Source organism: Virgibacillus ainsalahensis, assembly GCF_055380755.1.
On sequence record NZ_AP043943.1, the window covers coordinates 1,038,084 to 1,095,754 of the forward strand.

Genomic DNA, 57,671 nt, shown 5'->3' on the forward strand with positions numbered 1-57,671 from the left:
AGGTATAAAAAAACGCTTGGAAAACCAAACCAAGCGTTTTTGTTCGTTAAATCAATCGTTAAAATTGGTGTTAAACTTCATGCTATTTATTATGTTATTTAATATTCACAATAAGTGAACCACTTACCTTTAGGAAAAGCTCCTTTTTCATTTCAATTATTTTAATTCATTCAATAGATCAGTTGCAGTTTGGACGAGATATCCACTTTCTTTATCCTGAGTTTGTTCCATCATCATGGAAAGCATCATATCCTGATCTTCTGTCGGATAAGCGACAAACCAGCTGTTAATCCCACTGTCTTCATCGTCGGCAGAAAGTTTCAACTCTGCGGTACCGGTTTTCCCGGAAATAGGGAAGTCAGCTTCCTGTGCTTGTGTTGCTGTTCCATCCGTTACAACTGTTCGCAAAGCATCCTGTATCAAATTAGCCTGATCTGCGGTAATTAAGTCTTCCTGCCAAATCTGTCCTGTTTCTTCAGAAGTCAGTAAGGTCGGTTTGATCATATTTCCTTCATTCAGCAAAGGTGTATAGGTCGCTGCTAAATGAAGGGCACTCATCTCAATCTGCCCCTGACCGTAGCTCGTATTGGCGAGCATGACATCATCTTCTATTGTTCCATCCGCTGAGATAGTTGATTTTTGGATTGGGTATTCATATGGCAGTTCTTCGGAAAAACCAAAATCCTCCAGTCCTGAAATAAATGCCTCACTTCCAATTTCCAGTGCCTGCATGGCAAAATAAATGTTATCGGAACGTACCAATGCATCCTTCAGATCGACAGGACCGTCTGATTCAGAAACCCGTCTCACTTCATAATCTCCCCAGCCTTCTCCATTACTCCATGTCAGCCCATTGATTTCAATCCCTTCATTTGGATCAATGGTGCCATCTTGCAACCCGATGGCTGAAGTTACCGGTTTTATCACGGACCCGGGCGCATAGGTTGCTGCAAAACGGTTAAGTGTCGGCTGTTGTTCATCATCCTGAAGATCACCCCAAAAATTTGCGGTCGTTCCATACATTGCTTCATTTGGATCAAATGACGGGCTGCTGACAAGTGCCAGTGTTTCACCAGATTTCGGATCCATGATCGTTGCCGTACCTGCATCACCATCATAAGCTTCATATACTTTTTCCTGTACATTAATATCAATTGTAAGTGTAATTGTTTCGCCATTTTCCACAGGCTGTTCGGCTAATACAACTTCTTCCTCTTGATTTGTGACGACAATTTTGATTCCTTCCTGGCCCTTTAATTCCTCTTCATAAAGTTGTTCCAATCCTCGTGCTCCGATAAGGTCATTCGCATCATATTGACTGGAATCCAAATTTTCCAGGTCTTCTTCGGTAACCTGTTTTAAATAACCAACCAGATGCATCGCTGCTTCACCAGAAGGGTAGATTCGGCCAGTTACCTCACGTTCTGTAACACCAGGAATGTCCCACAGGCCGCTTAACTCATTTCTTTTTTCTTCCGTGATTTTTTTAATTGGTACAAAATGTTCTGGTTGGACCCAACTGGCATTTATAGCCGAGTCAACCGCATCAGAAGACATATTGAGTATATCAGCCAGTTCATCTGTTGTCTGGTCGGGGCTGTCTCCCATCTGTTCCGGAATGATACCAATTTCATAAACATTTCCGTTAAGTGCTAAAGGCATCTGGTTGCGGTCATAAATTTCCCCACGGGTAGGCGCTTCCGTTTGAAAACTTATTTCTCCACCATCCCTTAACTCCGGAAAAATGAATCCGGGATCCCACTGAACATACCAATTTATCCCTTCCTCATCGTCTTCTTCGCCTTCCTGGATGAGTGTTGCGTCATAATCGAACGTAATCGGGCCGGCGATGGTTTCCATTTCGACATGGAGTGGGAAGGTGGCAGTACCTTCATCCATCGCGGATTCCAATTCTTCCTCTGTTAATTCCTCATACGTTATATTTAAGTCGGAAACATCCAGGTCTTCATAAATTTTAGTATAACGATCAACCATTTCTTCTGTCGGATAGGTCTCTTTTGCTTCTGTTGAAAGCATGTCATACATGTTTGCAAATTCTTCATTCTTCCACTGTTCGATAAAGGTATCAAACCGTTCATCCGGTTCAATCTGCTCTTCGGAACATGCCGCGAGAAAAATGAATAGAATGATTGATAAAGATAGTGCAATTTTTTTCATAACTAACCCCCACATTCATATAGCTTTATATATAGTATATCACGATGGCCGCCTGAAAATAGAATGTAAAGAAAAAGTCACGCTGATAATTTTCAGGTGACTTTTTCTATTATCGTGCTTCCATATGACTGTTTATTTCTGTGGAAATGCGATTGAACTCAGAATCAGGTGCCACTAAATACCATACACCATTAATCATTTGTCCGCTTCCACTAAATTCTAATGTTTTATTATTTCCTAACACACCACGGTAATCAAGGAACAATGTCTGCATCTTATCCATATCCAGATCTGTTGTTACATTATCACCTAGAATACCAAGAATTTCACCGACTTTCGTTACACTTGAGAAGCTTGCTGCTTTATCCATTGCAGCTGAAACCACATCACGCTGACGCTCATTACGGCCCAAATCACCACGCGGATCATTTTTACGCATTCGAATGTAATCCAATGCCTCGCTTCCGCTTAATTGTATTTGTCCTTCAGGGAATGTGTTCCCACCTTGTGAAAAGGCCATATCATTTGTGACCGTAACACCGCCAATTGCATCAATACCCTGCTCGAAGCCTTCCATATTAACTCTGGCATAGAAATGTACCGGAATATCGAAAGCCTCTTCCACGGTTTGGACAGATAATTCAACGCCGCCAAACGCATACGCATGATTAATCTTGTCCATGCCACGTCCAGGTATATTAACGTAAGTATCCCTTGGAATGCTTAACATCTGCATCGAATTTGTATTTGGATTTGCCGACATCAGAATCATTGTATCCGACCGACCGCTATCACCACTTCGCTGGTCGACGCCAAGTAATAGAATATTAATGGAATCCTTGTCGCTGAAAAGTTTTTTTATTTCTTCCTGCCGTTCCGGATTGTTGTCTCTTTCTAATGGATCGTGCATGGTCGCAACCGTATTCCCAAGCTGATTATAGAGATAGAAGGCATAGCCTCCTACCAGTAAAATCAAAGCAAGAATAATACCTCCGACCCAATATGGCCATTTACGTCTTTTCTTATTATATCTTTTATCTGATCTTGAACTCACTCGTATTCTCCTCTGTTACATACCCGTTGCCTTTAAGAAACAACAAAGTTTGCAAAATATTATCAAATCATGTCTAAATTATAGCGGATTACCGTTTTTTCGTCTATGAAATTATCAATTATTTTCACTTACCGGAAGTGCTGTAATTATATAACGGTCAGGTGCGCTGCCAACATACGAAAAAGGATAACAGGTTGTAAGTGTCAAAACTTCTTCATCTGTTGGAACAATAACAGACCGATCCTCCGCGTCCACTATTTTCGTATCAATAATCTCATAGGAAAATTCTCCATATGGGAGTTTAATTGTTAATATATCTCCATGTTCGAGCTCACCCATTCTGCGAAAGACAGTATCACGATGCCCAGATAAAACAATATGTTCGTCCTGCTGTGGATAGGCCGTTCCTTTATAATGGCCAACGCCTTTTGCCAGTTCATCCTCATGTGTGCCTTCTACAATAGGTAAATCAGATTCCAATTTAGGAATATGCAAAATGCCCGCTGTCTCTCCTGTAGCGGGGGAAAAGTCTTCCGGAATGTTATGTTCATCTGGAATCGTAGTTTTCGCAGAAGTACCGCTTTCAGGAATATCTTTATCGTTAATCAGCGCTTTTGCCTCTGCAAGACTTTCATTTTGTGCGTTTTGTGTTTGAAGAAGCTGGTAACCGCCAAATCCCAAAAATACGAATCCGGCAACAATAAGCAGAAAAGCGAATTTTTTCATGGGTCAAACTCCTCATATTTAAACTATATATAGTATATTAAAGTTTATAATAATTTGAAAGGTTTATTACGATATTCCTTAAAAATAGTGGAACCATTGATTTGACTCGGTTTGATTGTTCTTAATAAAATACAAAAAATAAAAAATTAAGTAATAACGAGATATAATAAGATAAATTTAGATATTCGTTCTTAATATAGAAATAATGCTGTTTTTTGAAGGTTTTCAATATGTGAGAAATGTCCTATACTGCAATCAATCGTTCTTTATAAGGAACAAAAAACAAATCGATAAAGAACGTTCTGGTGTAAAGGAATACCTTACATAAGAAGAAGGGAGGACGGGATATTCGCTGTATCCGGGTTCAAAAGGCAGTAATGAATGCAGCGTACCTGCAAGGGAGTTACCGGTAAAAGAAACATTCGGACTTATCAATATTAATAACAGCGAGAATTTTATATCCAACACGATGTGTATCCAAAAAAACAAAAAATACGAGGAGGAAACAAACATGGGTATTAAGAAAAAATTAGGAATGGGTGTAGCAACAGCAGCATTGGGGATGTCTTTAGTAGCTGGGGGAACATTTGCGTATTTTAGTGATGCGGAGACAACTAACAATTCATTTGCAGCAGGTACTTTGGACCTGTCGGTTGACCCAACAGAAATTATTAATGTAGATAATATCAAGCCAGGAGACACGATGACTCGTCATTTTGAATTAAACAATGGTGGTTCCCTTGATATTTCAAAAGTGAATATCAGTACAGATTACTCTGTAGACGATGTTAAAACTGACAACAATCAGGACTTTGGTGAACATATTCAAGTAAACTTCTTAAAAAATGATGATAAAAATGGTGTACTTCAACCTGAAGAAAATGTAATTACCTCAGCAACTTTAGCAGAATTACAAGGTGAGATGCCTGATGCAGTAGAAAATAAAATTTGGGCATTTTTAGGTTGGGGAGATGAAGCAAGTGGTTTAGAATCAGGGGATTCTGATGATTTGTATGTACAATTTGAATTTGTAGATAATGACGAAGATCAAAACGAATTCCAAGGAGATTCACTGGAACTGGAATGGACTTTCGAAGCACATCAAACAGAAGGCGAACGTAAATAAGCATCAAGGGAGGGGACTATTTCTCCTCCTCATACATAATTTTCAACCAAAAATACTTAAAATCTCTTCATGTCAGCTAGAGCAAAAAATAGATATCACAGGAGGGAAATTCAATGGGTATCAAAAACAGGGTGATGTTAAGTGTTGCAACAGCAGTATTGGGGTTGAGTCTGATAGGTGGGGGAACGTATGCCTATTTTAATGACACTGAACCCACACGAAACACATTTGCCAATGGGGTGCTTGATTTAGGAATTAACAAGGAAACAATCTTTACAATTGAAGACTTTATTCCGGGTGATACGGTAAATGGAAATATTGAACTTACAAATGATGGTTCGGTCGATATGGGTGAAGTTACGCTTAACTCTTCGTATGAAGTTGTTGATAACAACGATCCAAATAATGGGGACGATCTGGGAGAACACATTCGTGTGGAATATTTAAGCCGTACCAATGGAAAAGAAGTGGTGATTTCTGAAAAAACGCTTGCTGAGTTAACAGAGAACCCTGTAGCGGTACTGGATGAATTCCCGGCCGACAGTAAACCTGAAAAATTCACCATGCGATTCTCTTTTGTAGATAGTGAAGAAAACCAAAACCACTTTCAAGGTGATGAATTGAAATTGATTTGGGAATTTGTAGGGAAACAAAGAGATGGGAAACCTAATTTTGATAGTGGTCTGAAATAGGAAGGGGAGCTGTTCTCCTTCCGAACTTCTTTTATATGTATTCCTAACTACATTTTAATGTGTGGTTAGGAATACATATAAAGCATCATTGATACAGGAAAATAACTTTTAACAAGGTGGGGATTGATGTGAGAAAAAGTCGTTCTAAAAAATATAAATCGCGGTTTCACCTCTTTATGCTTGTAGGTAAAGTTGTCATGGCCTGGTATTTGATCCTGTTTTCCACCACCTATTTAACTGCTGATACGGCAGCCTACTTTACAACTTCGAATCAGTCAAATGGAGTGATTTACACAGGGGAATGGGAAGAACCGGATAATAGTACATTGGCATTTATAGAGAAAGGCAATAAAAATTTGAAGGCGTGTGAACCAGTAACCTTGAAAATGAAGATAAAAAATACAGGTGATGGCGATATGTTAAGTGAAAGCAGCTATGATGTTTACTATATTGAAAATGGAAATCCCCAAAAACATGGTGAAAAAGTTGAACTAGGAGCAGACGAAGGAATTATTAAAGCACTGAAAATGGGAGAAACAGCTGAACTCACCTATAAAGCAAGTCTTCCTGGCCGGTATGTTTTTGTAGCCTATCAACATAGTGATCATCCGGATGAGGAAACGTGGAGTAAAGAAATTAAGGTTGACTGTAAATCAGATAAACAGCCTGATAACAAAGAAAAGTCTGTAGAGGAAGCCGAAGAAGAAAAGAATGTGAAGGAAAGTGAACAGAAAGAGGAAACTGTAGAAAATTCAAAAGATGATCAGAAGGAAAATGAAAAAGTAGAAGAGAAAAAAGCAGAAGATACAAAAGAAGAGCAGCAACAGGAAGAAAATAATGATGTTCCAGAAGAAGAGACTGACCAAAGCCAGAATAAAGAAGCTGAACAGAAAGAAGAAACAGTAACAGAAGAGAAAATGGAGAAGCAGACAAACGATGAGGAAACTTCTGAAAAAGGAAAAGAAAGTGAAGAAGGTACAGGCGATAACGATAATTCAAACCAAGAAGGGGAAGGTGACGGGAATTGAAAAAGCGGAAGGCATTAAAATGGATGAATCGAATTGTATCCAGTGTATTACTTGTATTATTGGTAAGTGTTGCTGCTTTGGTAGTTTCCACTAAAATCTCAGGTGGTGAACCGGAACTATTTGGCTATCAGTTAAAGACTGTATTATCAGGATCCATGGAGCCTGGAATACAAACAGGTTCGATTATAGCAGTCCAGTCTGTTGATGGTGACGAACGTGCAGGTTTCCAAGCTGGGGATGTCATCACGTTTATGGAAGAGGAAGATAAGTTAGTTACCCACCGGATTACGGAAGTAAATACAACCGAGAGCGGCGTGCTGTATACAACAAAAGGTGATAATAATAATGCAGTGGATTCAAATCCTGTTTTAGCCGAAAATGTTGTTGCTGTCTATAGCGATTTCACCGTACCGTATGCAGGTTATATAGTTGATTTCGCACAGTCACCGGAAGGAAGCGCGTTACTGCTAATTTTGCCGGGGATATTGATGTTTGGCTATTCTGTCATTACGATTTGGAAAACGCTAAGTGAACTGGAGAAAAAGGATACCAAAAAAGAAACGGCCGAAGCAAAATAAATACGAAATGATAAGTCGTACATGAGGAAGATGCTTATGAATGGGAATAAAATGGTCGCTGCCGTCACAATTTTGATAACCGGTATATTACTTTCTTTCACACTAGCCGGTAACATCGTTCATGCAGAAGAAGAAGAGAAAGAAGAAATAAAGATTAATATTCTGCCTGAAAATGTATTATTCGATGTAAGCAATATGAAGCCGGGAGACTGGGCACCAAGGACTGTGGTAATCCAGAATGATGGCATGAAAGAATTTGAATATGTGACGTCATTGAGAAATGATAGTAACTCAAATAAACTTTTTAATGAATTATTATTGGAAGTCAGGGATGAGCAGGGTGAATTGTATGATGGGAAGCTTGCAGATTTCGATGAGCTCCCTCCAAGAATCTTAGATAATGGTACGGAAGAAGAATTGGAATTCACTGTAAGATTTCCGGAGCATTTGGGAAATGACTTCCAGGGGCTTGATGCCCAGTTTGCTCTTCTATTCTCCGCACGAGGGGAGATGGAAGAGGAAGAAGTTGACCTGGCCGGGGTAGTCGGAAGTGCTGGTCCTGCCAGTGGTAATCCTACAGGAGAAGGGTCAAGATTACCGGATACAGCCTCCAATCTGTTTAACTTTCTGTTGATAGGTGCATTACTTCTGGCGATCGGCGCAGCACTGGTTTTCTATAATAGGAAAAGGATGAAAAATGCAGACAAGCCTAATCCGTGAAAAATACAAGTACCGGCATGAATTAAGCAAAACTAGTTTCCATCCGACAAAACAAGACACCCTATAAAGGGCATTCATGTAGTATAATAGTCTTGTGAATAAAGGTCGTTCAGCAAAAGACAACTAGATTGAAAACAAGGTACCAAGTCACAGTTCTAACGCATTGAAACCAGGAAGTCCGGATTCTCTGGGCAGTTTAGGAAGTGTAATCCCCCTGCTGCATACATAAATGAAGCAAAGGTGGACGGTCAGGCTTGACGATAAGCCAAGTTTTTCTAAAAATGGAGGACTGGAAAATGGAGAATACAATCGGGAAGACTGCAATTGATCATGAATGGTTTGAATTGATTAAAGAAGCAAAAATCACAGGGCTGACCATCGAAGAAATACGTCTCTTCTTAAATAATGGGTTAAACACCGCAGGGGATGTGCAGAATGAATAAAAAAAATTGTGCTTTAAATAGAACCTCTCCTATACTTTATGGTATAATTTCCGTTGAAAGTAGGTGAGAGGACTTGGTCGGTGAAAAAATAAAAGAATTACGCCAAGAAAAGAAGATGTCCCTTTCTGAATTAGCGGAAAAAGCAAATGTGGCAAAGTCATATTTAAGTTCCATTGAACGGAATCTGCAAACAAATCCATCGATCCAGTTTATCGAGAAGATTAGTAAGGTATTGGGTGTTTCTGTAAACGATTTGATCCAGGAAAATCATGCGGAGGATATCGACAGTCTTGATGGCGAATGGCTATCAATTGTTAGAGAAGCGATGGATTCCGGTGTATCAAAAGACCAATTTAAGGAATACCTTGAATTTAATAAATGGCGAAATAAACAGTAACCGTAATGCGATGTGCATGCGGTTTTTGTGATGTGACTTTATTATGAGAGACTATCTAAACGACACGAAGGGAAGAAATGGTGATTAGGATGCGAAATTATTTATACTGGCTTCTACCTCTAATCTGGATGGGGGTTATTTTTTATTCCTCTGCTACACCTTATGAAAACCAGGATATCAAACCACTATTAAATGACTTTCCCATGGATTTATCATTTTTGGAGCCAGTGTTAGGTTGGATATCTTTTACATATCATCAATCGGTTGTAAGTGTGGACGCACTTGGTGTTACAGGATTTATTGAATTTTTTATCCGAAAAGGAGCCCATGTCGGCGTATTCTTGCTGTTAATGTGCCTCTTTTATTTGGCTTTTCACAAATCAACCGGTCTCCGCTTCAAGACAACCCTCCTATTTTCCTTTTTACTGACAGTTGCATATGCTGTTATAGATGAATTCCACCAAGGATTCACACCAAACCGTACACCATATATTGGTGATGTGTTTCTGGACAGTTTCGGGGCGTTGCTTGCCTCGGGGATTCTAATACTGATTCATTGGTTAAAAAGTAAAAAATAATTTCATTTGCGACAAAATAACACATGGAATTGACGAATAATGTTAAACTACGTTATAAATAATAAAAAGAATGATGGAAATGACAAATTTCGATTCTACTTTCATAATATATGTGGTATAGTTCTAATTATCTATTAAGCAAATAAGAAAGTAGAAAGCTTTCTTATCTCATGAATTCAGACTAAGGAATTATCGGCATAATATAATGGACTGAAGAAAAGCCAAGTTTTCTAAAGGTGGGGAAATAATGAACGAGCAGGAGAGATATAAAAATCTACTGAAGAAAATGATTGACGAAACAGAGAATTATAATATTAAGTCATCTCAGGAATTGATTCAGACCTTAATTAAGGAATTGACAAATAGACGTGGTGATGACGGGATCCAACCACAGAACATAGCTAAATAAGGATGATGAAAACTACATTCCGGCAAGAATGTAGTTTTTACATGGTCAGGAAATCTGGCACAAACTAACAGATAAGCCAATTATTCCTCTACAGTTGATTCCACATCAATTTCTATATACGAACGTTTTGTTTCTGTAATTTGTGCCTGGCCGCTTGTCAGGTCAATCATCCATTCCTTGAAACCCTCTTCTTCTCCACTTTTCACAAACACAATGATTTCAACTTTATCCAGGTAATTTATATTGTCCAATATATGATGGGAATTGCGTATTTCATTTTCAAGCTTTCCGAGCAGGGTATAATCTATGGTTACAGAAAACCCTTGCATCAGTTGCCGTTTTACGATGCCGGTAGTTTGAATGGCTTGGGAGGTTGTGCTTCCGTATGCGCGAATCAATCCCCCTGCACCGAGCTTGATTCCTCCAAAATATCTAGTGACTACAACAGCAGTGTCTTTTAACCCCTGTTTTTTTAACACCTCAAGCATGGGGACACCGGCAGTGCCGCTTGGTTCTCCATCATCATTCGCTTTTTGGACCTGATCATGCTCTCCAATCATATAGGCGGAACAGTTATGTGTGGCATCATGATGTTTTTTCTTGATTTCCTGAATGAAAGCTTGTGCCTCCTCTTCTGTTTCGACACGCCTGATATAACCGATGAAACGGGACTTTTGTATCGTTTTTTCATCTTCCCCTTCTTTTTTTACAGTAAAATACTTTGTCAACATTTCCATTTCACTCTCCTTAAATCATATTATAGTATATAATTAATATAAGATTTATCAGAACCATGCTAAAAGACCCTATAAAAATAGCGGACAATTACGTATAATTATATCATAGGTTGGTGGAAGACTATGGCACAGAAATTAAGCGAAAATGTTCTGGACCACGTCGTTGAAGAAATGATTGAGGTAGTGGAGAACAGCAAAGATGAGATATTCAATATCAGTGAAGAGGCTCGGAGTGAGCATGAACAACTTGTGGTGGAATTAAAAGAGATAAAAAAGAAAGTAATACAACATATTGATAATGGGGACCAGATGAGTCAAAAAGTCAGGTATTCCAGACAACGACTTGCAGAGGTAAGTAAATATTTTGATCGGTACACAGAAGATGAAATTCGTGAAGTTTATGAAAACACCCATTTTATGCAAACAGAGTTAGCCATGCTTCGACAGGAAGAGAAAGCGCTTCGTGAAAAGCGTGACTATCTGGAACGAAGGCTAATCACACTAAGCCAGACAATTGAGCGTGCCGAAGGACTTGCAGGTAAAATATCTGTCATTCTTACATATTTGCATGATGATTTCAAACAGGTCAATGAAATGATCGAGGATGCAAAGGAGAAGCAGGAATTCGGCTTAAAAATCATCGAGGCACAGGAGGAGGAACGCAGAAAAATATCACGCGAGATTCATGATGGACCTGCACAAATGCTCGCAAATATTTTACTTCGATCCGAGCTTGTCGATAAGACTTTCCGTGGGGGAGATATGGAACAGGCTATGGCTGAAATTAAAAATGTACGGAGTATGGTTCGGACCTCATTATATGAAGTCCGGCGGATCATTTACGACCTGAGGCCAATGGCACTTGATGACCTGGGCCTGATTCCGACAATAAAGAAATATGTTTCGACGATTTCCGATTATAATGGAACAGCCATCGAATTTAACTCCATTGGTGAAGATAAGCGAGTGAATCAAAAATACGAAATTGCCTTATTCCGTCTCGTTCAGGAATCTATCCAGAATGCATTAAAACATTCAGAAGCATCATTGATTCAGGTTAAATTGGAAATTCGCGATGATTATCTGGCAATGGTAGTGAAGGATAACGGGAAGGGCTTTGACCCCTCAATGAAAAGAGATAAGTCATTTGGATTGATTGGTATGCGTGAACGTGTAGAAATGCTGGAGGGCGAATTAAATATTGATTCTAAAATTGGGAAAGGGACACTAATTTTTATTAAAGTTCCGATCTCCTAATGAATTGACTTAGGTGTCTATGTTATATCTAAATAAAAAAAGAGAAAATAAACTGTCATCCATCATACTAGATCTAATAGAAACAAAGTAACGTATATCTAGGAGGAACAAAAAATATGAATACGGAAAAGCTTACTGAAATTGTTTTAATTGATGACCATAAATTGTTTCGCGAAGGCGTAAAACGCATATTGGAATTTGAACCCACTTTTGATATTGTGGCAGAAGGGGAAGATGGGGCAGAGGCCTCAAAACTTGTGAAAGAACATAAACCAGATGTAGTTTTAATGGATATAAATATGCCAAATGTGAACGGCGTGCAGGCGACTGCTGACCTTGTCCGTTTTTTTCCTGATACAAATGTTATCATTCTCTCCATTCATGATGATGAAAGCTATGTAACGCATGCACTGAAAACAGGGGCACAGGGGTATTTATTAAAAGAAATGGATTCTGATGCATTAATCGAGGCAATCAAAGTGGTTAGTGATGGGGGTTCTTATCTGCATCCTAAAGTAACCCATAATCTGGTTCAGGAATACCGCCGTTTAGCGCGAGAGAATACATCAAATTTCTCGGATGGGAGTATTGAATACCGCAAACCTCTTCATTTGCTGACAAAACGGGAATGTCAGGTACTGCAGCTTTTGGCTGACGGCAAGAGCAACCGTGCAGTCGCAGATTCCCTCTATATCAGTGAAAAGACAGTGAAAAACCATGTGAGTAATATTTTGCAAAAAATGAACTGTAATGATCGTACACAGGCAGTTGTTTCAGCAATCAAAAAAGGCTGGGTGGAAGTTTTATAGGTTTTTGTTCCTGGTTTAAAATGATGCACGTAAATTATACTCTGATCCTATTGGCATCAGGGTATTTTTTTGTCCAAAGAATTATGTAATGCATTTTCCGGTCTGTTCATGTAGAATAAAAATGAATGTAATCCGATAAAAACATTTAATTTTGAGAATACATTGATTTTGGGAATGGAGGAGAAAGATAGATATGAAAGTTGCTGTAATGACAGACAGCACGGCGTATATTCCTGCTGAAATAAGGAACGAACACAATATTCATATGCTCCCGTTAAGTGTCGTGTTTGGAGATGCTTCTTATGAAGAAGAAATCGATATTACAACGGCAGCCTTTTATGAAAAAGTAAAACAGGCTAAAAATCTGCCAAAAACTTCCCAGCCTTCCATCGGCCATATAACCAATAAACTGCAGGAACTTGCTAAGTCATACGATGCTGTTATATCTGTGCACCTTTCAAGTGGGATAAGCGGTACATATCAAACGGTCGTAAGTGCTGGAGAAATGGTTGAAGATATTGATGTCTATACATATGATTCCGAGCTGAGTGCCATGGGGCTTGGGTTTTATGTATTGGAAGCAGTCGACATGTTAAAAGCAAACAAAACACCTGAGGAAATTATTCAGCGTTTTGACAAAATAAAACAAAGTATACGCGCTTATTTTATGGTGGATGATCTTAGTAATCTGCAGCGAGGGGGGCGTCTGAATGGTGCACAAGCCCTAGTCGGCAGTCTCTTGCAGGTGAAACCGGTACTGCATTTTGTAGATAAAATAATTGTTCCATTTGAAAAAATCCGTACCCGCAAAAAGGCGCTCAATCGTATTATTGGGATGCTTGAAGAAGATGCGGCAAAAGGCGAAGACCTCAAAGTATCCTTTATTCATGCAAATAATGAACAGGGAGCCATCGAGTTACGAGATGAATTTTTAAATAAATATCCAACTGCTGACGTATCGATCAGCTATTTTGGCCCGGTAATCGGTACACATCTTGGAGAAGGATCTCTCGGCGTTTGCTGGTATAGAAAGTAAATAGCTATCAGTATTAAAAACTTGGCTTTTCGCTGCTATGCTGGTTTCTTATCTGCTGGAAAAGCTGCCAGAAGTGTTTGACTGGCAGCTGCTATTACATCATATGGAAAGTGAGTGAAGATATGTTGGATACCTTTCAATCATCTCCAGATCTACTGCGAGATGAACAATCTCTTCTTCTATCAGGAAAGCTCCTACTGCGAAATGAACTCCCTATCGAAGAAACAACCTTTCAACAACTTCTTTCTCAGAACGTATTGACTCCAACCACATCCATTACAAGAAAAAATTTCACTTATCAATGCCAGCGATGTGGTAACCGACAGCGCTCCCTATTTGCTCAAATACCTTGTCAGTCCTGTAGAAAAACCCATATGTACTGCCGTAACTGCATCGAAATGGGACGGGTGATGGAATGTGAACCGCTTTATTATTGGACAGGTGTGCCTCCCAAATGGCCACAGTATGATGATCCATGTACGTGGACAGGAAACCTTACCTATGTACAGCAGAAGGCAGCTGATCGAATTGTCACAGCAGTACAAAATCAGGAGGAATTACTTGTATGGGCAGTCTGTGGGGCAGGAAAAACTGAAATGCTGTTTCCAGGAATAACAGAAGCACTACGTCATGGCAAGCGTGTCTGTATTGCAACACCAAGGGCAGATGTTGTACGGGAGCTTTTGCCGCGAATTCAGACAGCCTTTAAGGAGGTGCGTGTTCAGGGATTATATGGAGGCAGCGGAGATAAGACGGGAACAGCTCAACTGATTATTGCCACTACACATCAATTACTGCGCTACAAGTCAGCATTCGATGTATTAATTATTGATGAAATTGATGCATTTCCATTTCACGCCGACCCTTCACTACCATTTGCCGCAAATCGCGCAAAGGCAAACGTAAGCACAACTATCTACTTAACAGCAACACCACGGAAAAATCACCACAGTCAGATCAGACGAAAGAAACTCGCCCATATTTTTGTGCCAGTTCGCTTCCATGGTCAGCCTTTACCAGTTCCAAAAATGAAAATGGTATACTCCCTGAACAAATCGTTAAAAAAATATGAAGCTCCGCCCACCTTCATCAATTGGGTTAAAGATCGAAAAAATCCTAAGCGGCAACTATTAATATTCGTTCCGTCGATTCAGCTTGCCGAGAAAATGAAAGAATCGCTTGCAGTCGAATTTATACAAGTAGGACTGCTACAATCGGTCGATAAATTAACAGCTGTTCATGCCTCTGATCCGGAAAGAGAAGAAAAAGTGCAGCAATATAGAGAAAGAGAACTTGATATCTTACTGACAACAACCATATTGGAACGTGGTGTCACATTCCCTTCTGTCGATGTGGCAATACTTGATGCCGGACATGATGTATTTGATGAAGCAGCACTTGTGCAAATTGCAGGGAGGGCTGGCAGAAGCCCGGACGATCCAACTGGTGAGGTAGTATTCTTTCATGATGGAAAAACAGAAGCAATGGTTCAAGCTGTTCAGTCCATTAAGGCGATGAACAAACGAGGTGGTTTATAAATGCACTGTTTATGGTGTAATAGCCAACTCATACCGGAGATTAGCTGGGTAACTATCCTAACCCTTTCCATACCAAAACAGCTGTGTGAATCCTGTGAAAAAGAATTGGAAGACTTGCATGGATCCAGATGCAGTCGGTGCAGTCGGATAAGTGAAGAAAAAATCTGTGCGGATTGCAGCTGGTGGGAGGCACATCCCAAAAGAGATACGATTGTCAGTAATCACTCCGTTTTTTCCTATAATTCAATGATGCAGGAAATGATTGCAAAATGGAAATATCGAGGGGATTACCATTTGGGACATGTTTTTAAACAACAATTCACGCATGTCTTTCAGCATACATTTTCCAATATGGACAAAGATCTGGTTGCAGTCCCAATTCCATTAAGTAAGGAAAGACAATACGAGCGGGGTTTTAATCAGGCAAAAATGCTGGCAGACTTTCTACCAATCCAAACAAAAGAAGTCCTTACTCGTGTACATGGTGAAAAGCAGTCAAAGAAAACGCGTCGGGATAGGATTCTGACAGATAATCCATTTGAAATCACAGAAACCCTTCACAATACAATCTTACTAGTCGATGATATATATACCACAGGTACAACATTAAGACATGCTGCAGGTTTGTTAAAAGCACACGGATGTCCCAATGTTTATGCCTATACATTAATTCGGGGATAGTGCAGGTTGTTGTGCTATAATTAGTGAAATGAGGGGAAGAGAAAAATGGCTGAGTTAGCGAATTGTTCACGTTGTGGCAATCTATTTGCAAAAGAAATCCGGGTAATTTGTCCGAACTGTTATAAAGAGGAAGAAATAGCGTTTGAGACGGTCCATCGGTTTTTACTTCAACAAAAAAACAGAGAAGCAACCATACCGGAAATTGTAGAGAATACAGGTGTTGATGAAGAAACGATTATTAAATTTGTGAAAGAGAAGCGGCTGCATCCATCGCAATTTCCAAAGCTTACATACCCTTGTGAAAAGTGTGGTACAAACATAACCAAAGGCAAACTTTGCAATGATTGTTCAAAAGAGCTTAGGAAAGAACTGGATTTTCATGAAGAAATCAAAAAGCTTTCTGGAACAAAAAAAGAAAAAGACCGCCTGAGTACCTATTATGTATTAAAGGATCATAAAAACAGGCTTTAAATGATTGAGGAAGCAGCCGATAATATGAATACGTAAATGATATAATGAAAATAGATATTTTATTAAACGTGAGGTGAATATCAGATGAAAATAAATGGTCCTAATCATACAAATTTCAATCCTTATAAAAACCAAATACAAAAGCAGACGGACTATAAAAAAGATATGGAAAAAAAAGATCAGATTGAGATATCGTCACAGGCAAAACAACTGCAGGAAAAAAGTAAACCAGACGCAGAGCGCGCAGCTTATGTACAGGAAATCAAAAATGCAGTCGATGCGGGTGAGTATAAAATAAACCATGAGAAAACAGCACAAAAAATGATCGATTTCTGGTCGAAGCAATAAAAGGAGGGCGCAGTTTTGTCCGTACAAGAAATAATACAATCTCTTAAGAAACTGGTGGTTGTGCATGAAGACCTGTTACACATTTCCGAAGAAAAGACAGAGATTGTAAAAGAGGGGTCTGTCGAAAAACTGCAGGCTATATTGATAAAAGAAAGAAAGTCGATACGCGTGCTGGAACAGGCAGAAACCAAACGGAATAAGACTGTAAAAGCATGGTCTTTCCGGAAAAAGCAGCCGCTGGATGATGTAACAATTTCAAACATGCTGGAAATGGTCGATGATGAGCGTGAAAAACAGGAACTAGCAAGGTTAACAACAGTGCTGACTAAAGTAATTACAAATTTAAAGCAACAGGAGCAACTGAATCAAGCATTAATAAACCAGTCGTTAAGATTTGTCCATATGTCACTAGATATGATGAACCCTTCCATTAACAAGATTAATTATGGTAATAAAAAAGAAAAATCAGGGACAGCCCAACGTTCCCTATTTGATTCAAAGGCGTAGATCTGATTTGAGCAGGGTCCAAACGAAGGGTCAGCCCCTTTTAACGCAGCTTCCCTGCACAAGTGCAACGATAAAACCCGGCGAAAAGCCAAGTTTTCAAAAAGGGAGTAATAAAATTGAGTACATTCCATGGATTAGAAATGGCAAAGCAAGCCTTATTTACGCAACAATCTGCTCTGTATACAACCGGGCACAATATTTCCAATGCGAATACAGATGGATATTCGAGACAGCGTGTCAATTTTGAAACAACATCACCATATCCTTCTGCCGCAAGAAATCGTTCAGAGATTCCGGGACAGATAGGCACAGGTGTGCAGGCAGGATCTGTGGAACGAATACGAAACCAATATTTGGATGTACAGTATCGGTCAGAAAATAGTAAGGCAGGTTATTGGGACGCAAAGGCTGATGCTTTAAACCGTATGGAAAATATAATGAATGAGCCTACGGAAAATGGCTTATCCAATTCGATGGATCAATTTTGGCAATCATTGCAGGATCTCTCGGTAAATCCGGAAAACTCCGGGGCAAGATCGGTTACATTAGAGCGTGGTCGTGCATTAGCAGATTCATTTAATTATTTATCCCAATCAATACATGCGATCCGTAGCGATTTGAAACAGGAAATTGGTACGACAATAGATCAGGCTAATTCGATATTGACACAAATCCAGGAGATCAATGCACAGGTGAAGCAGTCGGAAACACATGGCTACTCAACAAATGACTTATATGACAGACGTGATAAATTAATTGATGAATTATCCGGAATTATTAACATCGAAACAAATTATGATTCCAGCCATACAAACTCAAAAATGGCTGATGGGGTTGTAACGATTTACGTAAAGGGCGAAAATACGGAAACCGTAACCCTTGTAGATGGTGTGAATGGGAACGTAAATGCATTTGATGAGGCAGCTGTCAGTACGGAAAATGGACATGAAGTGATAACAAGTATAACTGCAGGTGGAGAGGCTGTAGAATTCGATGATTCGAATGGCTCTTTATTAGGATTGATTGAATCATATGGACATCATTTTAATGGCTCTGTTGAAGGTCAATATACTGACATGCTTACACGACTAGACCAGATGGCAAAAGGGTTTGTGGATGCCTTTAATGACGTGCACCAGAAGGGAACAGGACTGGATGGCAGTGAGAATGTAAACTTCTTTGAACCATTGGATGCAGTTCATGGCGCAGCATCATCAATGAGCGTACTGCTGGATGATGCAAATGAGATTGCGGCAAGTACAGATGGTAAAGCAGGAAACAGCCAGAACGTATTGAATCTTGCTGGTGTCTTCGATCAGGAATTACCTTTACTGAATGGAATGTCTGTAAAAGGATTTTATGAAGCAGAAATTGGCAAACTTGGTGTTCAGGCGCAGGAAGCGTATCGTATGGCAGACAATACAACAATGCTTCGTTCACAAGTTGAAAACCAGCGGATGTCTGTGAGCGCGGTGTCCCTCGATGAAGAGATGTCGAATCTCATTAAATTTCAGCATGCGTATAATGCAGCAGCGCGAAATATGACAGCAACCGATGAGCTGCTTGATCGGATTATAAATAATATGGGATTGGTGGGGAGGTAAGTAGAAATATGCGTGTTACACAGGGAATGCTATCAAATAATATGCTGCGCAATTTATCAAGCAGCAATGAGAAATTAAATACATATATGGACCAGCTGAACACAGGAAAAAAAATTAATAAACCTTCCGATGACCCTGTTATCGCAGTAAAAGGCATGAATTATCGTTCGCAGCTAAACCAGGTACAGCAGTATAAGCGTAACACGAACGAACTGCATAATTGGATGGATAATTCGGACGCGGCATTGGATAAATCAACACAGACCTTACAGCGTTTACGAGAATTGGCTGTCCAGGCAAGCAATGATACATATGATGGTAAAGAACGCGAAAATATCCGGGAAGAAGCAATACAGCTTAAAAATCATCTTATTGAAATTGCGAATACAAAAGTGAATGATAAGTATATATTTAACGGTACAGATACAACAAATCCCCCGGTCGATATCGATGGAGCAATTCTTCGTGATGGGGAAGCAGAATCGATAGAAATAGAAGTTTATGGCGGGACTACACTGCAGGCGAATGTGAATCCGGATGATGTGTACACGGATGACTTTTTTAAGCGGATTGATTATTTCGTGAATGCATTGGAAGAAAATAACCAGGAAGCCATCGAAAGTAGTGTTGGAGAAATAGATGAAACAATTGATGCGACAATCAATGCACGTGCTGAGTTAGGTGCTCGTATGAATCGCCTGGAAATGGTGGAAAATCGCCTGAGTGAACAAGAAATCATTGCAACAAGTACAATGTCAGAAAACGAAGATATTGATTTCGCTGAAGCAATTACACAATTGCTTACACAGGAAAGTCTCCACCAGGCAGCATTATCTGCGGGGTCACGGATTATTCAGCCGTCACTTATTGATTTCCTAAGATAATGAAGAAATTATTTAGATAGCTTTTTGCAGCCCTGGCCCATCATAGGGTTCAGGGTTTTATTTGATAGACAGGATTCTAAAAGTATAGAACTGTGGTTACTCACATCATCGAAAAGACTTGGGACTGCGATTACTCGTCCCATCAAAAAGACTTGGGACTGCGATTACTCGTCCCATCAAAAAGACTTGTTGCTTTTGACACAAAAGATATAAAAGACGAAGTAACTGCTATGTTGATTTCCGCTGCGGACCGTTGCTTTCCGCGGGCACGGCTTTAGCCTCCTCGAGAAACCCACTCTGCGGGGTCTTCAGACACGTGCTGTTCCCGCTGGAGTCAACGGTCCTCCGCTCCAATCAACTATCTTAAAAGTGCATAACTATTATGTGACTTAAATCAAGCAATAAATAAATGCGATAAGTTGCAGTGCGCTAACCAGCGAAGGAAGTATACGAAGACGCCTGTTTAGAAAGCGAGACCCCACAGCGAGCGTTCTTTGCGAGCGAGGAGGCTCAGCGCGAGCCCTAAGGTGCGCGTAGTGTATTTCCGTAGCGGGCACAAGTATCAACCTGTTTTTCGAGTTACTTCGTCTTTTATACCAACAGCGAGGGTTAGAGAGCTAGAAAATTTACGAAAAGAGCCTAATGTGAAGTGTTATTCATTAAATAGGGGAGTGCAATATATGAAGTTACAGACAAAATATGTAGGTGAAGTTGAGATTGAAACTTCAAAAATCATTCAGTTTACTCAAGGTTTGCCCGGATTTATCGACGAAACAGAATTTGTTCTAATCGATTTGCAAAATAATCCCGTCTTCCAGGTTCTGCAATCTGTTCATTCGGTAGATACAGCATTTATAGTAACAAACCCGTACCACATCTATCAGGATTATTCCTTCGATATTGATGACAAATTACTGAAAAGCCTGGATATCAAAACAGAGAAAGATGTCGTCATACGATCAATTGTTACATTAAAAAATCCATTTCAAACAAGCACAATTAACCTAAAAGCACCAATCATTATCAATCCTTCCAGTAAAAAAGGAAAACAATACATTTTAAATCGTGATGATCTTCCATCAAAAGCCTCCATTGCTCCTGAAAACGTCAAGGTGAAAGGAGAATAACCATGCTTGTACTTACACGGAAAAAGAATGAAGGCATCCAGATTGGTGAAGATATTGAAATTAAAGTGCTGGCAATTGAAGGAGATCAAATTAAGCTTGGAATTGAAGCACCTAAATCTGTTGATATATACCGTAAGGAAATTTATGTGGACATACAGGAACAAAATAATGCAGCAGTTAATATTTCACTAGATCTGTTCAAGCTTTTAGATGACAAGAAAGATAACGAAAAAGAGTGAGTAATAACATTTTTCCTTAAAAACCTTCATATCGAACACCTCTAATCCGATATTAATGAAAAGACCAGAGGAACTCGATGCATCATACGAGTGGATATAGTGGATGAGAAGATTTAAGAAGGAGGGACATAGCATGCGAATTGGCGGCTTGGCAAGTGGAATGGAAATCGATTCTCTCGTAGATCAATTGATGACTGCTGAGAGAATTCCGCTTAATAAAATGGAACAGGATAAAACGCTTCTGGAGTGGGAGCGTGATGGTTTCCGTGATATTAATAAAAAATTATCGGAATTAGAAAATATGATGCTGGATATGAAATTGAGCAAAACGTATAATTCGAAAACAGTAAGCTCGACACAGGAAAGTGCAGTTAGGGCAACAGGTAGTCCCAGTGCTTCAAATGGAGCGTACCAGATTGAAGTTAGTCAATTGGCAACAAATGCGATTAATGTAAGTACTGAAACAGTGGGACAGGAAATACCTTCCGATTATATCGGCAAAACATATGAATATTATACCTACGATGATCAGGGGGAGCAACAAACGAATAACATTATGATTAATGCCGATGATTCAGTAAAAGACGTTCTGAAAAGAATATCAGAAGCTGATAATAATGTGCGCGCCTTTTATGATGAACAGGCGAATAGGGTTGTCATGGAAACAACAAGCACTGGTAATCATAATAAGGAGCAAGCATTCGGCGAAGCACAAATTAATGCTGAAATCGGCTTTAAAAATTCCAACACATTCTTTCGTGACGTTCTGAAACTTGATGTCGGAAATGAACAGGGTGGCACAAATGCAATGTTCACTTATAATGGTGCACACAAAGTAGAGACAAATGAAAATAACTATACACTTAATGGTATAAATTTCGAATTTAAAGATACGAATATTGACAATCCGGCTACGTTAACTGTTTCGAACAATGTAGATGCAGCCTTTGACTCGATCATGGCGTTTGTTGATAAATACAATGAAGTTGTAGAGACCCTGAATGGTTCTCAGCAGGAAGAAAAATACCGCGATTACCCACCATTAACAAGTGAACAAAAAGAAGAAATGTCTGAGGATGAAATTGAACTTTGGGAAGAAAAAGCAAAAAGTGGTATTCTGCGTGGGGAATCAGCTATTTCCAACGGGTTATTTTCCATGCGACAAAGCTGGTATTCCGCTGTGGAAACTGGTGGCGCACATACGTCATTGACCCATATTGGCATTACAACAACAACGGATTATCTGGATGGCGGTAAATTAGAAGTAGATGAAGGCGAACTAAGAGCTGCACTCCAAAATAACCCCAGAGATGTCCAAAAGCTGCTTTCCAATAGTGAAGAAGGTGCCGGCCGTGGTTTAATAAACCGGTTGGAAGATGCACTTGATTCTACAATGGATAAGATTGGAGACCGGGCCGGCCGGGGTGGAGACACGCTTGAAAATTACACATTGGGCAAACGAATGAAGGAACTGGATGAGCGTATTGACGGTTTTGAGGATCGGCTGACACAGGTAGAGAACCGCTACTGGAGTCAATTCACAGCAATGGAAACGGCTATTTCTCGGATGAACCAGCAATCAATGATGCTGATGAATAATTTCGGTGGAGGACAGGCTTAACAATTTAAAGGGAGTGAGAGGTAGATGGCAGCTAATAGACCCTATCAAATATATCAAAATAATGCTGTTAACACTGCATCTGGCGGTGAATTGACGCTAATGCTCTATAATGGTTGCATCAAGTTTATCAAACAGGCATTAAAAGACATGGATGAAAAAAATTATGAAGCGAAAAATACAAATATCCAGAAGGCACAAAATATTATTCAGGAATTGATGCTCACCTTGGATACAGAGATTGAAATTTCCAAACAGATTATACCGTTATATGAATATATGCAATTTCAATTAAAAGAAGGTAATGTAAAAAACGACCCTGTTTGCCTTGAGGAAGTTCTTGGGTTTGCTACAGAATTTAGAGATACCTGGAAACAAGTTATCCTGCAAACGAGGAAAAGGCAATTCACACAAGGTGCCCAAGTATAATGAATCGACTGCAGCCATTATACGATGTTACATTACAGCTGAAAGAAGTAATAGATCAGGAAATAACATCCCAAAACCGTGACACGATTGTTGAACAGGTCAACCAGTTAGTCGAACAAAGAGGATACCATATGAAAGAATTGACTCCGCCATATACGCAGGAAGAAAAATACCTTGGTGAGAAATTGATAGAATTAAATGTACCTATCCAACAATCAATGAATCAATTATTTGCTCAGTTAAAAGAGGAAATGAAACAAGTAAAAAAACAAAGGAAATCGAATAGGAAGTATATCAACCCCTATGCGAATGTGCGAACAATGGACGGTATGTTTATGGACAGTAAAAAATAGGGGAATTCTACCCTGCTTTTTATTATATTCTATGCAATTATTAAATATTTGTAAAATTTATTAGGATTTTGTAAAGCGCCTACCACTTGACATGTAAGGGTTTCTGCCGAATCATTACAAATTCCAACAAAATTTTAAAAAGGTTTAGGGAGGAAATACTACGGGAAACATAGTATACTATAGGCAAAGGTAAAAAGGAGGACACTTGTATGAATTTTAACATTCGAGGCGAAAATCTTGAGGTAACTGGAGCAATTAAAGATTATGTTGAGAAGAAGATCAGCAAGCTGGAAAGATATTTTGATACACCGCCTACTTCTGATGTTCATGTAAATTTAAGTGTCTACAATGATGAACAGCGAATCGAAGTTACGATTCCGATGACAAATCTATTATTGCGTGGAGATGTACATCATGTTGATTTGTATGCTGCTATTGATCTGGTAGTTGATAAACTAGAAAGGCAGATTCGAAAATACAAAACAAAAGTAAATCGCAAATTCAAACAAAAAGGTGCAGCAAAGCATGTTTTTGCGGAAATGGAAAAAGAAGCGAATAATGTTGCTGTTCAGGAAGAATCGGATGAAATCGATATTGTAAGGCAAAAGCGTTTTAATTTAAAACCGATGGATTCTGAAGAAGCAGTATTGCAAATGGACATGTTAGGCCATGCATTTTATGTATTCACAAATGATGTTACAAATGAAACCAACGTTGTCTACCGTCGCAAAGATGGTAAATACGGATTGATTGAACCAGAGGCTTGATTAAATATAATTGATAAAGAGGCGATCCTACAGGGTCGCCTTTTAAAATGGAAAACTTGAGAATTTACAGGCATTTTTGATTCGATTTTTGATATCGTCGAATATTGTCGAACGAATTACCAAAATCAAATTTTGGGAACCATAAATGTCGAATTTTATGTTAATATACTAAAATATCATACAAAAAGCAGTGTTTTTCTTTGAAAAAAATGTCGAAAGCACTTCCAAAATCGAAAAATTGCAATTAGTCTTTATGCCTAAGTATGTGGTATAAATAAGCCAATGGAACTAGGAGGTGTAACATTGAACGAAGATGAGCGAATGGCAATAAAAAAACTGATGAAAAAAGTACAGCAACATGAAGAGACAATTACACAACTGGTAGAAATTATAGCTGCTACCAACCGCCGAATTACCGATATCGGAGATAGGGAGCAGAATAAACAACAGAAACTTCCTCTTTCTTAACTGTCCCCGAATCATGCCAATTATGGTCTCTACATATTGCCCCCGCTTTACTCTCCATTTTAAAAAAAGCAGTCCATCCCCGGGCTGCTTTTTTATTTGAACGATTATAAGATGTGCTATGCCTAAGAAGTTGTCATCCATGATTATATAGTGTTAATATTAATATTGGATTATCATTTTTTGTAGTGAATAGTATTAAATTTTCGTACTGCATAAGTACAACTAAGGCACAATCCTGAAGCTTGGCAAAAAGCCGGGTTTTCTAAAAAATACTTATTTTATAGTGAATAATTATGAAATAGATTGAGGAGCGTTTGTTATGGCTGGGTTGTTGACAAAAATATTTGGTGATGGAAACCAAAAACAGCTGAAACGATTACAAAAAAAAGTTGATGAAATAGAGGCGTTGGAATCGGAAGTTGAAAAACTTTCCGATACCGCATTGCAGCAAAAAACGGAAGAATTCAAAGAACGTTTTAATAATGGTGAAACTACTGGTGATTTACTTCCAGAAGCATACGCGGTTGTCCGTGAAGCTTCGAAGCGTGTATTGGGCATGAGGCCTTTTCCTGTACAGCTTTCAGGGGCTATTGCATTACATGAAGGTAATATTGCAGAAATGAAGACAGGGGAAGGTAAGACCCTTGCTTCCACGATGCCGGCCTATCTAAATGCAATTACTGGTAAAGGTGTCCATATCATCACAGTAAATGAATATTTGGCTGATCGTGATGCGAAGGAAATGGGGGAACTTTATGAATTTCTAGGACTCACGGTAGGACTGAATGGAAACAATCTGTCAAAGGAAGAGAAACGAGAAGCCTATCACAGTGATATCACGTATGGAACGAATAATGAGTTCGGGTTCGATTATTTGCGGGATAATATGGTGCAGTATAAAGAGCAAATGGTTCAGCGACCATTGAATTTTGCCATCATTGATGAGATTGATTCCATTTTAATCGATGAGGCGAGAACACCACTGATTATTTCGGGAACTGCCAAGAAATCTGCTTCACTTTATCAAAGGGCTGACGGTTTTGTACGCACACTTAACCGTGAGGATGATTACACATTTGATGAAAAGACAAAAGGTGTACAGCTTACAGAAGAAGGAATTAATAAAGCAGAACGCTATTTCTCCATCGAAAATTTATTTGACCTGGATAATGTTTCTCTGATTCACCATATTAACCAGGGGTTGAAAGCTCATGTATCCATGCATAGAGATACAGATTATGTCGTGGAAGAGGGGGAAGTAATAATTGTCGACCAATTTACAGGTCGTTTAATGAAGGGACGCCGCTACAGTGATGGACTGCATCAGGCAATCGAAGCAAAAGAAGGATTGCAGATACAAAATGAAAGTATGACACTGGCATCTATTACCTTCCAAAACTTTTTCCGTATGTATAATAAGCTTGCCGGGATGACCGGGACAGCAAAAACAGAGGAAGAGGAATTCAGAAATATTTATAACATGGATGTTATTGCCATTCCTACGAATCAGCCAATCCAACGGGCTGACAATGCAGATATGATTTTTAAATCAATGGAAGGGAAATTCCATAATGTTGTTGACTACATTAAAGAACGGAATCAGGCTGGACAGCCAGTATTAGTTGGTACGGTCGCTGTTGAAACCTCAGAATTGATTGCAAATCTGTTGAAAAAAGCTGGAGTCAAGCACAATGTCCTAAATGCGAAAAATCACTACCGTGAAGCGGAAATTATTGAAAATGCAGGCCAAAAAGGAGCAGTTACGATTGCAACAAATATGGCTGGCCGTGGTACGGATATTAAATTGGGTGATGGTGTAAAAGACTTAGGGGGACTTGCGGTTATAGGTACGGAACGACATGAATCCCGCCGTATTGATAACCAGCTTCGTGGTCGTTCCGGTCGTCAGGGAGATCCTGGTATGTCACAGTTTTTCCTTTCGATGGAAGATGAGTTAATGCGCCGTTTCGGTTCGGATAATCTGCGCTCTATGATGGAACGACTTGGAATGGATGATGACCAGCCGATTGAAAGTAAGATGGTCTCCCGTGCGGTTGAATCTGCTCAAAGACGAGTGGAAGGGAATAACTTTGACGCACGTAAACAAGTACTATCCTATGATGACGTTCTTCGTGAACAGCGTGAGATTATCTACAAGCAACGGTTCGATGTTATTGAAGGCAACGAAGACCTGCGAACAATTGTTGAGAATATGATTATATCCACATTAAACCGGGTAACTGCCACACATACCCAGGATGATGATGAATCAAATTGGGATTTAAGTGCAATTATTGAATATGTGCATGGTAACTTATTGGATGAAGAAGATATATCATTAGAGGATCTCAAAGGAAAAGAAGCCGATGAAATCAATGCGTATATCATGGAAAAAGTCCGGACGAAATATGATGAGAAAGAAGCGGAGCTTTCACCGGAACAGATGCGTGAATTTGAAAAAGTTATTTTATTACGTACGGTTGACACGAAATGGATGGATCACATTGACCAGATGGATCAGCTGCGTCAAGGGATTCACTTGCGGGCATATGGTCAAAATGATCCGTTAAGAGAGTATCAGTTTGAAGGTTACTCAATGTTTGAAGTAATGGTGGAAAGTATTGAAGAGGAAGTTGCGAAGTACATTATGAAAGCTCAAATTCGCGAGAATCTGAAACGTGAGGAAGTGGTGAAGAACACCCAAGCAGTTTCAGGCGGACAGGAAGAGAAAAAGAAAACCCGAAAACCATATGTGAAGAAACAAAATGTTGGAAGAAATGACCCATGTCCATGCGGCAGTGGTAAGAAATATAAGAACTGCCATGGAGCGTAAAGGTAAGGTCTGATCAAACACAAAGGGTCAGGCCCTCCTCCTGTGGTAAACGAAAATATATTCAGAGGTGAGTGGAATGGAATTAGCAGAAATAAGAAATGAACTGGATAAAATGAGTTCAAGAATCGATGACTTTAGGGGGTCACTTTGACTTAGAAGATAAGAAAGTCCGCATTAAAGAGTTGGATTTACAAATGGCTAATCCGGATTTCTGGAATGATCAGGATACAGCACAAAAGGTAATAAATGAGACGAATGGGTTAAAAGGTTATGTAAACGGTTTTGAAACGCTTGAAGAAACATTAGAAAATCTGGAAGTGTCTTATGAACTTGTGAAGGAAGAAAATGATCAGGAATTATATGAAGAACTTAACAAAGATATAAACTTGCTTTTGCAGGAAATGAACGATTTTGAACTCCAGATGCTCTTAAGTGACCCATATGATGCGAATAATGCAATACTTGAACTGCATCCTGGTGCAGGCGGAACGGAATCACAGGATTGGGCAAGCATGCTGCTTAGGATGTATCAGCGTTGGGCAGAAAACAAAGATTTTAAAATAGAGACATTGAATTATCTGCCAGGTGAAGAAGCCGGTGTGAAAAGTGTGACATTGCTCATAAAGGGGAATAATGCCTATGGCTATCTAAAAGCGGAAAAAGGTGTTCACCGTTTAGTGCGTATTTCACCATTTGACTCATCCGGGCGGCGGCATACTTCCTTTGTCTCTTGTGAAGTAATGCCGGAAATGCCGGATGATGTCGATATCGAAGTGAAAACAGAGGATATTAAAATAGATACCTATCGAGCTAGTGGAGCGGGTGGCCAGCATGTGAATACGACCGATTCAGCTGTTCGGATTACACATACCCCAACGGGAACAATCGTGACCTGTCAAAATGAACGTTCCCAGATTAAAAATCGTGAAGCAGCGATGAAGATGCTGAAATCAAAATTGTATCAGCAGGAAATCGAACGTCAGCAGCGGGAATTAGATGACATCCGTGGAGAGCAGAAAGAAATAGGATGGGGAAGCCAAATTCGCTCCTATGTCTTCCATCCGTATTCGATGGTAAAAGATCATCGGACAAACCGTGAAATAGGTAATACACAAGGTGTCATGGATGGTGAAATTGATCCGTTGATTGATGCATATCTGCGTTTGCAAATGGATTGATTAATTTTCTCTCTGAACATAGAAACTAATTTAGTTTTAAAATTTTAAAAGAGGGTTATAATAAGTGTGATATATTTTAGGAAAATGGATAGGAGGATTTTCGTATGAAAAAATGGTTATTCACTGTCTTATTTGGTTCGGCACTCGTGTTAAGTGCATGCGGTGGAGGAGACGATGGTGCTTCAGAAGAACCCGCAGATAATGGAAATGATGATGCTGGCACAGAAGAATCTGCAGATGGCGGTGCAACAGTAGACACTGCAGCTGCTGAGGAAATCTACGAAAGCAACTGTGCTAACTGTCATGGCGCTGATTTATCAGGTGGAATGGGACCTGATTTAACGGCAGCAGGATCAAATTATTCTGCAGATGAAATTGCTGATATCATCCAGAATGGAACAGGAAGCATGCCAGCGCAGAATGTATCCGGTGAAGATTTGGATACATTATCGAATTGGTTGGCAGGAATGGAATAAGGCATTGAAATATTTACACAAGCCCGGTTCATGGGAGTACTTCCATGAACCGGGCTTTTTGTTACAAAAATAACATGTTTGAAATACAAATGTAATAATTTTATATCTAAAAAACCTGTCGATTGATGTTATAATGAATGAGGAATTACAAAGACATACCATTTTCTACATAAATGATTTATGTTTAACAAAGATTCGACAGCAAAGAACATCAACAAATTAAAAAGGTGAAATGTATAAATGATATTAATGAATGATGTATATAAAACATATGCGAATGGGGTTACTGCTCTTACTGGTATTAATGTTGATATAAAGCAGGGAGAATTTGTGTATATCGTCGGCCCAAGTGGAGCTGGGAAGTCCACGTTTATAAGATTGATTTATAGAGAAGTGAAGCCCACAGACGGCTCGATCATCATAAATGAAAGGGACTTAAGCAACCTGAAGGAAAAAAAAGTTCCTTTCTTGCGCAGGGAAATCGGTGTTGTGTTTCAGGATTTTAAACTGCTTTCAAAACTATCAGTCTACGAAAATATTGCTTACGCATTGGAAGTTATTGGCGAATCCCCTGGCAATATCCGTACTCGCGTGATGAATGTGCTGGATCAAGTTGGTTTGAAAAATAAAGCGCGCTTTATCCCGGATGAATTATCCGGGGGAGAACAGCAGCGTGTTTCCATTGCCCGAGCTATTGTAAATAACCCGAAAATTGTTATCGCAGACGAACCGACAGGGAACCTGGATCCTGAAACGTCATGGGGAATTATGAGGACTTTTGAAGAAATAAATGCAAAAGGAACAACAATTATTATGGCTACACACAGCAAAGAAATTGTAAATACGATAAAGAAACGTGTTATTGCTATTGAAGGTGGATCTATTGTAAGAGATGAGCACAGAGGTGAATACGGTTATGAAATTTAGAACGTTCTCAAGACATCTTAGGGAAGGGTTTAAAAATATCTTCCGTAATGGGTGGATGACCGTGGCTTCTGTAGGTGCAGTAACGACAACATTGATTTTAGTAGGGGCTTTTCTGGCATTAATCTTAAACATAAACCAAATGGCAGTGAATATTGAAGATGATGTCCAGGTAAATGCCCTGATTGATGGAACATTGGATGATGAGCAAATCACCACGTTAGGTGATGAAATTAATGACATTAGTGGCGTGGAATCAGTTGTTTTCTCATCAAGGGATGAACAATTGAACGAACTTGTTGATAGTATGGGAGAGCAAGGACAAGCCTGGCAGCTGTTTGAACAGGACAATCCATTAAACCATGTCTATGTCGTACAGGCAATCAATCCTGATGAGACAGCATTTGTAGCTGAAGAAATTATAAATATTGAAGGCGTACAGGAAGTCAATTATGGACAGGATGTTGTTGAACAATTGTTCGAGTTTAACCAGTATGCAAGATATATCGGTTTGGCTTTAATCGTCGGACTTGTGTTTACGGCAATCTTTCTTATTTCAAACACAATTAAAATTACGATTATGGCCCGTAGCAGGGAAATAGGTATCCAGAAATTGGTTGGTGCAACAAACGGATTTATCAGATGGCCATTCTTTGTTGAAGGCCTGCTGCTTGGAATATTAGGTTCCATTATTCCGGTTGCTGTGATTCTAACAGGGTACTACTACCTGGAAAACAATCTGAGTGGGCAAATCAGTTTTAATTTTGTAGAGATATTACCATTTGATCCATTTGCTTGGCAGCTTTCCCTGCTTATTCTAGTAATCGGTGCACTAATTGGTGTATGGGGAAGCGTGATGAGTGTACGGAAATTCCTAAAAGTATAGACAAAAGTTAAATATAAAGAAAGCCCGCTTCCCCCGAGCGTAAACAAGCTTGAGGAAGCGGGCATTACATCTGACAGAAACGAACAGAAAAAGAAATGTAGTACGTTTATTTTTTTATTGAGGGAAAGGGGAATACACAGTAAATGAAGAAAGTCTTAGCCGGTTTGCTTGTTGCAATAACTGCAGTAACAGGTGTATCCGCAAATACGAGTAATGTTTCAGCCGAATCAATAGATGAATTAGAAAAAGAAATCAACGAGCTAGAGAAAAATCAGGGTGAACTTAATAATAAACAGGGGAATATTGAAAACGATAAACAAGGAACACAAAAAGATATTGAGGAAAACCGTAATGAACAAGAATCGGTATCACAGAAAATCAATTCCATTGAAGAGAATCTTACAAAAACAGTAAGAGATATTCAGTCAAAAGAAGACGAAATTGATGCAACAAATCAGGAAATAGAAGAATTAGGCAACCGTATTGAAGAACTAAAGGAAGAGATTGCTGTTTTGAAAGAACGCATTGAAAAACGGAACAAGCTTTTAAAAGACCGTCTCCAATCGATACAGCAAAACGGAGGCTCCATGAACTACATAGAAGTAATATTTGGTTCTAAAAGCTTTGGTGATTTTATCAGCAGAACTTCAGCAGTAAATACAATCATGGATTCAGATAAAGCAATTATGGAAGCTCAAAAAGAAGATAAAATTGCGTTAGAAGAAAATAAAAAAGAAGTGGAAGCAAGCAAAGTTGAAGTAGAAGAACAAAAAGTTGCATTAGAAGGCCAGAAAGAAGAACTTGTCGTACTTAAAAACCAATTGGATGACCAAAAGTCAGAACATGAAACTCTTATGGCCCAGTTGGAGGAAGAACATGGTGAACTCCAGGAGACTAAGCTGAGTCTGGAAGAGCAACAGGAAGTTATTGCTGCAGAAACCGAAGCGAATAAGAAAGCAATAGCAATGGCAAAAGACCAAAAGGGTGAACTTGAACAGCTTGCAAAGGAAAAGGCGGCCAGAGAAAAAGCAGCAAGAGAGGAAGAAGCTAAGAAACAAACGAAGTCAAGCACAGCTAGTGCTGCCACAAAATCAACTGAGTCGAGCTCCAGTTCCGAGCCAAAATCCAATTCCGGATCAAACACCAGTACCCAGCCGAGTTCAAGCTCTGGTAGCAGTGGTGGATTATTTATAAAACCTGCTCCTGGCGGTATAACTTCCACATTTGGTTTCCGCAGCTCCCCAGGTGGTATAGGATCAACAAACCATAAGGGTGTTGACTTTGGAGTGGGTACCGGAACACCTTTAAAGGCACCAGCGGATGGAGTAGTAAGTACGGCTAGAAGCATGGGCGGGTTTGGTAATGTAATTATGATTTCCCACCATATTAACGGAAAAAGCTATACAACTGTTTCCGCGCACTTAAGTAGTATGTCCGTTTCGCGTGGGCAGAAGGTAAGTCAAGGACAGGTGATTGGAGCAACAGGTAATACCGGGAATTCCACCGGACCGCATTTACATTTTGAAGTGCATCTTGGAGGATACGGCAATGCTGTAAATCCATTGCCATATCTAAGATAAAAATTAAAATAAAAAGTAAAAGGCATCTACCAATTTGGTGTGATGCCTTTTTTGGTAATTTAGAAAGCATAAAACTTTCTTACTGCATAAGTTCGGGCTAAGGCCTTTGCCACAAAACTTTGCAAAAACCAAGTTTTCTAATAAGCAGCGCTGAATTAGCACCCATTTTGTAAAGACTTTTCGGTAGGAAGCGTAATCGCAGTCCAAGCTATTAGAAATCAATCTAAAATAATTGATAAGATAAAACCATAGTCATCAGGATAATATAATGGTATGCTTTTTATATTGACAGATTGGGAAGTATAAAAAGTTCCCTATCACATAAGTGTATATAGAGGTTTACTGTTAGGCTTGGTGCTAAACTAGCGTTGTAATCTTTTACATGAACCATATAAATCGGGGTGAATATATGAATTTGAAAAAATCACATATAGTATTAATTTTGTTGGCCGCTCTTGTTTTAGGTCTTGGCGGGGCATATGCCGGAGTACAACTTGCACAGAATGATGGCATGGAGGATTCCCAAAACAATATCATTGAAGCATTAGAAGGCTCAACAGATGAAGATGGTGAAGCGGGGCAATCGGGAGACCTGAAAAAAGTAAATCAGGCATATAATCTGATAAAGCAAAACTACCTGGAAGATGTGGAAGATAAGCAGTTAATTGAAGGTGCTATTGAGGGTATGCTTGCGACGCTTGGTGACCAGCATACGTCCTATATGGATGCTGAAATGATGGGACAGTTCAATGAACAGATAGAATCTTCGTTTGAAGGGATTGGCGCAGAAGTTAGTATGGTAAATGATATAGTTACCATTGTCGCACCAATCAAAGATTCTCCTGCTGAAAAGGCCGGATTGAGACCAAACGATCAAGTTCTTTCGGTGAACGGTGAAGACTTAGAAGGATTGAATCTGAATGAAGCTGTTGCAAAAATACGCGGGGAAAAAGGATCCGAGGTTGTTTTGGAAATCCAGCGATCAGGAACTACTGAGCCGTTTGATGTGACTCTTGTACGAGATGAGATTCCGGTTGAGACGGTTTATAACCGAATCGAAGAAGTTGATGGAAAGAAGACGGGGATTCTGGAGATAACGAATTTCTCTGAAAATACGGGAAAGGAATTTGAAGAACAATTACAAATGCTGGAAGATGAAGGAATAGAAGGCTTGGTTATTGATGTCCGGGCAAATCCTGGAGGCTTGCTGAACGTAGTGCAGGAAATTCTAGCACTATTCGTTCCTTCAGATATGCCGTATCTGCAAATAGAAGATCAGAACGGAGAAAAAGTGCCTTATTACTCTGAATTAGATAAGGAAAAAGATTATCCAATCAGTGTACTGATTGATGAAGGGAGTGCCTCTGCCTCCGAGATTCTTGCAGTCGCCATGAAAGAAATGGGAAATGATGTCGTTGGTCAGAATAGTTATGGAAAAGGAACCGTGCAACAAGCGGTCCCATTAGGTGATGGCAGTTCCATTAAGTTGACCACATTTAAATGGCTTTCTCCAAATGGAGAATGGATTAATGAAAAAGGCGTGAAACCTACAATCGAAGTTTCACAACCTGAGTATTTTTACACCAATCCTGTCCAAATTGAAGAGCCTCTGACTTATGATCAAACGGCTGAAGCAATCGGCAATATTCAAAAACTGTTGACTGGATTGGGTTATGATCCGGAACGTACGGATGGTTATTTTAGTAAGGAAACTGAAGAAGCAGTAAAGGAGTTTCAAGCTGATAATGACCTTGAGACAACTGGAGAAGTGGATGAAGAAACAGCTAGTATAATCCAAACGAAAGTTGTTGAAAAGATCCGCGATGGGGAAGATGATCAGCAAATGGATAAAGCATTAAGTGAATTATATTAATAATTAAATCCGCGGGTCGCCCTCGCGGATTTCAATTTTTAGCAGAAAAAGACATAAATCATGCAGGAGAAAATTCGACAAGTATCGAATATATTAAAAGTATGAGTTATATTAAGAAGGTGATAGTCAATGACACAGGTATGGGGTGTCGAAATCCTGCAAGGCATTGGGAAGGTATTTTTGAATCCGTTGCTTTATTGGATTCTCTTATTAGTCATTCTGACAGGTTATAAGCGAATAAAAAAAGAGCGAAAGCATTTTGGTATTAAAGTATTTGATCTATTTTCAGAATGGAAAAACACGTGGGTTCCTTCAATTGTGACCGGTATTATTGTTTCAGTTGCAGCATTAGGCATTGGTATGGTATTTACATATGAAACAGTTCTATTGTTGAGTATTGTCATTATTATCTTGAGTTTGACCTTAAAATTCACATTACTCTCAGCAAGTTATACCATTGGAATAACGTATGTATTGCTTTTATTTTTGCTGGCATTTATGGAGAATCAATCGTACATTAATACAGACTTGTTTTCACAAATAAATTTTACCGGTTTGGTCATTTTATTGGGAGTTTTTTTGCTGGTTGAAAGCATACTCCTTAAAAGGGTAAAACGTAATGAGACATTTCCAGAACTTACTGCTGGAAGTCGCGGCGGATGGGCAGGACAGCATCATATCAGGAAAATGAGTATCATTCCATTTTTTACACTTGTACCGGCAGGCATGATTACGCCTTTTGTACCGTTCTGGCCATATTTTTCGCTGGGTGGTGAATCCTATGGTATTTTGCTTGTTCCATTTTTAATTGGTTTTGATTATAAAGTGATGGGAAGTATGCCACAGCAAGCAGCAAGAAAATTGGGAAGGTCGACCCTGTATTTAGCAGTGACCGTTCTGCTTTTAGCAATTGGTAGTGTATATGTATCCTGGCTTTCACTCTCTGCTGTGCTAGTTGCAATTATAGGCAGGGAATATATAAATTATAGGCAACGTTTGAAAGATCGTTTGGAACAGCCTTATTTTCATCAAATACAAAATAGACTAAAAGTACTTGGGGTCATACCGGGAACTCCAGCACACCGGCTTGATATCCTTGTTGGAGAAACAATTTCAAAAGTTAATGGAAAACGGGTAAGTAATAAATATGAGTTTTATCATGCATTACAGGAAAGTGGAGCCTATTTTAAGCTTGAATTATTGGATGATTCCGGTGAAATGCGATTTGTGCAAGGTGCATTTTACGAAGATAATCATCATGAGTTAGGTCTTATCTTTACAACTGCACCGCATCGTTCTGAAAAGCAATAATTCATAAAAAGCCGCTTTACAGCAGAAAGTGGCTTTTTATGTATTTATTTGCGGTTCAGCCAAACATGAATGGAACAGTTGGTGGCATTAAAGTAAATAATTAAACGATAAATAAAAAGGAAGCCTTTTATCTTTGATTCATTGATAAAAGGTTTTTACATATGAATGATTTTTTTCTGAACGTTAAGGGTAGTATGTTTGTAGAGCTGAAATGCAAAACAATCGAATATTCGTTCGTGGTTATGTTAAAATGGATAATTATATATGGTAAACTAGTGATAGATGAGATCGGAGGCTTGCGTTGTGGAAGAAAATAAATTTGAACTAGTGTCAAAATATGAGCCGGCCGGTGACCAACCGAACGCAATCAAAGAAATTACAGAAAAAGTAAAGGCCGGACAGCGGCATCAGACGTTACTTGGTGCAACAGGGACAGGTAAAACATTTACCATGTCAAACGTTGTCCAGGAAATAAACCGGCCAACATTGGTCATTGCCCATAACAAAACACTGGCAGGGCAATTATACAGCGAATTCAAGGAATTTTTTCCGGACAATGCTGTAGAATACTTTGTCAGTTTCTATGATTATTATCAACCAGAAGCATACGTCCCATCATCTGATACATTTATCGAAAAAGATGCAAGTATCAATGATGAAATCGATAAATTACGTCATTCCGCCACGTCCTCGTTATTTGAGCGTGATGATGTACTGATTGTTGCAAGTGTTTCCTGTATTTATGGGCTTGGTTCTCCTGAGGAATATGGAAGCCAGATGCTTTCAATACGAATGGGGATGGAAAAAGACAGGGACCAGTTATTACGTGATTTAGTAGATATTCAATATGCAAGGAATGATATCAATTTTCAGCGTGGTACCTTTCGTGTCCGCGGAGATTCTGTTGAAGTAATCCCTGCATCGAGGGAAGAGCGCTGTCTGCGTTTTGAGTTTTTTGGTGATGAGATTGACCGAATCCGGGAAGTAGATGCATTAACCGGGGAAATTATCGGGGATCGTGAACATGTAACAATCTTCCCTGCTTCTCACTATGTTACGCGGGAAGAAAAGTTGAAATTAGCTATAAAAAACATTGAAAAAGAGCTGGGAGAACGATTAAAAGAGTTGCGGAAAGAAAATAAACTGCTGGAAGCTCAGCGATTGGAACAACGGACCCATTATGATTTGGAAATGATGGAGGAAATGGGTTTTTGTTCAGGTATCGAAAACTATTCCAGACATTTAACACTAAGGGAGGCAGGTGCGACACCATATACCTTATTTGATTATTTGCCGGAAGATGCCCTGGTTATTATCGATGAATCACATGCCACATTGCCGCAGATTAGAGGAATGTTTAATGGTGACCAGGCAAGAAAACAGGTGCTCGTGGATCATGGCTTCCGTCTTCCTTCCGCGATGGATAACCGACCATTAACATTCCAGGAATTCGAACAAAAAACTCATCAGCTTGTTTATGTTTCTGCCACACCGGGCCCATATGAATTGGAGCATTCACCGGAAATGACAGAGCAAATTATTCGTCCGACAGGGTTGCTGGATCCAAAGATTGATGTTCGTCCAATTGATGGTCAAGTTGATGATTTAATCACTGAAATTAATAAACGATCAGAGCGAAATGAACGGGTGTTGGTAACGACCCTGACGAAGAAGATGTCAGAGGATCTGACGGACTACCTAAAAGAGATTGGTATAAAAGTAGCTTATTTACATTCGGAAATTAAGACCCTGGAACGAATTGAAGTGATCCGGGATTTACGGGTTGGAAAATATGATGTGCTTATCGGGATCAATCTGTTGAGGGAAGGCCTGGATATTCCTGAGGTATCACTTGTTTCCATACTTGATGCTGATAAGGAAGGTTTCCTCCGTTCTGAACGTTCACTTATTCAGACGATGGGCCGCGCCGCCCGCAATGAAAATGGAGAAGTAGTCATGTATGCAGACAAAATTACTGATTCCATGCAAGGGGCAATGGATGAAACAAACCGCCGCCGTGAAATACAAATGGCTTACAACGAAGCACATGGCATTACACCAACTACGATTAAGAAGGAAGTCCGTGATGTAATTCGTGCAACGGTTGCTGCCGAGGATCAGGAAGAATACAATGAAAAGACAAAAAGCTTAACAAAACTGTCGAAAACAGAGAAAACAAAAGCAATCGAACAAATGGAAAAAGAAATGAAGGAGGCTGCAAAAGCGCTTGATTTTGAAAAAGCTGCAGAGCTTCGTGATATTATACTCGAACTGGAAGCAGGAGCTTAAAATAAATGCGGGAAGGTGAATCATTCATGCCTAGTAAATCTATTCAAATACAAGGTGCCAGAGCACATAATCTAAAAGATATTGATGTAACGATTCCGAAAAATAATCTCGTCGTATTTACGGGTCTGTCCGGATCGGGAAAGTCATCCCTCGCATTCGACACGATCTATGCAGAAGGTCAACGACGTTATGTCGAATCGCTTTCCGCATATGCAAGGCAATTTTTAGGGCAGATGGATAAACCGGATGTTGATGTAATTGATGGCTTGTCTCCGGCAATAGCCATCGATCAAAAATCCACGAATAATAACCCACGGTCCACTGTTGGTACCGTAACGGAAATTTATGATTACCTGCGTTTGCTTTTTGCACGTGTCGGTCAACCTACCTGTCCGAAGCACGGTATCGAAATAACATCACAAACGGTACAGCAAATGGTTGACCGGATTCTGGAATTTCCCGAAAGAACGAAAATGCAAATTCTCGCTCCGGTTGTTTCAGGAAGAAAGGGAGCGCATGTAAAAACCTTTGAAAATCTAAAGCAGGAAGGTTATGTCCGCATTCGTGTGGATAATGAAATGCGTGAGGTAACGGACGAGTTTGATCTGGATAAAAATAAGAAACATTCGATTGAGGTTGTGGTTGACCGTATCGTTGTAAAGGAAGGGATTTCCGGTCGATTAAGTGACTCAATTGAAACAGCTCTCGGACTTGGGGAAGGAAAAATAATTGTTGATGTTATCGGACAGGAAGAAATAATGTTTAATGAACATCATTCTTGCCCGATTTGCGGCTTTTCCATTGGAGAATTGGAGCCACGGTTGTTTTCATTCAACAGTCCTTTTGGAGCCTGTCCGACATGTGATGGTCTGGGAACAAACTTGGAAGTGGATATTGATTTGGTCATCCCTGATTGGGACATATCACTGAAAAAAAATGCGATTGCGGCATGGAAACCTATCAGTTCCCAATATTATCCGCAGTTATTGAAAAGCGTATGTAATCATTACGGGATTGATATGACGATCCCGGTGAAAGATATCCCGAAGGAAAAAATGGATAAAATCTTATATGGAAGTGGAAAGGAAAAAATTCACTTCCATTATGAGAATGATTTTGGCAGTGTAAAAGATAATATGATTCAATTCGAAGGTGTCGTTAATAATGTTGCACGTCGCTATCGGGAAACTACTTCCGACTTCATTCGTGAAACATTGGAAAAATATATGGCACAGAAAAATTGCCCAACATGTGATGGTTTCCGTTTGAAAGAAGAAGCCTTATGTGTATTATTAAACGGAAAACATATCAGCAAGGTAACTGATTTGTCCATTGTAGAAGCAAATGAATTCTTTGACCATCTTGATTTAACGGAAAAAGACCAGCAGATTGCTGAAATGATTTTAAAAGAAATAAATAACCGACTCGATTTTTTAAACAATGTCGGTCTGGATTACCTAACATTATCACGCACTGCCGGAACACTCTCCGGTGGAGAAGCACAGCGGATACGTCTGGCGACACAGATTGGCTCTGCATTAGCAGGTGTACTTTATGTATTGGATGAGCCATCCATCGGCCTTCATCAACGTGATAATGATAGACTGATTGCTTCTTTAAAACGCATGCGCGATTTGGACAATACGTTAATTGTTGTGGAACATGATGAAGATACAATGTTAGCAGCGGATTGGCTGGTTGATATAGGGCCAGGTGCGGGTGAGCATGGCGGGGAAATTGTCGCCAGTGATACTCCGGAGAGTGTGATGGAAAACAAACAATCATTAACAGGTCAGTACTTATCAGGTGAGAAATTTATTCCATTACCATCGAAACGCCGTAAACCATCCAAACGGAAGATTGAAGTTGTCGGAGCAGAACAAAACAATTTGAAAAATGTTTCCGCGAAATTTCCGATTGGTCTGATGACAGTGGTGACTGGTGTATCGGGATCTGGTAAGAGCACACTGGTGAATGATATTTTGCATAAGTCACTGGCGAAGAAAATTTATCGCGGCGCGAAACAAAAACCTGGAAAACATAAAAAAGTAAAAGGCATTGAACATATTGACAAAGTAATCGATATTGATCAATCGCCGATTGGACGAACACCAAGATCTAATCCGGCAACCTATACGGGAGTATTTGATGATATTCGAGACGTTTTTGCTCAGACAAATGAAGCGAAAGTACGCGGTTATAAGAAAGGACGCTTCAGTTTCAACGTCAAAGGCGGGCGTTGTGAAGCCTGCAGGGGGGACGGAATTATAAAAATTGAGATGCACTTTCTGCCAGATGTGTATGTGCCTTGTGAAGTATGCCATGGCAAGCGGTACAATCGGGAAACATTGGAAGTGAAATACAAAGGTAAAAATATAGCTGAAGTACTGGAGATGCGAATTGAAGAAGCATTAGATTACTTTGCTGCTATCCCTAAGATCAAAAGGAAAATCCAAACCATGTATGATGTAGGTTTAGGATACATCCGGCTTGGACATCCTGCTACGACGCTTTCCGGTGGGGAAGCACAGCGGGTGAAACTGGCGAGTGAGCTGCATAAACGTTCCAACGGAAAGTCCTTCTATATTTTGGATGAACCAACAACCGGCCTGCATACAGATGATATTAAACGTCTGTTGGCTGTACTGCAGCGTCTTGTTGATAATGGTGATACCGTACTAATTATTGAACATAATCTAGATGTGATTAAAACAGCAGATTACCTCATCGATCTCGGGCCAGAAGGTGGAGGCCGCGGGGGTCAAATTATTGCAACAGGGACGCCGGAGCAAATTGCTGATGAAAAAGCATCCTATACAGGAAGATATTTAAAGCCAATTTTAGAACGTGATCGGAAGCGAATGGAAGCAGCAGTGGCTGAAAAAGAAAAAGTAAGTTCTAAGTAAATTAAAAAGACAGTGGGTTCATGCAACCTGCTGTTTTTTAATAGGTAAGAATTTATAAATGTTTCGGCGACATATCAATTCCTTGTCAGTAAACGTCTCGGCGAGCTTCAGCGCCTCCCCCCTCCTGAGGGTGAAAAGCTGTGAGCTCCCGCATGAGCCAAGAACACCACTGTGAGTTCAAACTTTCAGCTCACAAGACGTGGGTCAGTTCGACGTTGCCACGGATGTGGCGCTTTTAGTCGAGCTTCCTCTTGCCTTAGGGTGACCAAGACGCTCCGAGCTTTTGTTCGCAGTTAAGAAAACAACATGACGCGACTAAGAGCATGCCGCCATAATCTATAATGAAAATAGCTAATTTAACCAGATGTCTGTTCTCTAAAGACGTATCTTTATCGTGATTTTGCTTCTTCCATTTCTTTTGAACCCTAGTGTTATCACAATCGCTTCGGCAGAATACTTCGCTTTTTAGTGGGCACGGCTTCAGCTTCTTCAGAAGCAAAGAACGCTTCTTCCGGGGTCTTCAGACTCGTGCTATTCCCACAGGAGTCTACGCATTCTGCCTACGCTGGGAGTGGTGTCCTGATTATAGAAAGGATAAAGCTCATGGAATTTATGTTTCATGAACGTATTCTCCCTTAAACAGAAAGCTATTCTAAGCTGCTTAAAAAATGCGAGACTCCTTGAAAATACAAACCAATTTTCTTCGTGCGGTGTTGATTCATGAAGATAATTCAGGTCCAACGGGAAAAGGAACAGTCTGAAGCCCCCGCAGCGAGCGAATTAAAGAACATAGGCTAAGAACGCCCCGTCCTGGGGCAACGCCTATGTGACCAACATCGTGTTGGCCCGAGGCTGAAGCGTTCCCCGTGGAAAGCGAGTATTTTTTAAGCAGCGCTGGAATAGCACCCATTTTGTAAAGGATGAGAGGAAGTCGCTGTTAAGTTACTTCGTCTTTTATATCAACTGCGACGTTAAGGAGCAACGAGATTTACCAAAAGAGTCGACCGGAAAAAGGTATAATCTTGGTTCATAGTAGTTATATGGAGTTTTTCCCGTTCTAATAACAGTTGTTTTCATACTTTCTTACTGTATAAGTACAGGTTTTGGCCTTTCCGCACAAGGATTGGCTCAATACCTGTCATCCAAACTGTAGAATGGCGTGCCACATCCGACTATATGTACGCATCATCGAAGGTCCGGTATAATACAAAACTTTTGACGCAGCCCCATCCTTTCGATAAGCTAAAATAGAGAAGTGTATTGGGAGGAAACGAATAAATGAAACCAATAGAGATAAATAAAGTACAGGAAATGTTAGATCAATTTATAAATAAAAATGTATATGTTCATCTTGAAACAACCAATGGGGCTTATGCAAAGCATTTTGATGAGAAAGCATATAATGTTGGAGCATATATCCGAAATGCACAAGTAACCTTTAACCAGGCGAAGATTATTACAACTAAAAATACGTATCGAGTCGGGTTAAAGCTTGAGATGGGCTGGATTTATGCTGAAGGCCTAACAGACTGGGTTTTGCATGAAGAATCAAAATTATTGCTTGCAGGACATGATCGTGAAGGCCGTCTGATGGTCTCACTTCAAATAAGTGAGACACCATTTAATTATTAGATAAAACGAAAAAGCAGGTGATTGTAATGAAAAAACACGTGGTAGTTATTTATCCCCATCCGGATGATGAATCTTTCGGAGCAGCAGGTACAATTACACACTTCCGTAAACAAGGAGTGCCGGTAACATATTTATGTGGAACATTAGGAGAAATGGGAAGGAATATGGGTACACCAACTTTTGCCAATCGGGAAACACTGCCTGAAATTCGTAAAGCAGAATTAATAAAAGCATGTGAAATCCTCGACATGGATTTAAAAATGCTGGGATATCGTGATAAAACAATTGAATTTGAAGATCGTCAGCAGGTAGCAGAACATTTGAAAGGTTTCCTTGAAGAGATTGAGCCAAGCCTCGTAATCACCCATTATCCGGATCATGCTGTACATCCTGATCATAACGCACTTGGTGCTGCCGCGATTGAAGCTGTGCGTTTAATGGATAGTGAGAAACGGCCGACTGTCTGGGCACAGGCAATCACAAATACGTATGTGGAAGACATTGGTGAACCTGAAGTGACAAACGATATTACGGATTACTTTGATACAAAAATAAAAGCAATCTACGCACATGACTCCCAAGCTGCTCCCATGCTTGGGCAACTTGGACAAAGTGATGATGCTGTAAAAGAACGATTCGCAATAGAGCAATTTTTCATTTGGAAATTTGAAGATTAAGGGGTAAAGCACGCCCCCGCTGTCCAAGGCGAACCGGAATAAATCATGAAACATATGAAATGTAGTACAATTATGGTTTATTAAACGGCTAAAAAAGGAAAAATACCAAACGAGGAGGTAGTTAGAGTTGAAAAAACTATACCGTTCAGAATCAGACCGAAAACTTGCAGGAGTATTAGGCGGACTTGGAGCGTATTTTAATGTAGATTCGACAATACTCCGATTAGCATTTATCGTATTGTTATTTCTGAGTGTATTTACCTTTGCGCTTATTTATTTAGCAGCAGTATTTATTATTCCGAATGAAATGGAGATCTTTTAATGTTGCTCCGCTGGCTTGTTTCTATCGCATTAAATGCTGTTGCCCTCGTTGCAGTGGCACAGTTATTCGATTCATTCCACCTTGATGGATTTGGCATTGCATTAGTGGCAAGTTTTATTTTGTCACTTCTTAATATAATCGTAAAGCCGATATTGGTCATTTTGACATTACCGATAACTGTATTGACTCTCGGCTTTTTTTTGATTGTAATCAATGCAATTACATTAATGCTTACACAGGGTTTAATGGGTTCTTCCTTTGTCATCGATGGATTTGGCACAGCGCTTATTGCATCGATTGTTATTTCCATCATAAATTTATTGCTGAACAGTTTAATAAAAGATTCATTGAAGTAACGCAGGGTTTTTTAGCCCTGCGTCTTTCATTCATAAAATAAATTACAATCGTTTTTTCTTTATCAAATATGCTACAATAATACTCAGTTATGTTTGTCCTTAAAGGAGGTATACAAGATGTCAATCGTACGTACACAAGATTTATTAGATAATTTCAATCTGACCCTCATGGCAGGAGAAGATGGGATACACAGAGAAATTATAACAAGTGACATATCACGTCCAGGCATTGAAATGACAGGTTTTTTTCAATTCTATCCAAAAGAGCGACTGCAATTAATTGGTAAAACAGAGATGGCTTATTTCCTGGAACTTAATGATGCGCAAAAGCGGGATCGTGTGAACCGTTTATGTACGGATATTACTCCGGGGATTGTGGTCTCAAGAGGGATGGATATACCGGAAGTGATGATGGAAGCGGCAAATAATGCCGGTGTTCCGATATTAAAATCTCCAAGGCAAACAACCCGGGTCATAAGCAGACTGACGAATTATCTGGAAACAAAGTTTGCTCCATTTACAGCTATTCATGGTGTGCTTGTGGATATAAACGGTGTTGGTGTGTTGATTACAGGACAAAGTGGAGTAGGTAAAAGTGAGACAGCACTTGAATTGGTTAAACGTGGCCATCGCCTTGTCGCTGATGATAGTGTGGAAATTCGGCAGGATGATTATGAAATCTTAATCGGTAATTCTCCTCCATTAATTGAACATTTATTGGAGATCCGCGGTTTGGGAATCATTAATGTAATGACAATGTTTGGAGCAGGATCTGTCCGGAGCTATAAAAAAATCTCTTTAAATGTTAATCTGGAAAGTTGGGATGAAGATAAACAATACGATCGGCTTGGATTGGATGAAGATACACTGAAAATCATGGATGTTCGTTTGCCAAAAGTTACCGTTCCTGTTCGTCCTGGTAGGAACCTTGCTGTTATTATTGAGGTAGCTGCGATGAATTTCCGGCTGAAGAAAATGGGTGTAAATACGGCACAGGAATTTTCGGAACGTCTGACAACAATGATAAGCCAGGAAAAAAATGAAGATGAATAGGAGTGGTAGTATTGTTAGGTAATATACAGCCATTGGATCCTGTTTTTCTGGAGTTTGGTCCGATATCAATCTACTGGTATGGTGTTATCATTGCAGTGGGTGCTTTTTTAGGTATATTTTTAGCAACGAGAGAAGCAGATCGGCTAGGACTGCAAAAAGATGTAATCATTGATTTTATCTTCTTTGCTATCCCAATTGCCATCCTTTTTGCACGCATTTATTATGTAGCTTTTGAGTGGGAACGCTATGCGGACGGTCCGTGGTGGGGCGTCTTTGCCATTTGGGAAGGCGGCATTGCTATCCATGGTGCAATCATTGGTGGTGTGTTGACGGCAATTGTATTTGCGCGTGTAAGAAATGTTTCCTTTTGGCAACTTGCTGATATTTTAGCACCAAGTCTGATACTTGGGCAGGCAATCGGGCGTTGGGGAAACTTCATGAATCAGGAGGCACATGGCGGCCCAATAGCTGAGTCTACATATAATAGTTTCCATCAATACTTACCGGATTTTATCATGAACCAGATGACGATTGGTGGCGTGATGTATCATCCAACATTCTTATATGAGTCTGTCTGGAACATTCTCGTGTTTGCTCTTCTTCTTCTCTTACGGAGATATAATCCGCTGAGAGGAGAAATATTCCTGACCTATGCGATTACGTATTCAATTGGGCGTTTCTTTATTGAGGGTATGCGTACAGACAGTCTATACGTGATTGGAGAGCTCCGTACTGCACAGTTGATTTCCGTCCTGATCATCACTGGCGCGATTATATTGATAATCTACAGGAGAATGACAGGCGTCAGTAAACGGTATAAAGATGTGCTACCTTCTAAAAAAAGGAAATCAACTAATAAAAAGAAAAAGTCTAAGAAGAAAAGGAAAAAATAAGTGTGTAAGAAATGAGGGATGGGGTATGACTGGAATTTTAGGTCGAGGATTACAGCAGGGATTAAATACAACATGGTCGTTAGGGAAAATAATTTTTCCAATCACCCTTCTTGTAACGATATTACAATTCACTCCAGTCCTTCCTTGGATTATTGAAAAATTAACACCTGTGATGGGAATGATTGGTCTTTCCGGAGAAGCTGCTGTTCCTTTGGTATTAGGGAATACACTGAATTTATACGCAGGTATCGCAGCGATTGTCTCCTTTGAATTTACAGTCAAAGAAGTGTTTATTATGGCCGTCATGCTATCCTTTTCCCATAATTTATTTATTGAATCTGCTGTGGCATCAAAGGTTGGTGTAAAATGGTGGCTAATTGTAGGAATTCGTGTAGGGTTGGCGATGTTATCGGCATTTGTCATTAATCTTGCATGGAACGGAGGCGCTGAACAGGCGCAATACGGGTTTATTTCTTCCCAGGATGCAGTCCCTGCCGGATGGGGAGAAATTATTTTCCAAGGCGTTCAAACAGCATTGATAGCTGTTATCCAGCTTGGGTTCATCGTTATTCCATTAATGATTATCATGCAATTTTTGCGGGAAAAAGGCTGGCTGAATTCTTTTTCCAGCAAACTTGCTCCATGCATGAGGGTGCTTGGTATGGAAAAGAACACATCAATGACAATGGTAGCTGGTTTAACAATCGGTCTTGCATACGGTGCAGGATTAATGATCCAGGCCGTCAAAGAAGATGGTGTGTCCAAAAAGGATATGTATTTAGCTCTCATTTTCCTTGTATCCTGTCATGCAGTGGTAGAAGATACACTTGTGTTCATACCGCTGGGGATTCCTGTATGGCCATTATTGGTTATTCGTTTGACTACAGCAATTCTTTTAACGATGGTAGTCGGATTCATCTGGAACAGGTCGGAAAATAAAAAGAGAGAGGAAGTCGTAAATGAGCATTCGTACAATTCTCTTTGATCTTGATGGAACCTTAATTGATACCAATGAATTAATTATGGCATCCTTTAACCACACATTTAAACAATATAATATGACCTATACGACGGAAGAAATCATGGAATTTAACGGCCCACCATTGATTGATACATTCCGGAAAATAGATCCGAAACAAGCGGATAGTATGCTTGCAACATATCTTGAGCATAATCATACCGATCATGATAACTATGTAAAAGTCTTTCCAAATGTTGTTGAAACAATGGAACAGTTGAAAAACAATGGGTTGAAGCTTGGAATTGTTTCAGCGAAAATGACGAAAGCTGTGCACATGGGGATTGCATTAACCGGATTAGATGGCTTCTTTGATTCCATCATCACCTATGACGATGTGATAAATCCAAAACCACATCCGGAACCGGTCTTAAAGGGAATGAAGGCACTAAATGGTGATACTGCCTCCACCCTGATGGTCGGAGATAATTATCATGATATTGAATCCGGAAAGAACGCCGGTGTAAAAACTGCAGGTGTCGCATGGTCACATAAAGGGAAGGAGCGGCTTCTCGAATACAGTCCAACCTATATGCTTGATGAAATAACGGAGCTGTTGAAAATAACCGAGGTGTAAATAATGCGGAGAACCGAGAGATTTCAAGTCAATGATGCAAATTCACTATGGCAAATCTATAAAACTGTATCCTTTTGGAAGGTTGTTAAAAATTTCGTCGTCATTCAGGCAGCGAGATATACACCATTTCTGGGGATGAAAAATTGGTTATTTCGTACATTTCTCAGGATGAAGGTCGGGAAGCAAACCGCTTTTGCCCTAATGGTGATGCCGGATGTGATGTTTCCAGAAAAAATAATCGTCGGAACAAATAGCGTGATTGGCTATAATACAACAATTTTGGCACATGAGTATCTGATAAATGAATATCGGATCGGGAATGTTGTCATTGGTGATGAAGTTTTAATCGGTGCAAACTCCACGGTACTCCCGGGAGTCACGATTGGTGAGAAAGCAATTGTTTCCGCGGGTACACTGGTACATAAAGACGTTCCGGCAGGCACATTTGTGGGGGGGAACCCGATGAAGGTAATTTACACAAAAGAAGAAATGGAGAAACGGGAAGGAAATTTCCCACTGGAGTAGGTGATTGACATACAGATACAGGAAGGTATTTTACCAGCAATCCGAAAAATGAAAGATTTTGATAAAGCATTGAAAACGTCACATGAATCCATCGTTTTATTGGAATCACGTTTGTCCCAATTAAAAAGTATGGTTGATTATGCGAAGCGTGCCAATAAAAAAGTGTTTATCCATGTTGATCTGATTCAGGGCCTGAAGGCGGATGAATATGGAATGGAATTTTTAATCCGGGAAGTAAAACCGGACGGCATACTGTCAACGCGCGGAAATGTGATCGGGTTGGCAAAAAAGCATCAATTATTAGCCATACAACGAATGTTTTTACTGGATAGCACCGCACTTGATCACAATTTAAAATTAATCGAGCGGGTGCAGCCAGATTGTATCGAGGTGCTTCCTGGTCTAATGCCGAGCATTATCGAATACATCTATAAGAAAACGAATATTCCTGTAATAGCTGGTGGACTTATTAGAAAGGAAGAAGACGTAACAGCAGCATTGCATGCAGGAGCTTTGGCTGTGTCTACATCTCAAACAGAGCTGTGGAAAACTTAGACTAACAGCAAATCTCCTGTACTTCATAGGATAACTATGCTACAATGAATACAAGTTAATATTAAGGACGGAGAATCGGAGAAACCGCAAATAGCTAATGCAATAGGCATTAGTCTGTTTTGCGGTTTTTTTGTTTCCGTAGAAATGATTAAAAACATATTAGTTTATACGAATTCGGGTAAATATATGTATAGAAAAAATAATTTAGGAGTGTATACGGATGTCTGTATTTTCAAGCTATAAACGAAAAGAAGTATTCAATCAATTGGAAAGTGAAAAACTGGATGTATTGGTCATTGGTGGCGGTATTACCGGTGCGGGAATTTCCTTAGATGCCGCTACACGTGGTATGAAAACGGCAGTGTTTGAAATGCAGGATTTTGCTGCAGGCACATCGAGCCGCTCAACAAAGCTGGTACACGGAGGGCTGCGCTACTTGAAGCAGCTGGAAATGAAAATTGTGGCTGAAGTAGGCAGAGAGCGTGCTATTGTGTATGAAAACGGCCCACATGTAACTACACCTGAATGGATGATGCTGCCATTTCATAAAGGCGGAACATTTGGACCATTTACAACGAATTTGGGCCTGCGTATGTATGATTTACTGGCTGGTGTTAAAAAAGGGGAACGCCGTAAGATGTTTAAACCGGAGGAAGCATTGAGCAGAGAGCCGCTAATTAAAGAGTCCGGTCTGAGAGGCGCAGGCTTCTATGTGGAATACAAAACGGATGATGCCCGCTTAACGATTGAAGTCTTAAAGAAAGCAGTACAAAAAGGTGGATACGCTCTAAACTATGCAAAAGTTACTGATTTTATCTATGATGAATCAAATAAGATTTCCGGTGTGGTTGTTAGAGATGAAATAAGTGGTACGAAACACCAAGTATATGCGAAAAAAGTTATTAATGCCGGGGGCCCTTGGGTTGACGAATTGAGAGAAATTGATGGATCAAAACAAGGAAAGCATCTTATATTAACAAAAGGTGTCCATCTCGTATTTCCAAAAGAAATTTTTCCATTGCAGCAGGCGATTTATTTCGATGCCCCGGATGGGAGAATGATTTTTGCTATACCGCGCGGAAATAAAGCTTATGTAGGAACAACGGATACAACGTATGAAGGTGATATTGCCCATCCTAAAATGACAGAAAAAGATAGAGATTATTTAATTGAGGCCATTAATTATATGTTTCCAACATTAGCTATCAAAGAACAGCATGTGGAGTCAAGCTGGGCTGGATTACGTCCATTGATTGCAGAAGAAGAGGCAGATAATCCTGGTGAAATCTCCAGAAAGGATGAAATCTTCATTTCTGATTCCGGTTTGATTTCAATGGCAGGCGGAAAGCTGACAGGTTACCGTAAAATGGCGGAAGATGCTGTAAATAGAATAGTGGAACAATTAAAAGAAGAAGGAATCCTTTATTCAGAATCAGAAACAAAAAACTTGCCGATTTCGGGAGGAGAAGTTGGCGGTTCAAAAGGGTTCGCCGCATTCAAAGAACGTAAAATAACAGAAGGAACAGCGCTTGGAATAGATGAAAAAACGGCGATCATGCTGGTTCAAACCTATGGTGCGAACGTTGATGTTATTTTTGAGCTGTACCAAACAAAACAGACGGAGGCAGATAAGGCAAACATTGATCCGATTGTTTTTGCAGAGCTGAACTATGCCCTGGAATACGAATCTGCATATAAACCTGTTGATTTCTTTGTGCGAAGAACTGGAGCTTTGTTCTTTGAAATCAATTGGGCCAAATCGCATAAAGATAATGTAATCAATTATATGGCCGATGTCTTAAACTGGAATAGAGAACAGAAAGAAAGTTACGTGAAAGAACTGGAACAGTTGATATATGAGGCAGCGAACCCGGTGAAATAAAGCTGTATAATTCCCCTGACAAATATGATATACTTTGGGATGTTGTGTAAAAAAAGGGGGATACTATATGCAGCAGCAAGTTGAGAAAAAAACCGATGGAAAACAAGATAATATTATCCCTTTTATTCCAGAAGGTGACTTTTATTTCACAAAAGGCGTTGAAGCTTTTCAAAAAAGGAAATTTGATATTGCGATGAAATGGTTAAATAAGGCAATGGAAGAAAAGCCCTTGGAGCCATTGTATGCTTGTCAATTATCCGTTATCTATACAGAAATTGGTGAATATCACAAAGCAAATCAGCTTTTGACAAAAATATTGCATGAAGCAGAATATGTAGATTGTTATTATTTATTAGCGAATAATTATGCTCACCTTGGATTATTGAATGATGCCAATAAATATGCCAACATCTACCTTGGTTTAGAACCAGATGGTGATTTTAAAGAAGAAGCAGAACATTTACTCCAATTAATTGATATCGATGAAGATGATGCGGATGAAGATAATTGGGATCTTTCAGAAGAAGATGACTTGCTTATCTATCAGGAAACTGTTTTTTATCATATGGATCACCAGGAGTGGGAAAAAGCAATTCCGCTTATCGAAGAATTGATGATGGTTTTTCCTCAGCACCAAATGGCCAAACACGACTATGCACATGCATTATTCTTTACAGGCCAAGAACAAAAAGCCGTCGAAATGGAATTGGAAATGTTAAAAGAAGATCCAAATGACTTATACAGCCATACGAATTTGGCATTATTTTATTATAAATTGGATCAAAAAATAGCATACGAAACCCATATTCAGGCATTACTAAATGTATATCCGATTCATAAACAACAAAAATTACGAATCGCTGTGACGTTAGCTGGCACAGGGTATTTTCACGAGGCCTATTGCCGATTTCGGTCCCTTCCTAAAAATGAAGTAAGCAGCCATCTTTCTTACTTCAGGTGGTACAGTATAACCGCCTTTCGTATAGGTGAGCCTGCGAAAGCATTGACCTTATGGGAGGAAGGATGCAGGAAACATCCTGAGCTATCAAAAGAAGAAGGACCCTGGCAATAAAAATAGTGAGCAGATAAATGGACGAATCAGGTCTTCTTTAATAAGCTATATATGGTTTAAGAAGAATATGGAACGAAAAGGGGCGATATTCATGTCCGATGAACAAATGTATGATGTAATAATTGCAGGTGCAGGACCAGCTGGAATGACTGCAGCTGTCTATGCATCCCGTGCCAATTTGAAAACACTGATGATTGAACGCGGTATCCCTGGGGGGCAAATGGCAAACACCGAGGATGTTGAAAACTATCCGGGGTTTGATAATATCCTGGGACCGGACTTGTCGAATAAAATGTTTGAGCATGCAAAGAAATTTGGTGCTGAATATGCTTATGGGGATATAAAAGAAGTCATTGATTATGATGAATACAAAACGGTTATTGCCGGGAAAAAAGAATATAAAACAAGATCGCTCATCATTACGACTGGAGCCCAATTTAAGAAACTGGGTATTCCTGGGGAAGAAGAATTGAGCGGCCGTGGAGTATCGTACTGTGCAGTTTGTGATGGAGCGTTTTTCAAGGAAAGAAACCTTGTTGTGATCGGCGGAGGAGATTCTGCAGTTGAAGAGGGTATCTATCTAACCCGCTTTGCAAGTAAAGTAACGATTGTACATCGCCGGGACGAATTACGCGCCCAAAAAATTATCCAGGATCGTGCATTTGATAATGAAAAAATTGATTTCATCTGGGATACAGTTGTAAACACGATTAATGGACCTAATGGAAAAGTTAGCAGTGTTTCCCTGGAAAATGTAAAAACAGGTGAAACGTCCGAATTTGATGCCGATGGTGTGTTTGTCTACATCGGTATGGTACCATTAAGTGAACCATTCAAATCACTTGGAATTACAAACGATGAAGGCTATATTCCGACAAATGAAAACATGGAGTCAAATATGCCTGGTGTATTTGCTGCTGGAGATATTCGGGAAAAGAGTCTTCGACAAATTGTGACTGCTACAGGTGATGGAAGTATCGCTGCAGAAGCAGCTATCAAATATGTTGAAGACTTAATGGAAGAATTAAAGGCAGCAAATTCATAAATTATTAATAAAAATTCATGAGAAGTAATTGCATTTTAATGCTGTTGTAATACGTATGCAATAATTTTTGGGTACAATATAAGTAACTAATTGACCCCCTTTTAATAGATAAATTAGTTTTTTGCACAGGTGCAATCGCACTTGTGCTCTTTTTTTGAAGAAATCGTGTGCATGTCCAATTATGTCGATTGCCCTGTTTTCAAATCTTATCCTTGTTGCTTTGAATTTTTTCATTGTATAATAGAAGGTAGTGCTTTTAGGCGGTGAGAATGGTGAAAGAATTTCTTACTGCAAAAGTACAATGAAGACTTGGCGAAAAGCCAAATTTTAAATAGTGATGAAGCAGTGGACATACTGCATAAGAATAGATAAGAAGCGGATTCTTCCATGTCTTTAGTTTAAAGGGGGATAATTTTAATGAGAAACGGTGAAAGAGAAACAAAATTAGTAATCATTACAGGCATGTCTGGTGCTGGAAAGACCGGTGCTGTTCATAGTTTTGAGGATTTGGGTTATTATTGTGTTGATAATTTACCACCCACTTTACTGCCAAAATTCCTTGAGCTGATGAAAGATTCTACAAACAATATTCAAAAAGTAGCGCTTGTCATGGATTTGCGCGGTCGTGAGTTTTTTGATTCTTTGTTTGACGCTCTGGATATATTAGGAAAGGAAGACTGGCTGGAAGAACATATTCTATTTCTGGATGCCAAGGATGAGCAGCTTGTCAACAGATATAAGGAAACGAGACGTTCCCATCCGCTTGCGGGCGACGACCTGCCCCTTAATGGAATCCAAAAAGAACGGGAAATTCTTGATGAATTAAGAGGCAAAGCACATCGCATTATTGATACAACAAATCTGAAGCCAAAAGAATTGCGGGACAAAATCCTAAAAGTATATTCCGAGGAGAAACAGGAAATATTCTCGGTACATATGGTGTCATTTGGGTTTAAATATGGTCTGCCAATTGATTCAGATTTAGTATTCGATGTAAGATTTTTACCGAACCCCCACTATGTAAGCCAACTACAGCCACTAACCGGTATAAATAAAGATGTAGCTTCTTATGTATTCAAATGGTCGGATACGAAAGAATTTAATGCAAAAGTTCTTGACTTACTGCAATTTATGCTGCCTCAATATAAAAAAGAGGGAAAATCACAGCTTGTTGTTGCCATCGGATGTACGGGAGGCCAGCATCGTTCTGTTGCACTTGCGGAATACTTTGCTAAAGAGCTGTCTCCTGATTATATAACACATACTACTCATCGAGATATTGATAAGAGAAAGGGACATTAATATGACTCAAGCTAAGCAGCCGCAAGTTGTTGTTATTGGCGGTGGAACTGGCATGCCGGTTTTATTACGTGGGTTAAAAAACTTTCCCATAGACTTGACGGCAATTGTTACCGTAGCTGATGACGGTGGAAGTACCGGGCGACTCCGCAATGAAATGGAAATTCCTGCGCCGGGAGATATCCGTAATGTCATTGCAGCATTATCAGATGCAGAACCAATGCTTGTTGAGCTTTTTCAGCATCGATTTGCAGTAGGCAACGGCTTATCCGGTCATTCCATGGGAAATTTATTATTGGCAGCAATGACATCAATCACTGGCAATTTTAATAATGGTATCAAAGAAATATCACGTGTATTGAATGTAAAGGGAAAAATTTATCCGATATCGAATGATAATATGTCCCTGCATGCGAAAATGACAGACGGAACCATTGTGTCCGGGGAATCCAATATTCCACTTTCCAAAAAGCGAATTAAGCGGGTGTTTCTAAGTCCGCAGCCTGTTCAGCCGTTACCCAATGCAATCCGCGCAATCGAAAAGGCGGATTTGGTAGTTATTGCACCGGGCAGTCTCTATACAAGTATTTTACCGACAATGATTATGCCTAAGGTCGATGAAGCAATACGAAATACCACAGGAAAAGTGGTTTATGTATGTAATGTGATGACACAGGCCGGAGAAACTACCGGCTATTCGGCCTCGGAACATGTAGAAGCCATTACCAGCCATATTGGAAAAGAGGCTGTGGATGCAATTGTTGTCCATAATGAACCAATTAAAAAAACAGTGCGCGCGGTGTATGCGGAAGAAAACGCAGATCCAGTGACGTATGATACTGATCGTCTGCTTGAAATGGGTCTGCAGATTATTGAGAGTGATATTATTGATCATTCCCAATCGACCATCAGGCATGATACGAGTAAAATTTCAAAATTATTATTTTCGATTATTGATCCGGAATAATGTCTCTTTTATGTTTATATTAAAGGGATATTTGTAGGATAAATGAAGGGATTAGGGAGGGAAAATCAGATGTCTTTTGCCTCTGAAATAAAAAAAGAACTGACAGGAATAGAAATGGATTCCTGCTGTTCCCAATCGGAACTTACAGCACTAATCCGTATGAATGGGGCAGTATCCCTGTCAAGACAAGATTATGTACTTGATGTTCAAACGGAAAACGCCGCGATAGCAAGGCGGATCTATACATTGATCAAGTCACAATACACCATTCCTGTCGAGTTGTTAGTCCGTAAAAAAATGAAACTAAAGAAAAATAATGTATATATTGTACGGTTGAAGGAAGACGTCAGAGAGATGTTAACAGAGCTGGGGATATTCCAGGAACCGTATATACTTGTACAAAACATTCCTCAAAAGGTTCTAGAGAAAACCTGTTGCAAAAAAGCATATATGAGGGGGGCCTTCCTTGCAGGAGGATCCATTAATAATCCGGAAACGTCTTCTTACCATTTAGAAATGTTTAATTTTCATCAGGAACATAATGATTCGTTATGTGAGTTAGTAAACACTTTTGATTTAAATGCTCGTAAACTGGAGCGAAAAACCGGTTATATCGTATATTTGAAAGAGGCAGAAAAAATCACCGAATTTCTCAGTATCATCGGTGCACATAACGCCCTGTTTAAGTTTGAAGATGTAAGAATCGTCCGGGATATGCGAAACTCTGTAAATCGTCTGGTAAATTGTGAAACTGCTAATTTAAACAAAACAATTGGCGCAGCGTTTCGGCAGATTGAGAATATTAAACTTATTGAGAACACCGTAGGAATCGATCAATTGCCCGAGAAACTTCAGGAAATTGCAAAGTTAAGAGTGCAGCATCAGGAAGTTTCATTAAAGGAATTAGGGGAATTGGTATCCAGTGGTAAGATATCCAAATCTGGTGTCAACCACCGTTTGAAAAAAATCGATGAATTTGCAGAGAAAATCAAGCATGGGGAAACATTGACATAAAAGTAATTTATTTAATTGATATTACATGATAAGATAAAGATAATTAACAATTATATTTCAGTTAACGCTTAATATATATCGACAGTAACACTATTTTTTCTAAGAACTGTCGATACGTTTGAAATTTCGTGATAGCGCTTACGAAAATGGAGGGTGAGTAATTTGGTTGAGAAATCCGTCAAGGTTGAATTAGAGACAGGCTTACAAGCTAGACCAGCAGCACAATTCGTTCAGGAGGCAAATCGTTATTCAGCACATTTGTTTCTTGAAAAGAGTGGAAGAAGAGTAAATGCAAAAAGCATTATGGGATTAATGAGTCTGGCAGTTACGAGTGGAGAGGAAATTAACATCATCGCTGATGGGGCAGATGAAGAAGCTGCAATTAATCATTTAATATCATTTGTGACAAAATGAACAAAACCCTTTCACGGTGAATGGACGCTTCAAGAAGTAAGTATTAAACGATCTGATTACAAAAAAGCAACGAAGACTTTTGCCATAAATCTTGGCAAAAGTCTTCGTTTTAAAAAATTACTTGTCTTTATTTTCGTTACGTTCTAAAATTTTGTCAATCAAGCCATAATCCACTGATTTTTCAGCAGTCATGAAGTTATCACGCTCAGTATCACGTTCTACCACTTCAATTGGCTGACCAGTACGCTGGGAGAGAATTTCATTCATTTTACGTTTCATTTCAACAATACGTTTCGCATGAATCTCAATATCTGTTGCTTGTCCTTGTGTACCGCCGAGTGGCTGGTGAATCATTACTTCACTATTTGGCAGAGCATAACGTTTTCCTTTTTCACCTGCCGCCAGGAGGAATGCCCCCATTGAAGCTGCCATTCCGGTGCAGATTGTTGATACATCAGATTTAATGAATTGCATGGTATCAAAAATCGCCATACCAGCTGTGATAGATCCACCTGGTGAGTTAATATATAATGAGATATCTTTTTCCGGATCGTCTGCTTCAAGGAATAGTAATTGAGCAACAATGGAATTTGCAACATTATCATCAATTCCACTTCCAAGCATAATGATGCGGTCTTTCAGCAGGCGAGAGTAGATATCATAGGCGCGCTCTCCCCGATTTGTTTGTTCAATAACTGTAGGTATTAAATTCATGTAAAAAATCCTCCCTTGTTCGATTACGTTCTTTTTTTATCATAACTTAATGGTCAATGAAGGTCAAACAAAAACATCCGATAATTTTATTGGCCTTACCTTCTAACCATGATACCCACCCAAATGTAAAATAAACATACAGGAATTTCGAAAAGGGCTTGTATATCTTCTTAAATAGAGTTATAATGTTATTTGTGTCAAAATTGAATTTCAATATGCGCCCATAGCTCAGTTGGATAGAGCTTTGGTTTCCGGTACCAAGTGTCGGGGGTTCGAATCCCTCTGGGCGCGCTTAGATGGTTAGCAGAGGATACATGAAAGTGTGTCTTCTGCTTTTTTAGCAGTTAATAAAGAAAACGTTTTCTACCTCTTCAATAGCCTTGTTAAATTGTAATGGTAGACGTTAACTTTTCAGAAATATAATGATCTAAAACCCCCAGTGAAAAAATTTTGCTGGTGGATGTAGGAAAGATTGCGTTGATGAGTTATCATCGATTCATTCATAGGTCGTATTGTAGAGTAAGAATCATAGAGTTTAATGAGAGTATACAGAAAGAGGCGATAGGGATGTCTAGCGTTATTGAAATGCAGGAAATTT

At 39.5% G+C, this 57,671-nt stretch carries 59 protein-coding genes and 1 tRNA gene (1 of these 60 only partly in view); 55 read left to right on the forward strand and 5 right to left on the reverse strand.

Going from position 1 to position 57,671, the window contains the following annotated elements; translation table 11 throughout:
* Positions 1-156: 156 nt before the first annotated feature.
* The 3 genes from ACZ427_RS04800 to ACZ427_RS04810 all read right to left on the reverse strand — a co-directional run bounded on the left by ACZ427_RS04800 (position 157) and on the right by ACZ427_RS04810 (position 3,958).
* Positions 157-2,178 (reverse strand): penicillin-binding transpeptidase domain-containing protein, encoded by a 2,022-nt coding sequence (locus ACZ427_RS04800; protein ID WP_461178364.1) that lies wholly within the window; start codon positions 2,176-2,178, stop codon positions 157-159.
* 109 nt (positions 2,179-2,287) lie between these two features.
* Complete coding sequence (locus tag ACZ427_RS04805; protein WP_461178365.1) at positions 2,288-3,232, reverse strand: LCP family glycopolymer transferase; 945 nt, start codon at positions 3,230-3,232, stop codon at positions 2,288-2,290.
* A gap of 114 nt (positions 3,233-3,346) precedes the next feature.
* Positions 3,347-3,958: a class D sortase gene (locus tag ACZ427_RS04810; protein WP_461178366.1), complete on the reverse strand. Its 612-nt coding sequence runs from the start codon at positions 3,956-3,958 to the stop codon at positions 3,347-3,349.
* A 511-nt stretch (positions 3,959-4,469) separates the two neighbouring features.
* On the opposite strand from ACZ427_RS04810, the gene ACZ427_RS04815 reads away from it, so the two are divergent.
* The 9 genes from ACZ427_RS04815 (at position 4,470) to ACZ427_RS04855 (ending at position 9,929) form a co-directional block, all read left to right on the forward strand.
* Positions 4,470-5,084 (forward strand): TasA family protein, encoded by a 615-nt coding sequence (locus tag ACZ427_RS04815; RefSeq protein ID WP_461178367.1) that lies wholly within the window; start codon positions 4,470-4,472, stop codon positions 5,082-5,084.
* 113 nt (positions 5,085-5,197) lie between these two features.
* Positions 5,198-5,776: a TasA family protein gene (locus ACZ427_RS04820; RefSeq protein ID WP_461178368.1), complete on the forward strand. Its 579-nt coding sequence runs from the start codon at positions 5,198-5,200 to the stop codon at positions 5,774-5,776.
* A gap of 128 nt (positions 5,777-5,904) precedes the next feature.
* Entirely contained in the window at positions 5,905-6,804 is a 900-nt protein-coding gene (gene tapA, locus ACZ427_RS04825; RefSeq protein WP_461178369.1) for an amyloid fiber anchoring/assembly protein TapA, read from the forward strand.
* Positions 6,801-7,382, forward strand: a complete 582-nt coding sequence (gene sipW, locus ACZ427_RS04830) for a signal peptidase I SipW (protein ID WP_461178370.1) — start codon at positions 6,801-6,803, stop codon at positions 7,380-7,382. The genes tapA and sipW overlap by 4 nt, the downstream gene beginning before the upstream one ends.
* 36 nt (positions 7,383-7,418) lie before the next feature.
* On the forward strand, positions 7,419-8,102 hold the full coding sequence (locus ACZ427_RS04835) for an LPXTG cell wall anchor domain-containing protein (RefSeq protein ID WP_461178371.1): 684 nt from the start codon (positions 7,419-7,421) through the stop codon (positions 8,100-8,102).
* Between the two features lie 296 nt (positions 8,103-8,398).
* The gene (locus ACZ427_RS04840; protein ID WP_461178372.1) at positions 8,399-8,545 is read left to right on the forward strand and encodes an anti-repressor SinI family protein; all 147 of its coding nucleotides are present in this window, start codon (positions 8,399-8,401) and stop codon (positions 8,543-8,545) included.
* A gap of 73 nt (positions 8,546-8,618) precedes the next feature.
* Positions 8,619-8,942 carry a helix-turn-helix domain-containing protein gene (locus ACZ427_RS04845; protein ID WP_461178373.1) on the forward strand — a complete coding sequence of 108 codons (324 nt, stop codon included), beginning with the start codon at positions 8,619-8,621 and terminating at the stop codon, positions 8,940-8,942.
* Positions 8,943-9,031: 89 nt separating this feature from the next.
* Positions 9,032-9,520, forward strand: coding sequence for a VanZ family protein (locus tag ACZ427_RS04850; RefSeq protein ID WP_461178374.1), 489 nt, complete (start codon positions 9,032-9,034; stop codon positions 9,518-9,520).
* A 247-nt stretch (positions 9,521-9,767) separates the two neighbouring features.
* Positions 9,768-9,929, forward strand: a complete 162-nt coding sequence (locus tag ACZ427_RS04855; protein ID WP_461178375.1) for a hypothetical protein — start codon at positions 9,768-9,770, stop codon at positions 9,927-9,929.
* An 80-nt stretch (positions 9,930-10,009) separates the two neighbouring features.
* Here ACZ427_RS04855 and ACZ427_RS04860 read toward each other — a convergent pair whose 3' ends face one another.
* Complete coding sequence (locus ACZ427_RS04860) at positions 10,010-10,660, reverse strand: YigZ family protein (RefSeq protein WP_461178504.1); 651 nt, start codon at positions 10,658-10,660, stop codon at positions 10,010-10,012.
* A 129-nt stretch (positions 10,661-10,789) separates the two neighbouring features.
* On the opposite strand from ACZ427_RS04860, the gene ACZ427_RS04865 reads away from it, so the two are divergent.
* The 44 genes from ACZ427_RS04865 (at position 10,790) to ACZ427_RS05080 (ending at position 56,359) form a co-directional block, all read left to right on the forward strand.
* Positions 10,790-11,923, forward strand: a complete 1,134-nt coding sequence (locus ACZ427_RS04865; protein ID WP_461178376.1) for a sensor histidine kinase — start codon at positions 10,790-10,792, stop codon at positions 11,921-11,923.
* Positions 11,924-12,039: 116 nt separating this feature from the next.
* A complete protein-coding gene (locus tag ACZ427_RS04870; protein WP_461178377.1) occupies positions 12,040-12,732 on the forward strand; it encodes a response regulator in 693 nt (230 codons plus the stop codon).
* Between the two features lie 193 nt (positions 12,733-12,925).
* The gene (locus tag ACZ427_RS04875; protein WP_461178378.1) at positions 12,926-13,768 is read left to right on the forward strand and encodes a DegV family protein; all 843 of its coding nucleotides are present in this window, start codon (positions 12,926-12,928) and stop codon (positions 13,766-13,768) included.
* 110 nt (positions 13,769-13,878) lie between these two features.
* The gene (locus ACZ427_RS04880) at positions 13,879-15,306 is read left to right on the forward strand and encodes an ATP-dependent helicase ComFA (RefSeq protein WP_464883536.1); all 1,428 of its coding nucleotides are present in this window, start codon (positions 13,879-13,881) and stop codon (positions 15,304-15,306) included.
* Complete coding sequence (locus ACZ427_RS04885; protein WP_461178380.1) at positions 15,307-15,987, forward strand: ComF family protein; 681 nt, start codon at positions 15,307-15,309, stop codon at positions 15,985-15,987.
* 45 nt (positions 15,988-16,032) lie between these two features.
* A complete protein-coding gene (locus ACZ427_RS04890; protein ID WP_461178381.1) occupies positions 16,033-16,458 on the forward strand; it encodes a TIGR03826 family flagellar region protein in 426 nt (141 codons plus the stop codon).
* Between the two features lie 84 nt (positions 16,459-16,542).
* On the forward strand, positions 16,543-16,806 hold the full coding sequence (flgM, locus tag ACZ427_RS04895; protein ID WP_461178382.1) for a flagellar biosynthesis anti-sigma factor FlgM: 264 nt from the start codon (positions 16,543-16,545) through the stop codon (positions 16,804-16,806).
* Between the two features lie 15 nt (positions 16,807-16,821).
* Complete coding sequence (locus tag ACZ427_RS04900; RefSeq protein ID WP_461178383.1) at positions 16,822-17,313, forward strand: flagellar protein FlgN; 492 nt, start codon at positions 16,822-16,824, stop codon at positions 17,311-17,313.
* Between the two features lie 116 nt (positions 17,314-17,429).
* The gene (gene flgK, locus ACZ427_RS04905; RefSeq protein ID WP_461178384.1) at positions 17,430-18,917 is read left to right on the forward strand and encodes a flagellar hook-associated protein FlgK; all 1,488 of its coding nucleotides are present in this window, start codon (positions 17,430-17,432) and stop codon (positions 18,915-18,917) included.
* 8 nt (positions 18,918-18,925) lie between these two features.
* The gene (flgL, locus tag ACZ427_RS04910) at positions 18,926-19,801 is read left to right on the forward strand and encodes a flagellar hook-associated protein FlgL (RefSeq protein ID WP_461178385.1); all 876 of its coding nucleotides are present in this window, start codon (positions 18,926-18,928) and stop codon (positions 19,799-19,801) included.
* A 680-nt stretch (positions 19,802-20,481) separates the two neighbouring features.
* Complete coding sequence (gene fliW, locus ACZ427_RS04915; RefSeq protein ID WP_461178386.1) at positions 20,482-20,928, forward strand: flagellar assembly protein FliW; 447 nt, start codon at positions 20,482-20,484, stop codon at positions 20,926-20,928.
* 2 nt (positions 20,929-20,930) lie between these two features.
* Positions 20,931-21,167, forward strand: coding sequence for a carbon storage regulator CsrA (gene csrA, locus ACZ427_RS04920; protein WP_461178387.1), 237 nt, complete (start codon positions 20,931-20,933; stop codon positions 21,165-21,167).
* A 133-nt stretch (positions 21,168-21,300) separates the two neighbouring features.
* The gene (locus ACZ427_RS04925; RefSeq protein WP_461178388.1) at positions 21,301-22,788 is read left to right on the forward strand and encodes a flagellar hook-associated protein 2; all 1,488 of its coding nucleotides are present in this window, start codon (positions 21,301-21,303) and stop codon (positions 22,786-22,788) included.
* Between the two features lie 24 nt (positions 22,789-22,812).
* Positions 22,813-23,214 (forward strand): flagellar export chaperone FliS, encoded by a 402-nt coding sequence (gene fliS / locus ACZ427_RS04930; protein WP_461178389.1) that lies wholly within the window; start codon positions 22,813-22,815, stop codon positions 23,212-23,214.
* Positions 23,214-23,567 (forward strand): flagellar protein FliT, encoded by a 354-nt coding sequence (gene fliT / locus ACZ427_RS04935; RefSeq protein WP_461178390.1) that lies wholly within the window; start codon positions 23,214-23,216, stop codon positions 23,565-23,567. The genes fliS and fliT overlap by 1 nt, the downstream gene beginning before the upstream one ends.
* Before the next feature lie 209 nt (positions 23,568-23,776).
* Positions 23,777-24,334 carry a ribosome hibernation-promoting factor, HPF/YfiA family gene (gene hpf / locus ACZ427_RS04940; protein ID WP_461178391.1) on the forward strand — a complete coding sequence of 186 codons (558 nt, stop codon included), beginning with the start codon at positions 23,777-23,779 and terminating at the stop codon, positions 24,332-24,334.
* Positions 24,335-24,637: 303 nt separating this feature from the next.
* Complete coding sequence (locus tag ACZ427_RS04945) at positions 24,638-24,802, forward strand: hypothetical protein (RefSeq protein WP_461178392.1); 165 nt, start codon at positions 24,638-24,640, stop codon at positions 24,800-24,802.
* 319 nt (positions 24,803-25,121) lie between these two features.
* Positions 25,122-27,635, forward strand: a complete 2,514-nt coding sequence (secA, locus tag ACZ427_RS04950; protein ID WP_461178393.1) for a preprotein translocase subunit SecA — start codon at positions 25,122-25,124, stop codon at positions 27,633-27,635.
* A 76-nt stretch (positions 27,636-27,711) separates the two neighbouring features.
* Positions 27,712-28,813, forward strand: a protein-coding gene (prfB, locus tag ACZ427_RS04955) for a peptide chain release factor 2 (RefSeq protein WP_461178394.1) whose coding sequence is annotated in 2 segments (ribosomal slippage) — positions 27,712-27,783 and positions 27,785-28,813 — 1,101 coding nt in all. Because the reading frame shifts where the segments join, the coding sequence is not laid out codon by codon here.
* A 104-nt stretch (positions 28,814-28,917) separates the two neighbouring features.
* Positions 28,918-29,289 (forward strand): cytochrome c551, encoded by a 372-nt coding sequence (gene cccB / locus ACZ427_RS04960; protein ID WP_461178395.1) that lies wholly within the window; start codon positions 28,918-28,920, stop codon positions 29,287-29,289.
* Positions 29,290-29,529: 240 nt separating this feature from the next.
* Positions 29,530-30,216, forward strand: coding sequence for a cell division ATP-binding protein FtsE (gene ftsE / locus ACZ427_RS04965; protein WP_461178396.1), 687 nt, complete (start codon positions 29,530-29,532; stop codon positions 30,214-30,216).
* Positions 30,206-31,099, forward strand: coding sequence for a permease-like cell division protein FtsX (ftsX, locus tag ACZ427_RS04970; protein WP_461178397.1), 894 nt, complete (start codon positions 30,206-30,208; stop codon positions 31,097-31,099). The genes ftsE and ftsX overlap by 11 nt, the downstream gene beginning before the upstream one ends.
* A gap of 143 nt (positions 31,100-31,242) precedes the next feature.
* Positions 31,243-32,679 (forward strand): murein hydrolase activator EnvC family protein, encoded by a 1,437-nt coding sequence (locus ACZ427_RS04975; RefSeq protein ID WP_461178398.1) that lies wholly within the window; start codon positions 31,243-31,245, stop codon positions 32,677-32,679.
* A gap of 409 nt (positions 32,680-33,088) precedes the next feature.
* Positions 33,089-34,552, forward strand: coding sequence for a S41 family peptidase (locus ACZ427_RS04980; protein ID WP_461178399.1), 1,464 nt, complete (start codon positions 33,089-33,091; stop codon positions 34,550-34,552).
* 129 nt (positions 34,553-34,681) lie between these two features.
* Positions 34,682-35,863: a PDZ domain-containing protein gene (locus tag ACZ427_RS04985; protein WP_461178400.1), complete on the forward strand. Its 1,182-nt coding sequence runs from the start codon at positions 34,682-34,684 to the stop codon at positions 35,861-35,863.
* A 303-nt stretch (positions 35,864-36,166) separates the two neighbouring features.
* Positions 36,167-38,152, forward strand: a complete 1,986-nt coding sequence (uvrB, locus tag ACZ427_RS04990) for an excinuclease ABC subunit UvrB (RefSeq protein WP_461178401.1) — start codon at positions 36,167-36,169, stop codon at positions 38,150-38,152.
* A 26-nt stretch (positions 38,153-38,178) separates the two neighbouring features.
* A complete protein-coding gene (uvrA, locus tag ACZ427_RS04995; RefSeq protein WP_461178505.1) occupies positions 38,179-41,058 on the forward strand; it encodes an excinuclease ABC subunit UvrA in 2,880 nt (959 codons plus the stop codon).
* Between the two features lie 1,278 nt (positions 41,059-42,336).
* Positions 42,337-42,690, forward strand: a complete 354-nt coding sequence (locus ACZ427_RS05000; RefSeq protein ID WP_461178402.1) for a YojF family protein — start codon at positions 42,337-42,339, stop codon at positions 42,688-42,690.
* A 26-nt stretch (positions 42,691-42,716) separates the two neighbouring features.
* Entirely contained in the window at positions 42,717-43,367 is a 651-nt protein-coding gene (gene bshB2 / locus ACZ427_RS05005; protein ID WP_461178403.1) for a bacillithiol biosynthesis deacetylase BshB2, read from the forward strand.
* A gap of 127 nt (positions 43,368-43,494) precedes the next feature.
* Entirely contained in the window at positions 43,495-43,689 is a 195-nt protein-coding gene (locus ACZ427_RS05010; RefSeq protein ID WP_461178404.1) for a PspC domain-containing protein, read from the forward strand.
* Positions 43,689-44,045, forward strand: a complete 357-nt coding sequence (locus tag ACZ427_RS05015; RefSeq protein WP_461178405.1) for a phage holin family protein — start codon at positions 43,689-43,691, stop codon at positions 44,043-44,045. The genes ACZ427_RS05010 and ACZ427_RS05015 overlap by 1 nt, the downstream gene beginning before the upstream one ends.
* A gap of 117 nt (positions 44,046-44,162) precedes the next feature.
* Positions 44,163-45,098, forward strand: coding sequence for an HPr(Ser) kinase/phosphatase (gene hprK / locus ACZ427_RS05020; RefSeq protein ID WP_461178406.1), 936 nt, complete (start codon positions 44,163-44,165; stop codon positions 45,096-45,098).
* An 11-nt stretch (positions 45,099-45,109) separates the two neighbouring features.
* Complete coding sequence (gene lgt, locus ACZ427_RS05025) at positions 45,110-45,991, forward strand: prolipoprotein diacylglyceryl transferase (protein WP_461178407.1); 882 nt, start codon at positions 45,110-45,112, stop codon at positions 45,989-45,991.
* Positions 45,992-46,016: 25 nt separating this feature from the next.
* Positions 46,017-46,976 carry a nucleoside recognition domain-containing protein gene (locus ACZ427_RS05030; RefSeq protein ID WP_461178408.1) on the forward strand — a complete coding sequence of 320 codons (960 nt, stop codon included), beginning with the start codon at positions 46,017-46,019 and terminating at the stop codon, positions 46,974-46,976.
* Entirely contained in the window at positions 46,951-47,586 is a 636-nt protein-coding gene (gene ppaX / locus ACZ427_RS05035; RefSeq protein ID WP_461178409.1) for a pyrophosphatase PpaX, read from the forward strand. The genes ACZ427_RS05030 and ppaX overlap by 26 nt, the downstream gene beginning before the upstream one ends.
* 3 nt (positions 47,587-47,589) lie before the next feature.
* A complete protein-coding gene (locus ACZ427_RS05040) occupies positions 47,590-48,111 on the forward strand; it encodes an acyltransferase (RefSeq protein ID WP_461178410.1) in 522 nt (173 codons plus the stop codon).
* A gap of 48 nt (positions 48,112-48,159) precedes the next feature.
* A complete protein-coding gene (locus ACZ427_RS05045) occupies positions 48,160-48,666 on the forward strand; it encodes a glycerol-3-phosphate responsive antiterminator (RefSeq protein WP_464883575.1) in 507 nt (168 codons plus the stop codon).
* A 220-nt stretch (positions 48,667-48,886) separates the two neighbouring features.
* Positions 48,887-50,548: a glycerol-3-phosphate dehydrogenase/oxidase gene (locus ACZ427_RS05050; RefSeq protein WP_461178411.1), complete on the forward strand. Its 1,662-nt coding sequence runs from the start codon at positions 48,887-48,889 to the stop codon at positions 50,546-50,548.
* Between the two features lie 67 nt (positions 50,549-50,615).
* Positions 50,616-51,620 (forward strand): tetratricopeptide repeat protein, encoded by a 1,005-nt coding sequence (locus ACZ427_RS05055; RefSeq protein WP_461178412.1) that lies wholly within the window; start codon positions 50,616-50,618, stop codon positions 51,618-51,620.
* Between the two features lie 91 nt (positions 51,621-51,711).
* Complete coding sequence (gene trxB / locus ACZ427_RS05060) at positions 51,712-52,665, forward strand: thioredoxin-disulfide reductase (protein WP_461178413.1); 954 nt, start codon at positions 51,712-51,714, stop codon at positions 52,663-52,665.
* 417 nt (positions 52,666-53,082) lie between these two features.
* A complete protein-coding gene (gene rapZ, locus ACZ427_RS05065) occupies positions 53,083-53,967 on the forward strand; it encodes an RNase adapter RapZ (protein WP_461178414.1) in 885 nt (294 codons plus the stop codon).
* A 1-nt stretch (position 53,968) separates the two neighbouring features.
* Positions 53,969-54,931 (forward strand): gluconeogenesis factor YvcK family protein, encoded by a 963-nt coding sequence (locus tag ACZ427_RS05070; protein WP_461178415.1) that lies wholly within the window; start codon positions 53,969-53,971, stop codon positions 54,929-54,931.
* A 69-nt stretch (positions 54,932-55,000) separates the two neighbouring features.
* A complete protein-coding gene (whiA, locus tag ACZ427_RS05075) occupies positions 55,001-55,945 on the forward strand; it encodes a DNA-binding protein WhiA (RefSeq protein WP_461178416.1) in 945 nt (314 codons plus the stop codon).
* Between the two features lie 162 nt (positions 55,946-56,107).
* Entirely contained in the window at positions 56,108-56,359 is a 252-nt protein-coding gene (locus ACZ427_RS05080; protein WP_461178417.1) for an HPr family phosphocarrier protein, read from the forward strand.
* 117 nt (positions 56,360-56,476) lie between these two features.
* Here ACZ427_RS05080 and clpP read toward each other — a convergent pair whose 3' ends face one another.
* A complete protein-coding gene (gene clpP, locus ACZ427_RS05085) occupies positions 56,477-57,073 on the reverse strand; it encodes an ATP-dependent Clp endopeptidase proteolytic subunit ClpP (RefSeq protein ID WP_461178418.1) in 597 nt (198 codons plus the stop codon).
* Positions 57,074-57,290: 217 nt separating this feature from the next.
* Between clpP and ACZ427_RS05090 the strand changes: the two genes are divergently transcribed.
* Both ACZ427_RS05090 and ACZ427_RS05095 read left to right on the forward strand, forming a co-directional pair.
* Positions 57,291-57,364: transfer RNA gene (locus ACZ427_RS05090), tRNA-Arg, on the forward strand.
* 276 nt (positions 57,365-57,640) lie between these two features.
* A protein-coding gene (locus ACZ427_RS05095) for an ABC transporter ATP-binding protein (protein WP_461178419.1) crosses the window boundary here: on the forward strand, positions 57,641-57,671 show its beginning. Its footprint extends 752 nt past the window's final position; the window shows 31 of its 783 coding nt (coding positions 1-31); its start codon is at positions 57,641-57,643; its stop codon lies beyond the right edge, outside the window.

Excerpts from the sequence above, each read along its gene's own strand:
- ACZ427_RS04800 (WP_461178364.1), bottom strand. The coding sequence starts at position 2,178 with ATGAAAAAAATTGCACTATCTTTATCAATCATTCTATTCATTTTTCTC.
- ACZ427_RS04810 (WP_461178366.1), bottom strand. The coding sequence starts at position 3,958 with ATGAAAAAATTCGCTTTTCTGCTTATTGTTGCCGGATTCGTATTTTTG.
- ACZ427_RS04815 (WP_461178367.1), top strand. The coding sequence starts at position 4,470 with ATGGGTATTAAGAAAAAATTAGGAATGGGTGTAGCAACAGCAGCATTG.
- ACZ427_RS04820 (WP_461178368.1), top strand. The coding sequence starts at position 5,198 with ATGGGTATCAAAAACAGGGTGATGTTAAGTGTTGCAACAGCAGTATTG.
- ACZ427_RS04835 (WP_461178371.1), top strand. The coding sequence starts at position 7,419 with ATGAATGGGAATAAAATGGTCGCTGCCGTCACAATTTTGATAACCGGT.
- ACZ427_RS04840 (WP_461178372.1), top strand. The coding sequence starts at position 8,399 with ATGGAGAATACAATCGGGAAGACTGCAATTGATCATGAATGGTTTGAA.
- ACZ427_RS04850 (WP_461178374.1), top strand. The coding sequence starts at position 9,032 with ATGCGAAATTATTTATACTGGCTTCTACCTCTAATCTGGATGGGGGTT.
- ACZ427_RS04855 (WP_461178375.1), top strand. The coding sequence starts at position 9,768 with ATGAACGAGCAGGAGAGATATAAAAATCTACTGAAGAAAATGATTGAC.
- ACZ427_RS04860 (WP_461178504.1), bottom strand. The coding sequence starts at position 10,660 with ATGTTGACAAAGTATTTTACTGTAAAAAAAGAAGGGGAAGATGAAAAA.
- ACZ427_RS04865 (WP_461178376.1), top strand. The coding sequence starts at position 10,790 with ATGGCACAGAAATTAAGCGAAAATGTTCTGGACCACGTCGTTGAAGAA.
- ACZ427_RS04870 (WP_461178377.1), top strand. The coding sequence starts at position 12,040 with ATGAATACGGAAAAGCTTACTGAAATTGTTTTAATTGATGACCATAAA.
- ACZ427_RS04875 (WP_461178378.1), top strand. The coding sequence starts at position 12,926 with ATGAAAGTTGCTGTAATGACAGACAGCACGGCGTATATTCCTGCTGAA.
- ACZ427_RS04885 (WP_461178380.1), top strand. The coding sequence starts at position 15,307 with ATGCACTGTTTATGGTGTAATAGCCAACTCATACCGGAGATTAGCTGG.
- ACZ427_RS04890 (WP_461178381.1), top strand. The coding sequence starts at position 16,033 with ATGGCTGAGTTAGCGAATTGTTCACGTTGTGGCAATCTATTTGCAAAA.
- flgM (WP_461178382.1), top strand. The coding sequence starts at position 16,543 with ATGAAAATAAATGGTCCTAATCATACAAATTTCAATCCTTATAAAAAC.
- flgL (WP_461178385.1), top strand. The coding sequence starts at position 18,926 with ATGCGTGTTACACAGGGAATGCTATCAAATAATATGCTGCGCAATTTA.
- fliW (WP_461178386.1), top strand. The coding sequence starts at position 20,482 with ATGAAGTTACAGACAAAATATGTAGGTGAAGTTGAGATTGAAACTTCA.
- csrA (WP_461178387.1), top strand. The coding sequence starts at position 20,931 with ATGCTTGTACTTACACGGAAAAAGAATGAAGGCATCCAGATTGGTGAA.
- ACZ427_RS04925 (WP_461178388.1), top strand. The coding sequence starts at position 21,301 with ATGCGAATTGGCGGCTTGGCAAGTGGAATGGAAATCGATTCTCTCGTA.
- fliS (WP_461178389.1), top strand. The coding sequence starts at position 22,813 with ATGGCAGCTAATAGACCCTATCAAATATATCAAAATAATGCTGTTAAC.
- fliT (WP_461178390.1), top strand. The coding sequence starts at position 23,214 with ATGAATCGACTGCAGCCATTATACGATGTTACATTACAGCTGAAAGAA.
- hpf (WP_461178391.1), top strand. The coding sequence starts at position 23,777 with ATGAATTTTAACATTCGAGGCGAAAATCTTGAGGTAACTGGAGCAATT.
- secA (WP_461178393.1), top strand. The coding sequence starts at position 25,122 with ATGGCTGGGTTGTTGACAAAAATATTTGGTGATGGAAACCAAAAACAG.
- cccB (WP_461178395.1), top strand. The coding sequence starts at position 28,918 with ATGAAAAAATGGTTATTCACTGTCTTATTTGGTTCGGCACTCGTGTTA.
- ftsE (WP_461178396.1), top strand. The coding sequence starts at position 29,530 with ATGATATTAATGAATGATGTATATAAAACATATGCGAATGGGGTTACT.
- ftsX (WP_461178397.1), top strand. The coding sequence starts at position 30,206 with ATGAAATTTAGAACGTTCTCAAGACATCTTAGGGAAGGGTTTAAAAAT.
- ACZ427_RS04975 (WP_461178398.1), top strand. The coding sequence starts at position 31,243 with ATGAAGAAAGTCTTAGCCGGTTTGCTTGTTGCAATAACTGCAGTAACA.
- ACZ427_RS04980 (WP_461178399.1), top strand. The coding sequence starts at position 33,089 with ATGAATTTGAAAAAATCACATATAGTATTAATTTTGTTGGCCGCTCTT.
- ACZ427_RS04985 (WP_461178400.1), top strand. The coding sequence starts at position 34,682 with ATGACACAGGTATGGGGTGTCGAAATCCTGCAAGGCATTGGGAAGGTA.
- uvrA (WP_461178505.1), top strand. The coding sequence starts at position 38,179 with ATGCCTAGTAAATCTATTCAAATACAAGGTGCCAGAGCACATAATCTA.
- ACZ427_RS05000 (WP_461178402.1), top strand. The coding sequence starts at position 42,337 with ATGAAACCAATAGAGATAAATAAAGTACAGGAAATGTTAGATCAATTT.
- bshB2 (WP_461178403.1), top strand. The coding sequence starts at position 42,717 with ATGAAAAAACACGTGGTAGTTATTTATCCCCATCCGGATGATGAATCT.
- ACZ427_RS05015 (WP_461178405.1), top strand. The coding sequence starts at position 43,689 with ATGTTGCTCCGCTGGCTTGTTTCTATCGCATTAAATGCTGTTGCCCTC.
- hprK (WP_461178406.1), top strand. The coding sequence starts at position 44,163 with ATGTCAATCGTACGTACACAAGATTTATTAGATAATTTCAATCTGACC.
- ACZ427_RS05030 (WP_461178408.1), top strand. The coding sequence starts at position 46,017 with ATGACTGGAATTTTAGGTCGAGGATTACAGCAGGGATTAAATACAACA.
- ppaX (WP_461178409.1), top strand. The coding sequence starts at position 46,951 with ATGAGCATTCGTACAATTCTCTTTGATCTTGATGGAACCTTAATTGAT.
- ACZ427_RS05040 (WP_461178410.1), top strand. The coding sequence starts at position 47,590 with ATGCGGAGAACCGAGAGATTTCAAGTCAATGATGCAAATTCACTATGG.
- ACZ427_RS05045 (WP_464883575.1), top strand. The coding sequence starts at position 48,160 with ATGAAAGATTTTGATAAAGCATTGAAAACGTCACATGAATCCATCGTT.
- ACZ427_RS05050 (WP_461178411.1), top strand. The coding sequence starts at position 48,887 with ATGTCTGTATTTTCAAGCTATAAACGAAAAGAAGTATTCAATCAATTG.
- ACZ427_RS05055 (WP_461178412.1), top strand. The coding sequence starts at position 50,616 with ATGCAGCAGCAAGTTGAGAAAAAAACCGATGGAAAACAAGATAATATT.
- trxB (WP_461178413.1), top strand. The coding sequence starts at position 51,712 with ATGTCCGATGAACAAATGTATGATGTAATAATTGCAGGTGCAGGACCA.
- rapZ (WP_461178414.1), top strand. The coding sequence starts at position 53,083 with ATGAGAAACGGTGAAAGAGAAACAAAATTAGTAATCATTACAGGCATG.
- ACZ427_RS05070 (WP_461178415.1), top strand. The coding sequence starts at position 53,969 with ATGACTCAAGCTAAGCAGCCGCAAGTTGTTGTTATTGGCGGTGGAACT.
- whiA (WP_461178416.1), top strand. The coding sequence starts at position 55,001 with ATGTCTTTTGCCTCTGAAATAAAAAAAGAACTGACAGGAATAGAAATG.
- clpP (WP_461178418.1), bottom strand. The coding sequence starts at position 57,073 with ATGAATTTAATACCTACAGTTATTGAACAAACAAATCGGGGAGAGCGC.